The organism is Labrenzia sp. OB1, from assembly GCF_001624695.1.
Lineage (GTDB): Bacteria > Pseudomonadota > Alphaproteobacteria > Rhizobiales > Stappiaceae > Roseibium.
The window spans coordinates 1-56,916 of record NZ_JSEP01000001.1 but is presented as its reverse complement, the minus strand read 5'-3'; the positions used below and the strand labels follow the sequence as shown (position 1 = coordinate 56,916).

Genomic DNA, 56,916 nt, shown 5'->3' with positions numbered 1-56,916 from the left:
TCTTCTTGCGGATCCTTCTGCCGTCGTCGGGACCGATCGCGGTGGTCTGCATCATCTGGCAGTTCACCAACATCTGGAACGACTTCCTGTTCGGGGCGTCCTTCTCCGATTTCAGCAGCCAGCCGATGACGGTCGCACTCAACAACCTGGTGCAGTCCTCGACCGGCGTGAAGGAATACAACGTCCATTTCGCCGGTGCGATCATGGCCGCGCTGCCGACGCTGTTCGTCTACATCGTCGCCGGACGCTACTTCGTCCGTGGCCTGATGGCCGGCTCAGTGAAAGGATAAGATCATGGGCTTCCTGGATATCAAACAAGCCACAAAATCGTACGGATCCCTGAAAGTCCTGCACGAGACCGATATCTCCATCGAAGAAGGCGAGTTCCTCGTTCTGGTCGGTCCTTCGGGTTGCGGCAAGTCCACGCTGCTCAACATGATTGCCGGGCTGGAGGACATCACCTCCGGGGAGATCGCCGTTCGTGGCAGAAGCATGAACGGGGTCAGGCCGGCGGACCGGAACATCGCCATGGTGTTCCAGTCCTACGCGCTCTATCCGAACATGAGCGTTGCCGGAAACATCTCCTTCGGCATGGAAATGCACGGGATCGCCAAGCCGGAGCGCAAAAAACGTATCGGCCAGGTGTCCGACCTCCTGCAAATCAGTCATTTGCTTGACCGCAAGCCGGGACAGCTTTCAGGCGGCCAGCGCCAGCGCGTTGCCATGGGCCGCGCCCTGGTGCGCGAGCCGGATGTGTTCCTGTTCGACGAACCCCTGTCGAACCTTGACGCCAAGCTTCGTGTCGACATGCGCACAGAGATCAAGAAGCTGCACCAGAAGCTCGGCACGACCATCGTCTACGTGACCCATGACCAGATCGAGGCATTGACCCTGTCGACGCGGATCGCCGTCATGTTCGGAGGATATGTCCAGCAGCTCGGCACACCGAAGGAAATCTATGACAATCCGGCAAACATGTTCGTAGCCGGTTTCATGGGCTCGCCGTCGATGAACCTCTTTCCTGCAAAGGTTGTTTCCGTAGACGGCCGGCCGGCAGCCGAGATGTGGCTCGCGGACGGCAAGTCCGCCACGGTTCCCTTTGCCGCTGAAACCCTTTCCTCCAGCGTCGGCCGTGACATCGTGCTGGGCATCCGCCCGGAAGCGATTACCGACAGGGACGGGGCAGACCGCAATTCCGCGGCGGTGCATATGGTCGAAGCGCCTGTCGAGGTGACCGAACCTGCCGGCTCTGACACGTTTGTCGTCAGTCAGATCGGGGGCAAGGATGTGACCGGCAGGTTCCGCGCCGATGTCAATGTGCGCGCGGGGGACGTGTTCCCGTTCGCCTTCAACATGGAAAAGGCCGTGGCCTTCGATCCGCAGACAGAAAACAGGATTGCCTGATCCATGACGAACACACCGGACATCGTGATTGTCGGCAGCGGCATGGGCGGTGCGACGCTCGCCGCCGGCCTCGCGCCGTCCGGTGCGCGCATCACCATACTGGAGCGGGGAGAGCGCATCCCGGACGATGCGCCTGCGCGCGACCCCTGGCGCATCTATACCAACAGCGCGTTCCGCTCGAACGAGACCTGGCTTGATGGGGAAGGTGCGCCGTTCGAGCCGGGCAACTACTACAATGTTGGCGGCAATTCGAAACTCTATGGCGCGGTTTTGATCCGCTTCCGGAAAGAGGATTTTGCGGCGCTGGAGCATTTTGACGGTGTTTCGCCCCCCTGGCCTTTCGGTTACGAAGAGCTGGCCCCTTGGTACGATGCCGCGGAACACCTGTTTCAGGTGCGCGGGGATGCCGCTTCCGACTCCACCGAACCGCAGCATGGCAGGCCGTATCTGTTTCCGCCCGTGCCGGACGAGGAGTCCATCCGGTTTGCCAGACGGCGTCTGGAACAGGTCGGCGTGAGGCCCTTCAGTCTGCCGCTCGGCGTCGATATCGATCGCTGGCTGGAGGCCGGGCCCACCGGCTGGGACGGCTATCCGGACCTGCGCTGCGGCAAGATGGATGCGGAAACCTGTCCCCTTGAGGCGGCCCTTTCCCATGACAATGTCACGCTCGTCACCGGCGCTGAGGTCACAAGGCTTCGGAAGGGCTGCAAGTCCGACCGTATCGAGGAAGTCAGCTACGAGAAAGACGGCGAGGAAATCACTCTCACGCCGGGCGTGGTGGCGCTATGCGCGGGGGCTGTTCAGTCCGCGGCGCTGCTGCTGCGCTCCGGCGTTGCCAACAGCTCCGATTATGTCGGCCGCTGCTTCATGAACCACAACGCGACGGCGATGATCGCCATCGATCCGCGCTTCCGCAACACTTCCGTCTACCAGAAAACCTTCGGCATCAACGAGTGGTACCTGGATGACGGAAAGGACGGCATGCCGCTCGGCAATGTCCAGCTCCTGGGCCGTGTCACGCCGGATATCCTGAAGATCCAGGTTCCGCGATTGCCGCGGTTCGCGGCAAACTGGATATCGGGTCACGCGCTCGACCTCTACCTGATTTCCGAGGATCTGCCCGATCCGGAAAGCCGGGTTGTCCTGAAGGAGGGCAAGGTTCAGCTGATCTGGCGCCGCTCCAACATGACGGCCCACAACAAGCTCGTCGCAAAGACCCGGAAGACACTGCGCAAGGCCGGTTTTCCGCTGGTGCTGACGCGTCTCTTCGATGGTCGCGTGCCATCCCATCAATGCGGCACCGTGCGACTGGGAAACGAGCCGTCAACCTCTGTTCTCACTCCGGAATGCCGGACCTGGGACCATCCCAACCTCTATGTCTGCGATGCGGGCTCACTTCCCACGTCAGCAGCCGTCAATCCAGCTCTTACCGTCGCAGCCCTGTCCCTGCGCGCTGCGGAAACCATCAAACGGGAATTCTTGGCATGAGCAAAATCGCACTCGTAACCGGCGGACAGAAAGGTATCGGGCTCGGTATCGCCGAAGCCCTCGTCGTGGCGGGCTACAAGGTCGCGCTTGCGTCACGCAGCAAGGCGGACGCAGCGGAGGTGTCCGAAGCCCTGGAGCGCCTGGGGGACAACGCCGCGTTTTTCTCCCACGACCTGCAGGACATACACTGTCACGCGAACTTGCTGGATAGTGTGGAGGCGCATTTTGGCGCCGTGTCGACCCTGGTATCGAACGCGGGTGTTCCGGCAATGGTGCGCGGCGACATGCTCGACCTTAAGCCCGAGAACTTTGACTTCGTGCTGGGGGTCAACCTGAGGGGCGCGTTTTTCCTGGCGCAGGAGACGGCCCGGCGCATGCTCGGGCAACCGGATGAGGGCTATCGCTCGATCGTCTTCATCACGTCGGTCAGCACGTCGATGGTGTCCATCGAGCGCTCCGAATACTGCATCTCCAAGGCCGGGGCCTCGATGATGGCGGACCTGTTCGCCGTGCGGCTGGCGCCACACGGTATCGGCGTGTTCGAATTGCGGCCGGGGATCATCGAGACCGGCATGACGGCGGGTGTGAAGGACAAATACACCGCACGCATAGAGGACGGGCTGGTGCCCGCGGCGCGCTGGGGCTTGCCCGCAGATATCGGGTCGACGGTCGTGCCTCTGGCAAATGGCCAAATGGCCTTCGCGACCGGATCCTCGATTGCCGTGGACGGCGGTCTTTCGATCTCGCGTCTTTGAGAGAGCAGACATGGAAAAAGGCTACGATTTCATCATCATCGGTGGCGGCAGCGCCGGCTCTGTCGTGGCGGCCCGCCTGACCGAAAATCCAGACATCAAGGTTTTGCTGCTGGAAGCGGGCGGGCGCGACCGGCACCCGTTCTATCACCTGCCCGCCGGTTTCGCGAAGATGACTAAGGGCATCGGGTCCTGGGGCTGGCACACGGTGCCGCAAAGGCACATGAACGACCGGGTCTTCCGATACACCCAGGCCAGGGTGATCGGCGGCGGTTCGGCGATCAATGCCCAGATCTACACACGCGGCAATCCGCTCGACTATGATGAATGGCGTCAGCTCGGCTGTGAGGGCTGGGGTTACGAGAACGTGCTGCCTTACTATTTAAAGGCCGAAGATAACGACACCTATGACAACCGCTTTCACGGCAAGGGCGGACCGCTCGGCGTGTCGAAACCCTGCGCGCCCTTGCCGATCTGCGAAGCCTATTTCGAGGCCGCAGCCGTGCTTGGGATTCCAAAAAACGAGGATGTCACCGGCGCGAAGCAGGACGGGGCCGCCTACTACCAGCTGACCCAGCGCAATGCCCGGCGATCCTCGGCGGCCATGGCCTATCTCGCGCCCAACCGCGGCCGTCCGAACCTGGAAGTGCGCACAGGGGCGAATGTGCACCGTATCTTGGTCGAGGCCGGAAAGGCGGCAGGAGTGGAACTGGTTGACGGCACGCGGCTGACAGCCTCGACGGAAGTGATCTTGTCCTGCGGCTCGATCGGGTCACCGAGGCTGCTGCAGCTCTCCGGGATCGGCCCCGCGGACAACCTGCGCGGCCTCGGCCTGGACGTGGTTCTCGACCAGCCGTCCGTCGGCGCCAACCTGCAGGATCATCTCGACCTCTACTGCATTTGCGAGGTGAGCGGCCCGCACACCTACGACCGCTACGCCAAGCCGCACATGTCGGTAATTGCGGGGCTTCAATATCTCTTCACCCGGCGCGGGCCGGTCGCTTCCAGCCTGTTTGAAACCGGCGGGTTCTGGTACGCGGATCCCGAGGCCCGGTCGCCCGACCTGCAGTTTCACCTGGGCCTCGGCACAGGAATTGAATCGGGTGTTGCGGCGATGCCCGAGGGCGGCGTGACCCTGAATTCCTGCTATCTGCGCCCGCGCTCCCGCGGCACGGTGCGTCTCGGGAGCGCCGACCCGTCGGCCGAGCCGCTGATCGACCCCAACTATCTGGAAGACCAGCGCGACCGGCAGATGTCGATTCGCGGACTGAAGCTGACGCAGGAAATCCTTGCACAGTCGCCGCTCAAACCTTTCATCAAGGCCGAACGCCTACCCGGACCGGACGTCAGGACCGATGACGACTATTTTCGCTTCATCTGCGAGCATTCCAAGACATCGCATCACCCGGTCGGCACCTGCCGGATGGGCATCGACAAACAGGCCGTGGTCGATCCGCGCCTGCGCTTCAACGGCATCGAGCGCCTGCGTGTGGTCGATGCCTCCATCATGCCGAATGTCATTTCATCCAACACCAATGCTGCGGCCATCATGATCGGTGAAAAAGCCTCCGACATGATCCGCGAAGACCACGGAGCCCGGACATGATCCGCCATATCGTTCTCATCAAGTTCAAGCCAGACGTTTCCGAGGAAACCATTGCCGCATTGTTCGGAGAACTGCGAGCAATCGAAAAGCATGTTTCCGGCATTGTCGGCATCGTCTCGGGCCGCAGCGAAAGCCCGGAAAAAATCGAGCGCGGTTACATGCACGGCTTTGTCGTGGATTTCGAGAACTGGGAGGCGCTGGAGCGCTATCAGCAGCACCCGGACCACAAGGTGCTCGGAGGCAGGCTGGTCGAAAACGCCATCGGCGGTCTCGACGGCATTCTCGTCCTCGACATTCCCGTCTCGGCCTGAGCAACGATATCAAGATCCCGGAGTAGATCATGCTGACCCTTCCGACATACGAAAACCGGCTGGAGCCCTATACCCAGACCGGTGAGGCCCTGATCCCGCGGGCACCACGGACCACCCTTACCAGAACCGCGTTTGCCGCGGCCCATGTGGTCTCCCACCCCCTGGCCGAGCGCGCTCCCTGGGAAGGAACGCCAGCGGTCGATTGGGACAACACGCTCCGCTTCCGGCACTGGCTGTGGGACCAGGGACTTGGCCTGGCGGAGGCCATGGACACGGCGCAGCGCGGCATGGGCGTCGACTGGCCGACCGCGCGGGAACTCATTCAGCGGACCATGACGGAGGCGAAGACCCATCCGTTGAAGCCGCGTGTGGCCTGCGGTGCCGGTACCGACCACAAGACCCTCGACGAGCTCCGTACGACCGCGGATATCCTTGGGGCCTATGCGGAACAGATGGAAGTGATCGAGGCCGCCGGCGGCCAGGTGATCCTGATGGCGTCGCGTGCCTTTCCCGCGATCGGAGCTGGTGCGGATGACTACGCCTTTGTCTATGGCAGGCTGCTCGACCAGGCGGCCGCACCGGTGATCCTGCACTGGCTGGGGGACATGTTCGATCCCGCGCTGGCGGGGTACTGGGGATCAGGCGATGTCGACAGGGCTTCGGATGTGGCGCTGTCGATCATCGACGCCCACAGGGACAGGGTCGACGGCATCAAGATCTCGCTGCTGGACAAGGACCATGAGGAACGCTTCCGGGCACGGCTGCCGGAAGGGGTGCGTCTCTATACGGGTGATGATTTCAATTACGCCGAGCTGATCGAGGGTGACGGCAGCCGCTATTCCCATGCGCTTCTGGGCGCCTTTGCCGCGATTGCCCCGGTGGCCAGCCAGGCCCTCGAAGCCCTGGCCCGGGGGGATCTGGAAACCTATCATGCGCTTTTCGCGCCGACTGTTCCCCTGAGCCGGGAAATCTTCAAGGCACCGACCCGGTTCTACAAGGCCGGGATCGCGTTTCTGGCCTGGCTCAACGACGCCCAGAGCCACTTCATCATGCCGGGCGGGTTTCAGTCCTCGCGCGAAATCACTCACTATGCGGAAATTTTCAGGCTTGCGGACAAATCCCGATTGCTGTCAAAACCGGACGTCGCCGCGGAGCGGATGACGTTACTCCTGAAACTGCATGGCATCGGCTGAGGCACATGGGCAAACGACCGACAATCCTGGATGTGGCGCGCAGCGCGGGCGTGTCGAAATCCACGGTGTCGCTGGTCCTGCAGAACTCCGCCCTGGTCAAGGAAACAACTCGGACCGAGGTCATGAAGGCTATCGCCGACCTCGGCTATGTCTACAACCGTTCGGCCGCCGGCCTGCGCGGCGCGGGGTCAGGACTGATCGGGCTGATCATCAACGATCTGCGCAACCCCTTCTTTACCGAGTTCGCGGCGAGCGCGCAGATGAGTTTTGCCCGGCAGGGCTATTCCACCGTTATCGCCAACACCGACGAGGATCCGGACATCCAGGCGCGGGTAATCGACAGCATGATCGAACATGGCGTCTCCGCTTTTGTGGTGTCTCCGACCTATGGCGGCGAGGACCGCCCGTTTGATCGCATCGAGCGCGCCGGCATTCCGACCATGCAGGTTCTCAGACAGGTGGATGAACGCACAGACCTGTTTCCCTTTGCCTCCCACGACTACGCGGCTGGAGGCCGGTTGGCCGGCGAGCATCTGATCGGGCTTGGTTCCAAAAACATTGCCTTTGTCGGCGGCATTCAGGATCGGCCGATCACGCTGGAGCGCATGATCGGGTACGACGAGGCCATGAAGGCGAACGGGCTGGTGCCAACCGTCTTTTACGGACGTCCTTCCAGGGCCTTCGGCCGCGACATCGCCCTGCATCTGGCGGAAAGACATCGTGACATCGAGGCAGCAATCTGTTTCAGCGACCTGGTCGCGCTCGGCATGCTCAGCGGTTTCGCCGAAGCCGGTATCCGGGCCGGCCGGGATTTCAAGATTGTAGGCTTCGATGACATCGAGGAAAGCTCGATCGCCTATCCCCGGCTCAGTTCCGTTAGGTGCGATTCCGCGACCTTCGGCCGCAATGCCGCCGAAGCCATGCTGGCCTGGATCACCGAGGGAAAGCGTCCGCCGGACAGGAAGCGATACGACGTCGAACTCGTCACGCGTCAATCCAGTCTTTCGACGTTGTCGGTCGTCAGATAAAATGGGACATCAGACCGGCTTGAGTTTAGTCGAGGATGTGTTGCGTTCTTTTTGTAGTGGTCAAAACATAGGACTTCATTCCAGCTGGACACCCGCAAAAACCGCGCGATAGCCCAGCCCCCCGACCAGCTAGAGCGTTTTTCTAAGGCACACCTCCGTGGGGAGTTCGACACTTGACGCTGGCACATCATTCAGCGCGTCAATCAGTACGCGTGCCGCGAGCTGCCCCATGCGTCGATGAGGCACATGGACCGTCGTCAACGGGATAGGCGCGACACTTGCCAGTTCGATATCATCGAAGCCGGTGATAGCAACGTCTTGTGGTACGCGCAGATTCAAGGCGGCTGCCCCTCTCAATGCACCAATCGCGAGAACGTCGTTGCCGCACAGAACGGCAGTGGGTGCATTGTCACCGGTCAATAACTGGTGAAAGGCTTTTTCTCCATTCTCAATGGAGTATGTCGTTTCAACGATGCGCAGGGAGCCGGGGTCAAGGCCGGCGTCCTGCATGGCAGCGCAGATCCCCTCCACACGTTCGCTGGCACGATCGTTCGTCGCTGTTTCCGCAGATATGCATCCGAGTGATCGATGTCCCAGAGAAATCACCCTTGCTGCCAATTCCTTCATGGCCTTGCGATTGTCGAAGCCGACAAACAGCTGCTCGTGGGAGGGTTTGCACGCCCAGGTCAAAACGAAGGGAATCTTGCGCTTTTCCAAAAACTCATAGAGATGCGGGTCACGTTGAAAGCCGATGAGCAGCAATGCATCGGCGCCTCGTGCCGTAAGCGTCTTGATCTGTTCCTCCTCCAGGTCCTGCCGATAGGAAGAGCTTGCCACCAGCAGCGTGCATCCGTTTTTTTGAAGCTCTTCCTGAAAGGCCTGAATACCACGCGCGAAAATGGCGTTTTCCATGGTTGGAATGATTGCGCCGATAGTGTTCGTTCTGCCTGCTGCCAGCGCGCGTGCGCTGTAGTTGGGTGAATATCCGAGGCTATCAATCGCATCCATGACGCGTTTGATCGTTTTTCTGGAAACCCGGTCCGGAGTGTTGAGGCAGCGTGAAACCGTGGCGGTGGAAACCCCTGCCGCCCTTGCAACATCTTCAAGTTTAGGCACTGCAGACACAGGTTTATTCGAGTTATTGGTCATCGCTCTTTGCGCCTGATTGATCAGTAGTCTTGGCGTTCCCTTTGGTCGCTTTAAAGGCATTGCGGAGGGAACGGAACAAATTTCTGCTTGCAAACAAAAATGTAAGCGCTTACATTTTTGTTGTGACAGGTAATCTGATCGTTGGGAGGTGATCATGTTTTTGGCTTTGTCAGGCGGCTTTTTCGTCATTTTCGTGATCAATGTATCGATGGGCTCCATTACCGGCACGCCGTTGTTGGGGATCGTCAGTGAGATGATTTTGCTCTTCGCCGCATCGATTGCATTCGTGATTGCCATCTTGAAGCGGGAAGCAGAAGCAAAACCTGGCAATCCGTGAATTTAATACTGAGAGTTCTGGGAGGGATTCATGAAAAAGAAAGACGAGCTCACATCGCATGGGCGTCGAAATTTCCTGAAATTGACCGCATGCGGCGGTTTTACTGCGGCTCTTGTGGCAGGGGCCGCTGGTACGCTCTGGTCTGATGAAGCCGTCGCACAAATAGCGCAAGAGGAACGCGAACGCGAGAAAGCTGCCGAGCACACCATGACGCTGGCGACCGCGTATCTTCTTGGTGCCTCGCGCAGCTATCCGATCATGCAGCTGGACCTGAAGGAAAATATCCAGAACGCAACCAACGGCAAGGTATATGTCAAGCTCGCGCCAGGCGGCCAGCTTGGTGCTGGCGGCGCTCTTGCGCAGGCCGTCCAGGGCGGAACCATCCAGGCCGCCCAGCATTCCCTCTCGAATTTCGCGCCGTTTGCGTCGACGGTCGACCTGATCAACATGCCCTATTTTTGCGGCTCCAACCAGCGTTTCACCAATCTCGTGACGTCCGACGCCTGGAAAAAGGAAGTGCATCCCAAAATCGAAGCTTCCGGGTTCAAGGCACTCTTCTATGTCGTGATCGATCCGCGCGTTGTCGCCGTGCGCAAAGGTGGCAACAAGGTCATAACACCGGCTGATCTTGATGGTGTTAAGTTTCGCGTTCCGGGCTCCGCCATGTTGCAGCAGTACTATCGCATGGTCGGCGCGAACCCGACGCCGGTGGCCTGGGGCGAGACGCCTTCCGCGATCAAGCAGGGCGTCGCCGATGCGCTCGATCCTTCGGTCGGCGCGCTTTACGTATTCGGTTTCAAGGACATCCTGAGCCACGTCACGTTCACGCAGGCGGTGCCGGACAGTCAGGTGTATTCCATGAATCTCGAATGGTTCAACTCCCTCCCGCCGGACGTCCAGGAAGGCATCGAGTTCGCGGGAGAGGTCACAGCGCAGCAAAACCTTGCGAAGGTGCCTGCCGCACGTTCCTTCGCAATGTCGGAACTCGTGAAGTCGGGTGTGGAATTCCATAGTCTGACCGACGACCAGTTGGCCGAATGGCAGGCCGCCGGGGGCTACCAACGCACCGAATGGGATGATTTCAAGAAGGAGCTTGCCGGTTCCATGGAAGCCTTTGCCCAGCTCGAAGAGGCCGCCAATACCCAAGGCCGCCTCTACGTGCATGACGCGTAGTCGCTAACAACACTGCCGGCGTGTCCACAGGCGCCGGCAGCCCCATTTGCGCTTTTGTCTTTCCCTCGCTGCACGACCATCGCGTCAGGCATCTGTCTGATGTGGCCGGTAGAGGAGTGCCCATGTCGAAAGTTCTTCAAGCTTTTGACCAGAATGTCGAGCGTTGGCTTCTTCTGGTTTTCTACGTGATGCTTGTTCTGACCATGTTCATTGAAGTGGTCCGCCGAGAAGTCTTCGCCTATTCGTCGATTTGGGGTGAGGAGATCGTAAGGTATTCGTTTATTTATCTGGCATGGATTGGTGCTGCCGCGGCGGTGAAGGAACGAGGGCACATCCGTATCGATGTGCTGATGGAATATGTCCGGCCCCGGACCAAGGCTCTGCTCTATATCCTCGGCGACCTTGTGATGGCAGGGGTGGCTCTCGTCGCGTTCTACTGGTCCTTCGAGACGGTGCTGGTGTCCGCAAAGTTCGGCTCCGTAACGCACGGTCTGCGGATTTCCCAGGTCTGGTTCCTTATGGCGGTCCCCTTCGGCTTCTCGCTGGTGCTGTTCCGCCTCGCCCAGTCCTTTCTTCGTGACATCCGCGATCTTCGTGACGGCAAGCCCGTCTACGAAGGCGACAAGCTGTTCGACTGAGGAGGGACCCCATGCTCTGGCAACAACTCCAACAGCAGACCGTCGAGCTTGGCTGGGACTTCTACGCGCCGGTTCTGATTTTCATCCTTCTCGTGGCTCTTGCAGTCCCCGTTTGGGCAGCCATCGGCGCCGCGGCAATCGCAATGCTGGTCATTTCCGGCGCCTTGCCGCTTTCGCTGGTCGGCGAGAGCCTGTTTCACGGGATCGACCACTTTGCGCTGACCGCCGTACCGCTCTTCATCCTGACCGGAGACGTGTTGGTTCGAACCGGTCTCAGCCGCAAGTTCCTGGATGTCGCCGAGGCGCTAACCTGCTGGGCAAAGGGGGGCTTCGGTTCCGCGACAGTCCTGGTGTGTGGCATGTTCGCGGCCATTTCCGGCTCGGATGCCGCCGGTGCCGCGGCCGTGGGCCGGATGACCATCGACCGGCTGGTCGAAAGCGGGTATCCGCGGCCCTACGCATGTGCTCTCGTGGCAGCAGGCGCCTGTACCGGAATCCTTATCCCGCCTTCAATAGCCTACATCATCATCGGTCTGGTACTCGGCATCTCGGCTTCAACCCTGTTTCTTGCGGCCGTCATCCCGGGCATCGCGATCCTCGTGTCAATCCTTGTCACCAACATCGTGATGAACCGCCTCTACGCCTACGAGGGCGGCGGCTTGATGACGTTCTCGGAATGGGCGGCGAATTTCGGACAGGCGCTGAAGTCCGGCTGGTACGCATTCATCGTCCCGGGGATCATCTTCTACGGCATTTTTTCCGGTCGCCTGACGCCAACCGAAGCGGGCGCCATTGCCGTCGTCGTGACGATCATCATGGGCTTTATCCTTGGCACACTGAAATTGGCGGACTTTCCGGCGATGCTGGTGAGTTCGGCAAAGGTCAATGGAGTGATCATTCCGATCATCGCGTTCTCTCTGCCGCTCGCCCAGGCGCTCGCCATCCTCGGCGTGCCTCAAGGATTTGTCTATGCGCTGACGTCCATCACGGAAGAGCCGGCAGTGCTGATTCTCATGATGATCCTGATTCTGATCGCCGCGGGCTGCGTGATGGAAACCACACCCAACATCGTGATCCTGGCACCGATCCTGAAGCCGCTGGCCGACAACATCGGCATGAACGAGATTCAGTTCTGCATCATGATGATCACCGCGCTCGGTGTCGGGTTCATCACGCCGCCCCTTGGCCTGAACCTGTTTGTTGTATCCGGCCTGACCGGTGAATCGATTCTCAAGATCGCGGTTCGTGCCGTCCCCTTCGTTCTCTTCATGCTCGGCGTAACCTTGCTGATTGCCTATGTCCCGGCGATCTCGACAACGCTGCTGCCTGAAATCTACAAATAGGATCTGCAATGTCAGTAGAGTATCTGAAAAAAGCGGTTCTCACCTCCAAGACCGATGCCTCCGAAACCACACGGATCGTTCAGGAGATCCTCGATACGATCGAGAGGGGGGGAGATGCGGCGGCTCTTGAATACGCAGCCAAATTCGACAAGTACGATGGCGAGATCATTCTGGGCAAAGAGGCAATCGAAGCCGCAAGCGCACAGGTGTCCGACAAGCTGAAACGCGATATCCAGTTCTCGCACGCGAACGTGAAGCGGTTTGCGGAAGCCCAGCGGCAGACCTGTCAGAACTTTGAAGTCGAGGTGGTCCCGGGACTGATTGCGGGGCAGAAGAGCATTCCGGTCAATTCGGCCGGCTGCTACATTCCGGGCGGTCGTTACAGTCATATTGCCAGTGCGATCATGACCGTGACGACGGCAAAGGTTGCCGGATGTCAGAACATTGTCGCGTGTTCTCCCCCGCGGCCGGCAGTTGGCATCAATCCGGCAATCATCTACGCGGCACATGTCTGTGGAGCCGACAGTATCGTCGCAATGGGCGGGGTCCAGGGCGTCGCGGCCATGACGTTCGGACTTTTCGGTTTGCCCAAGGCCAATATCCTCGTGGGTCCCGGCAATCAGTTTGTCGCCGAGGCCAAGCGGATCCTGTTCGGACGTGTCGGCATTGATATGTTTGCGGGACCTACCGACAGCCTGATCCTGGCCGACAGGTCCGCAGACGCGGAAGTCGTTGCTGCGGACCTCGTCGGCCAGGCGGAACACGGCTACAATTCTCCGGTCTGGCTGGTTACCGATACCCGTTCGCTTGCCGAGGAGGTGATGGCTCTTGTGCCGAAGCTCATCGACGATCTGCCGGAGGTCAACCGGGACAATGCCGCAGCCGCCTGGCGTGATTACGCCGAAGTGATCCTGTGCGACACCCGCGAGGAGATGGCGGCAACTTCGGATTTCTACGCCCCGGAGCATCTCACCGTCCAGGCCGAGAACCTCGATTGGTGGCTGGAGCGTCTTTCCTGCTACGGCTCGCTGTTCCTCGGGGAAGAGACGACCGTGGCCTTCGGCGACAAGGCTTCAGGCACCAACCACGTACTGCCAACCTCCGGGGCTGCCACCTACACCGGAGGTCTTTCGGTTCACAAGTTCATGAAGATTGTCACCTGGCAGAGGGCTACCAGGAATGGTGCAAAACCGATCGCCGAGGCGACCGCGCGCATTTCCCGCCTGGAGGGTATGGAAGGTCATGCGCGCACTGCAGACATCCGGCTACGCAAATATTTCCCCAGCGAGAATTTCGACCTGAGTGCGGAGGGGCTGGAGTAGGCCCATGACCGCTCTGTTCGATGTATCCGGCAAGACGGCCCTGGTGACCGGGGCCAGTTCGGGCCTTGGCCGCCGCGCAGCCTCGGTGCTGGCACGGGCTGGTGCCAATGTTGTCGGTATCGCCCGCCGGGCGGCGGATCTTGAAGATTGGCGGCAAGAGGCGGGCGGCCGCACGGCTGCCGTCTCGGCCGATCTGAGCGACCGCTCCGCGCTCGGACGGATCGCGCAAGAGGCCGCCACGCCCTTCGGGGCGCCGCACATCATTGTTCATGCCGCCGGGATCAACACCCGGGAACCCGCCGATGAGGTTACGGATGCGGGCTGGGACATCACGATGATGCTCAACCTGACCGTCCCCTTTTTTCTGAGCAAGGCCTTTGTCCCGGCCATGCGTGAGAACGGCTGGGGAAGGATCGTGAACTTTGCATCCCTGCAAACCACGCGCGCATTTCCAGGCGGGATCGCCTACGGCGCTTCCAAGGGCGGCATCGGACAACTGACACGGGCCATGGCGGAAGCCTGGTCCAGAGATGGTATCAACACGAACGCGATCGGCCCGGGTTTTTTTCCGACGGAGCTTACGGCCGCGGTGTTCGGCGACGAGGAACGGGCGCGGCGCAATGCGGCCCAGACCTGTATCGGCCGCAATGGTGCACTCGAAGACCTCGACGGCCCGCTCCTCTTCCTGTGCTCGTCCGCCTCGAACTACATCACCGGACAGGTGCTCATGGTCGACGGAGGGTTCACCGCAAAATGAAGGCCCTTGTCTACACCGGACCCGAGACCCAGGCCTACCGGGATGTTGCCGACCCTGTCCCTCTGGACGGGGAGGCCCTTATCAAGGTGGCGCATACAGGCATCTGCGGGTCCGACATGCATGCCTTTCTCGGGCATGATGAGCGGCGTCCGGCGCCTCTCGTTCTCGGTCACGAAGTAGCCGGAACCGTGCTTTCCGGCGCATTAAAGGGTCGGCGCGTTACCGTAAATCCGCTTGTGACCTGCGGCAGATGCACTGCCTGCATGTCTGATCAGGACAATCTTTGTCCGGATCGGCAGATCATTTCCATGCCACCACGCCCAGGCGGGTTCGCCGAATTCCTGTCGATGCCCGAAAGCAATCTGGTGACGATACCGGACCATGTTCGCGATGCCCAGGCGGCCCTGGCCGAACCGATTGCCTGCGGCTGGCACGCGGTGCGCCTCGCCAAGCGGGTCCTGAGCGAAAATCCGGCCGACGTGAAAGCGCTGGTCATCGGCGGCGGGGCGATCGGTCTGGGAACCGCGCTGTCCATGATGGCACAAGGTGTTTCTGACATCCGCCTTGTCGAGCCGAACCTGGAGCGTGCTCATTTCCTGACCGAAACCTGCGGCCTTGAAGTGTTGCCGCCGGACCAGGCACCTGCCGGCGGCCCTTACGGCCTGATTGTGGACGCTGTTGGCTACCAGGGGACACGGGCAACGGCTTCGGCACTGGTCAAACCGGGGGGAGTGATCGTGCATATCGGGCTGGGCGCCGCAGAGGGAGGCCTCGATATCCGCCGCATGACGCTGCAGGAAATCACCTTCATCGGGACGTACACCTACACCGCCGCGGACTTCCGCGACACCGCACAGGCCATGTTCGACGGCAGACTTGGAGCACTCGACTGGACTGAGACCCGGCCACTTTCCGACGGGCTGAGAGCGTTTGCCGACTTACGTGCCGGCAAAGTCGCAGCTCCCAAAATCTTGCTTACCCCAGACACTTGAGGAGACATTCATGTCTGAAATTCCCCATCTTCTCGTCCACGAACACGCCGACAATGTCGGTGTCGTGGTTGTGGAAGGCCTGACTGCCGGCACCGACATGCTGTGCTGCGTCACGCATGACAATTCCACATTTCGCCTGGCCGCGGGCGCCGATGTGCCGATCGGCCACAAGATTGCGCTCAAGGACCTGAGAGACGGCGACACGGCCATCAAGTACGGCGAGGACATCGGCAAGATCATCGCCGACATTCCCAAAGGCGCCCATGTCCACACTCACAATTGCAAAACCAAGCGCTGGTAAGGAACCGTCACCATGTCTTCCAAATATTCCAACATTACGGTCAAGGCCTACCGGCGCGAGAACGGGCGGGTCGGGGTTCGCAACCATGTTGTCATCCTGCCTGTCGACGATATCTCCAACGCTGCCTGTGAAGCGGTGGCGAACAATGTGAAGGGCACCCTCGCCATTCCGCATGCCTACGGCCGCCTGCAATTCGGCGAGGACCTCGATCTGCATTTCCGCACCATGATCGGCACGGGAGCAAATCCCAACGTCGCGGCAGTCGTCGTGATCGGCATCGAACCCGGCTGGACCAAACGGATCGCCGACGGCATCCGGAAGACCGGCAAGCCGGTCGCCGAGTTTTCCATCGAACAGAATGGTGACTTCGAGACCATCCGCCGGGCTTCCTGGGCTGCGAAGGACTTTGTGCACATCACTTCCGAAAACCAGCGCGAGGAATGCTCGATTTCCGAGCTCTGGGTTTCCACCAAATGCGGTGAGAGTGACACGACCACCGGTCTTGGCTCATGTCCGACTGTGGGCAACATGTACGACAAGCTGCTGCCTGAGGGCATCACCGGGTTCTTTGGTGAGACCTCCGAGATCACAGGCGCCGAACACATTTGTCAGAAGCGCGCGGTCAATGAGGAAGTCGGTGAGCGCTGGCACAAGATGTGGAAGGCCTATCAGGACGATGTCATCTTCGCCCACCAGACCGACGACCTTTCCGACAGTCAGCCGACCAAGGGCAATATCGAGGGCGGGCTGACCACAATCGAGGAAAAGGCGCTTGGCAATCTGGAAAAGATTGGCCGGACATCTCAATTCATCGACATTCTCGAACCGGCAGAAATGCCGAACTCCGGAAACGGACTCTATTTCATGGACTCGTCGTCGGCCGCCGCGGAATGCGTGACGCTGATGGCCGCGGGTGGAGCGGTGATCCATACATTTCCGACAGGACAGGGCAATGTGGTCGGCAACCCGATTGTCCCGGTCATCAAGATCACCGCAAACCCCCGAACGGTTCGCACCATGAGCGAGCATGTCGACGTTGACGTCTCGGGCATCCTGAGGCGCGAAATGACGATCGATGAGGCCGGCGACGAACTGATCGACATGATCCGCCGGACAGCCAGCGGCCGGAGCACGGCCGCCGAAGCCCTGGGCCATCGTGAGTTTTCCATGACCAAACTCTACCGCAGCGCGTGACGCAAATGAACGGGTGGCCGGACTTTCGGCCACCCGAACCAAAAGAGAACCTCATGGAACAGACGGAACGTGTCAGCCTTTCCGACGCTGAATTGCTGATCAAGTCGGCTTTTGTCGGTGTTGGTGTGCCCGACAATACGGCGCTCTCGGTCGCGGGCGCTCTGGTCGCAGCGGAAGCGGAAGGTCAGGTCGGGCACGGGTTTTCGCGGGTCGAGGATTATGTCGCCCAAGTGAGAAGCGGGAAGATCGCGGCAGGCGCCACCGTGACTTTCCAGGATGTCGGTCCGACCAATATTCTTGCCGATGCGGGCTTCGGGTTTGCTTATCCGGCACTCGACCAGGTGATTGAGCAAGGAGGGCTGCGTGCCCTCGAATTCGGGTGTGCGACAATGGGCGTCACACGTTCGCACCACTGTGGCGCCCTGTCCGTTCAGGTGGAAAAACTTGCCCGAAAAGGCCTGGTTGCAATTATGGTCGCAAATGCTCCGGCGGCCATGGCGCCCTTTGGAGCGAAAAAACCCGTATTCGGTACCAATCCAATCGCCTTTTCAGCACCGAGAGGGGATAAAGACCCGCTTGTCATCGACTTGTCTCTGTCGCGGGTCGCACGCGGGAAGGTCATGAACGCGCGCAAGGCAGGCCGAGCGATACCCGAAGGCTGGGCTTTGGACAGGCATGGCGATCCGACAACGGATGCCGAGGAGGCGTTGGCCGGCACCATGCTTCCTATTGGCGAGGCAAAGGGCACTGCGCTCGCCTTGATGGTGGAGATTCTCGCTTCCGTTATGACCGGCGCCGCCATGAGTACGGAAGCTTCGTCCTTTTTTACAGCCGACAGTGCACCGCCGGGGGTCGGCCAGTTTCTGATCGCGATCAGGCCAATGGACCAGCGGTTTGTCGAAAGGCTTGAAAGTCTTCTCGGTTTGATCGAGGCAATGGAGGGGGCACGGCTCCCCGGCACACGTCGCTCCGCCGCCATTCGCGAAGCCCGTGCCCACGGCATTGACGTGCCTGTGCGCTACATGAGCGCCGTTCGGAGGCTCGCTGATGGTCAAGCCTGAGATGCAGTCTCTGGACACTCCTGCGGTCCTGGCCTTGCTCGCGGATGGCCGCAGGATGCTGCCCGGACTGTTGGTTGCCGGCGTGATCGCGTTGGCCAGCCAGTTCATTGCCGAACATTACGGAGCGCCGGCGATGCTGCTTGCCCTTCTGATCGGTATCGCATTGAATTTTCTCTCCGAAGATCGGGTTTGCAAGCCTGGGATCGCGTTTGGTGGAAAGACCATGTTGCGGCTTGGCGTTGCGCTTCTGGGGCTGAGAATAAGCTTCGACATGGTGAACGCTCTGGGGCTGCCGGTCGTGCTTCTGGTCGCCAGCGGAACCCTGCTCACGATCGGCTTCGGGTTGGCCTTTGCGCGTTTTTTCGGCTTCGAGCTGCGTTTCGCCTTCTTGTCGGCGGGGTCTGTCGCAATCTGCGGAGCCTCTGCCGCCATGGCAATCGCAGCGGTATTGCCCAAGGATGAGCGTTCGGAAGACCAGCTGGTGTTTACCGTGGTCGGGGTCACCATTCTCTCCACGGTCGCGATGATCCTCTACCCGGTTCTCAGCCAGACCCTGGGCTTTACCGATCGAATGGCCGGGGTCTATCTCGGCGCCACGATCCATGATGTCGCCCAGGTCGTCGGTGCAGGCTTCTCCGTCTCGGAAGAGGCAGGCGAGACGGCAACGCTCGTCAAGCTCTTGAGGGTTGCCATGCTGGCACCCATTGTTCTTGTTGCGTTGACCGTTCTCAGGGCTTCGAACAGAAATGGCGAACCTGGGGCGTCTTCTCCACCTCTCATTCCGCTGTTTGTTGTCGGTTTCGTGGCCCTTGCAACGCTCAACTCACTGGTCAGCCTGCCGCCCTACGTAACTGAAACGGCCGCCTCCATTTCCCGTTGGCTTTTGCTGTTGGCCATCGCCGCGGTCGGACTGAAAACCGTACCGAAAGACCTCGTAAAGGTCGGCAAGAGGGCTGCTGCGTTTCTGGTCGCTCAGACTGTGTTTCTGGCAGTTGTGATCGCAACCGGTCAGTTGGTTGTCCTGCCTTATCTGAAAGGCGGCTCCTGAACCCCCATGAACTGCATGAGGTACCCAACCGATGTACAAGCACATCCTCATTCCCGTCGCGCTGGATCACGAATCCCTGATCTCCCGGAAACTGACCCTCTCCCGGCACCTTTTGTCTGAAGGGGGGCAGATCACCTTGCTGACAGTGCTGGAGAGCATTCCGGGGTTTGTCTCCGAGTTCGTCGACCTGAAGTTCGACAACCATCTGACCGAAAAAATCGGACGGAAACTGAGCGAAACCGTCGGCAACGCAAGCGATGTTTCCTGCAAGGTCGTGATTGGAAAGCCGGGGGTGCAAATTGCGCTTTTCGCCGAGGACAACGGCGTCGATCTGATCGTCGTGGGCTCGCATCATCCCTCGGCGCAGGACTACTTCCTGGGATCGACGGCCTCGCGTGTGGTGCGGCGAGCCGGCTGTTCCGTGTTCGTGGTTCGTGATTGAAACAATCCACTCCGGGAGCATGCCTCATGCCGAAAGAACAAGGTCGAAACACGGGTGTCGAATTGACGATAACCGTGGGACAGCGTGACGTCGAGGTAATCAAATCTGTCGCGTCCCATCTCCACGACATCAAGTTCAGGCGCGATCTTGAGAGACTGCTGGCTGTTGCGCAAGCGCGTGAAAAGAACGAAAGCCATCCAACAAGTGAGGCTCTTGCACCCTATTGAAAGCTTGCAGTCGAAAAGTGAAAATGGGCTTTGTGCAGCATTTGGAACTGGTTGAAAGTATATTGATTTTTGGTGTCATGCCGATTGGTATTGCACTGAGCGTGAAGTACTGGAACGCCGGAAGCTGGAGTTTTCCGGCTACTTTCACGGTGACGGACCGGGTATGCCAACGGGATTATGATTATGTAGGGCGATCGGGACATTGTATCCGATCGCAGAATGAGGACGATCCTCACTGTCGTGTCTACGCCAATCCTCCATGTTTTCGCGGGCATCCGCAAGCGTCAGGAACCAAGGGGCGTTCAAACTTTCCGCCCGGAACTTGCTGTTAAAGGCTGCGATGAAGCCGTTGTCGGTTGGCTTGCCGGGCCGCGAGAAGTCGAGCGTGACGCCAATTGCACAGGCCCACAGGTCAAGGTCACGGAAGATGAATTCGCTGCTGTTGTCCATCCTGATTGTCTTCGGGTAGCCAATCAGGCCGCACACCCGTTTCAAGGTCTGCACCACATCCTCGCCGCGATAGGTGAAACGTGGATCGGTCGCCGGACAGAGCCGTGAATGGGTCCCGACGATGGTCAGGATGCGCAGCTTTTTCCGTGGTGCCGGTTTCCTTGCCACGCACCCCAACCTTTAGGCGGCGTCGAGCATTGCAACGGTGTTTTCTCGTAAATGGCGAAATCCGCCTTGTATGGCACTTCGATCTCGAAAGGGGCGTCCGGGTCGGTCTGACAGGGGCTGCGCAAGCGTGACTTCAGCTCACGGTGACCGATTGCGTCGACAGGCCGACATCCAGGGTTAGCCGCCCCTCGTTCCACAGCCACCGGCGCAAGGAATAGCTCCGGGCGCCCGAGCTGTGCATCGGATCGGCCTCGGCAAGTTCGCGTGCTTCTTCCAGCGAGTTGGCACGGTAGACGACAAGACCGGCGCCGGACAGGAGCTGTCCCGACTCGTCCGAAAGCGGCCCGGCCTGAACGAGCCGGCCTTCACCTTCAAGTCTGCGCTGGTATTCGAGGTGGTCCGCAAGGACTGTTTCCGCAGATGTGCCGCCTTCCACCGGCAGGGACAGAACGACAAAGAGCTCGAGTGCGAGGGCGCCACGGGTTTTCGCTTCTCGCCTGTAGGTGTCCCAGTTCATCACATTGCCTCCAAAAATATCGATATTATTTGACATACGATAATTTTATCGGCAAAAGAAGAGAAAATCGGGAAGGGATGCATATGAAATTTCTGGTCGCTGCTTCGAACGGTTCAAGTTCCGTTTTCAAGATCGTGGGAGACCGTGCGTTCAACCTGACGGAAGCCATTCCCGGCATCGGGCCGGACCTGTCCGGGCTGGTCGCCTCGCAAGAGCTTGTGCACAAGGCGGATGCGTTTGCCGGGGAGGGAGCCGGTGTGGCGGTTTCGGAACTCGTTCCGGCGCTGCCGCTGGACGCGCCCGGCAAGATCCTGTGTCTCGGCCTGAACTACATCGAACACATCCGCGAAGGCGGCTACGAGGTGCCCGATTATCCCGCGATGTTCATGCGCACGCGTCAATCGATCATGGCGGCGGGCGAACCGATGATCCGCCCGAGCTGCTCCGAGAAACTGGACTATGAAGCCGAACTGATGCTGATCGTCGGCAAGGGCGGCCGTCATATCCGGGAAGAAAATGCCCTTTCCCATGTCTTTGGCTACACTGTTTTCAACGATGGGTCGGTGCGTGATTTCCAGCGCAAGACCCATCAGTGGATGCCGGGAAAGAACTTCGACGGGACCGGGGCCATCGGTCCGGTGGTCGTCACGCCGGAGGACCTTCCCGAAGGAGCCCGGAACCTGAAGATCGAGAGCCGGGTCGGCTCGGAAGTGCTGCAGAGTTCGAACACCAGCAACATGATCTGGTCGGTGGCGCAGACCATCGTCATCATGTCCGAGTTCACGACACTGGAACCTGGTGACCTCATTGCTCTCGGCACGCCGCCGGGCGTTGGTCACGCCAGGAAGCCAGATCCGCGCTGGCTTCGTCCGGGTGAGACGGTGGAGGTGGAGATCGAGGGCATAGGCATCTGCAGCAGTCCCATCGTCGATGAAGCCGACCTGAAGGCGCAGGCGGCCCAATGACCGGGATGGACCACAAGCGTGCAACTGCCCAGGCCGAGGTGCGTACCCTGCGCACGGCCAGGGCTTCGCTGGACGAGCTGTCGATCGACCTGATCCTGCGCGAGGCGCGCTCGCATTATGCCTGGACCGACCGTCCGGTGCCGGACGAGCTCCTTCGCAAGATCTACGAGATCACCATCGCCGGCCCCACAAGCATGAACACCTGCCCCGCCCGGTTCGTTTTCGTGCGGGAAGCCGATGCAAAGAAGCGGCTGGCGAAGGCCCTCAAGGCCAAGAACATCGACAAGATGATGTCGGCGCCGGTCACGGCGATCATCGCCTATGACCCGCAATTCTGGACCCAGCTGCCGTTTCTCTTTCCGCATGAGGATCGGCGCCCCTTTTTCGAAGGCAAGCCCGAGCATTGCGAGGCTACGGCGTTTCGCAATTCGACGCTGCAGGGAGCCTATTTCATGATCGCCGCCCGTGCCCTGGGGCTCGACGTCGGCGGCATGTCCGGGTTTTCCAACGAGATCGTGGATGCCGAGTTCCTGGCGGACAGCGGGTGGAAATCGAACTTTCTGTGCAACATCGGCTACGCCGACGAAAGCGCGCTGTTTCCGAAACTGCCGCGCTTCGCCTTCGAGGAGGTGTGTACCGTTCTGTGATGGGGTGCCGTGGGAGCGGTATCCGGGAGAACTCCGCGATGCGGGCACATATGTCCGTGGCGGTGATGCGCGTTGCGCAAGCAAATGGGAGGAATACATGAAACAGCTGTTGAAATGTGCCGCCGCAGGCATTGTCGTGGGCCTGTTTTCGGGCGGACAGGCTCTGGCGCAGGAAGTCATTGTCGCCAATGTCATTGACGGCTATCCGGCGCGCGCGATGTGGGTGCAGGAACTGACGAATTTCTTCATTCCGGAAGTCGACAAACGCCTCGCCGAAACCGGCAACTACAAGATCGACTGGCACGAAAGCTATGGCGGAACGGTCGTCAAGCCGAAGGGTGTCCTTGAAGGTGTCCAGCTGGGTCTCGGCGACATCGGGATTGTCACCACGATCTTCCACTCCTCCAAATTGCCCAGCCAGGCGATTTCGGCAGTCACGCCCTTCGTGTCGGCCGACGCCAGGGCGGTCGCCCGGGCCGTGGACGAAATCGCGCAGGAATACCCGGCAATGCGCGCCGAATTCGATGCCCAGAACCAGGTCTATCTGACCACCGGCGTTGTGCTCGATACCTATCAGCTCTATTCGCGCGAGAAGGTTGAAAAACTGGCCGATCTGGAAGGCGCCAAGATCGCCGGTGCGGGCATGAACCTGCGTTATGTGGAAGGCATCGAGGGCGCTGCCGGCGTACGCGGCGGCCTCACCGATTTCTACAACATGCTTCAGACCGGCCTGGTGGACCACGCCATGCTGTGGCCGGAAGCGGCAGCGACGTTCAAGATCTCCGAAGTCGCGCCCTACATGCTGGATGTCGATCTCGGTGCGGTGAACACCAAGACCCTGACCGTCAACAAGGACTACTGGGAAAAGCTTCCCGAGGAGGTTCGCACCGCGATCTCGGAAGCTGCTGTTGCCTACCGGGACCATCTTGCCGATCTGGCGATGGACCGGGCTGCGGCAAGCCATGAGGCCTATACGGCGGCCGGCGGCACGATCACCGAGTTGAGTGAGGACCAGCGCCGGGCATGGGTTGTCTCCATGCCGGACATCGCCGCCGAATGGGCCGCTGGCCTCGATGCGGAGGAGCAACCGGGCTCCGAAATGCTGCGCGCCTATCTTGCGAAGCTCGAGCAGGCCGGCAGCGTGTCGATGCGGGACTGGACCGCGGGGCTCGGCAATTGAACCGAGAGGCTGGACAGATGAAGGGGAGGGGGGCCGGGTGGCTCCCTTCCCTGCACCGCGCCCTGACGCGGACCGCAAACACGATCGCGCTCGGGGCGAATGCGGCGGGAACGCTTGTCGTCTTCCTGCTGGTTCTCGTCGTGAACTACGACATGCTTGCCCGCAGTCTTGCCAACAAGCCGCTCCACGGGACCATAGAACTGGTGCAGTTCGCCATGGTTCTGATCGTCTTCATGCAGCTTCCTGACGTCATCCGCGCCGGCAAGCTCACCCGCTCCGACGGTTTTCTCCTCCTTATGGAACAGACCCGGCCCCGGGTTGCCCGGATCCTAAGGCGGCTTGAAGATCTGCTGTCCTTCGCCGTCATGGCGCTGATCGCGGTGGCTTCTTTCCCGCTCTTTTTCGAAATGTGGGAAAGTCAGGACTATTTCGGAATTCCGGGGGTCTTCACGGCGCCCTGGTGGCCGATCAAGCTCACGGTGCTGGCCAGCTCGATCCTGTGTGCGGTGATCTTCGCCCTCAAGACGCTTGCGCCCAAAAACAAAGAGGCCCCATGACGCCCATCGAGATCGGCGCGCTATCGGTCATAGCCATCGTGGTTCTGATCTATCTCGGCGTCTATATTCCCATTGCCCTGACAGCGGTCTCCTTCGTGTCGATCTGGTTGATGCGGGACAATTTCACCCTCGCGCTGAATCTCCTGAAGATCGCCATCGGCGAAAGCGCGATGGAATACACCTTTGCCACCGTACCGCTTTTCACCTTCATGGGACTGGTGGTGTCGAAGGCGGGGCTCGGAACCGATATCTATACCGTGATGAGCTCCGCGTTCAGATCCGTTCGCGGCGGCATCGGCATGGCGACGGTCGGCGCGAATGCAGCCTTTGCGGCCGTGACCGGCAGTTCGATCGCTTCCGCTTCGGTGTTCGCCCGTGTCGCCGTGCCGGAGATGCTGAAATACGACTACAGTCCGCGCTTTGCCGTTGGAGTGGTGGCCGGGTCGTCGGTGCTCGGCATGATCATTCCGCCGTCGGCGATGCTGATCATCTATTCCTTCGTCGCGGAACAGTCGGTCGGCCAGATGTTCATCGCCGGTGTCATTCCGGGCCTGATGCTCGCGGTGGCCTATGTTGTGGCCATCTTCCTCATGGGCCGGTTCACCCCCGGGTTTGTCGGAGGCAGACCGGCGGAGGACTACAAACCGCTGGGCTGGGTCGAGGTCGTCAGGCTGACCCTGCCCATGGTGATGCTGATCGTGACCGTCATCGGAGGTATTTACCTCGGCTGGATGACACCGGTGGAAGCGGGAGCGGCCGGTGCGCTTCTCGGGCTTGTCATCGCGGTTGTCCGCAGGTCGATGTCCTGGCGCGGTCTGTGGGAGACGCTGATCGAAACCGGGCATATCACCGCCGCCATCCTCTTTCTGATCACCGCCGCGTCGATCTACAGCAGAATGCTGGGTCTCGCGGGTCTGCCGCACGAACTGGACCGCATTCTGACCGCGGGCGATTTCGGCTTCATTACGGTCATGGCGCTCTACCTGGCCCTGATGCTGTTCCTGGGCACGATTCTGGACACCTCGTCGATCATCCTGATCGTGGTGCCACTGTTCCTGCCCCTGATCGAGCCGATGGGGATGGACCTCGTCTGGTTCGGGATCATCACGGTGATCGGCGCCGAGATCGGTCTTCTGACGCCTCCGCTCGGAATTTCGTGTTTCGTCATCAAGGCAACGCTCGACGATGACCGGATCACGCTGAAGGATGTCTTTCTCGGGGCGCTTCCCTTCGCCGGTGTCATGCTGGCCGTTCTGATCGTCCTGATCGCCTTTCCCTCTCTCACTCTCGTATTGCTGTAGTAGGTGCCCGATGAGAAATGTTACGCCTGAAAACATCACTGAGGTCTTTGCCGGCTATTTCGGAAAAGACACCGATCCGCGCTTCCGAGAAGTGATGACCGCCTTTGCCCGGCATCTACATGCATTTGTCCGCGAGGTGGATCTGACCCACGCCGAATGGCGTGCCGGTCTCGAAGCGGTGGAGTGGGCCGGACGGATCACCACGCCCGAACGGAACGAATTCGTCCTGTTGTCGGACGTGCTCGGCCTGTCCTCGCTGGTCGACATGATCAACTCCCATCCCGTTGCGACCAACTCGAGCGTGCTCGGACCCTTCCATGTCTCCAACCCGCCGCCCATTGCCATCGGCGAGGACATGAAGGGCGACTTCGAGGGGGAGGTGCTTCTGGTGCAGGGCCGGGTGCGGGACCTTGACGGCAAACCGGTTCCGGGCGCCACTCTGGACATCTGGCAGACCGCGCCGAACGGGCTGTATTCCAGCCAGGACCCGGATCAGGACATCATGTCCTTCCACGGTCTGATGACCGCGGACGAAACCGGCCACTACGCCTTCACCACCGTGCGTCCGGTCAGCTACACGGTCCCCACCGACGGGCCGGTCGGTCAGATCCTGAATGCCGCCGGTCGGCATCCCTGGCGCCCGTCGCATCTGCATTTCATCATCAAGGCCGAAGGCTTTCGTCCCCTCGTGACCGAGGTCTTTCCTGATGACGATCCCTATCTGGACGAGGATACGGTCTTCGGCGTGCGGGAGGATCTGGTCATGCACTACGAGGCCCAGCCGGCCGGAACCTTTCCGGATGGCTTTGCGCTTTCAGGCAAGGTCGAGGGACCATGGTCGAAGGTCGATTTCGACTTCACCCTGGTCGGGGCGTAACGCGCGTCCTGCCGGTTTTCCGGTGTGCGGCTGCATGAATGAATATCAAATGGTTTGAGTTGAGCTGATCTTCATCAGGGAACGAACGCGGGAAATCCGGTTTTTTCAGGGCCTTCGCAACACTCTAGGACCCCGGGACCTCGGACAACTGGCGCAGGAATTCTCCCGTCTGCTGGTAGTGACTGAGCAGCCGGCTGGAGGCCAGGTCGGCATCGCGCGCCACCGCGGCTTCCAGGATTTCGCGGTGCTCCCCGGGAACGTCACGGCTGCCGTAGTTCTGCGAGCGGCCCGCAAGATACCGGTAGCGGACGTTCAGGTCGTAAAGCTGGCTGCAGTAGCGCAGCAGGATCGGTGAGGCGCAGTTCGCGAGCATGGCCATGTGAAAGGTCTTGTGAAGGTCCTCGAAGACCGGGATGTCGGCCGGGTCGACCCTCGCCATGCGGTGATGGGCAAGGACGATGGTTTCCTCCCAGGCGTCATCGGCATGGGCGATGCTTTGTCTGAGGGCCATGTCCTCCAGCGCACAGCGCAGCATCAGGATCTCGCTGAAATTCTGATGGCTGACGGGAGCGGCGCGAAAGCCACGCTGATCGAGCCGCTCGACAAGCTGGTCCGAAACCAGAAGGCTCAGCGCTTCGCGAATGGGCGAAGCGCCGGTCTCAAGACGTTCCTTGAGATTCTCGATCTTGAGTTTCTCGCCCGGGCGCAGTTCCCCGGTCACGATCATCTGGCGAAGCGCGGAATAGGCAGTTTGCGTGGCCGAGATGATCGATGACTGGGCGACTGTGTCCATTTTGAAATTGTCCTGAAAAATCCTGAGGCTGGAAGCCTCGGCACACCATATTCACCGGGTCCGGTGTTCGCAAGCGGCAGCCCCAAACGCGGAGTCCTGCAACTGGGTTGCCCACAGTCAGGACCGTTGGCGGGGAGGGATGCCTCGCCTGCTGTCTTCCATGACAGCCGGGATGGTTTTCAGATCGAATGACATTGTATGGATCCTCCTTATGGCGAAACCATAACAACGACATTTTTATCTTACAATAATTAATATCGATATTCTAGAGAGGGGATACCGTCTGTCTTTCCACGGTCGCTGCTGTGCCCGGCAGTCGCCGCCGGGCCGCGCCGTTCCGGCCTTCATTACGGGGCCGTGACCTGACGGTCCTGTTCCATCATGCGCTCGACATGTTTTGCCGTCAGCCGCAGGGTCGCTTCCACTTTGGGGCGGATCTCCCTGAAGCGGGTCGAGGGTACGGGAACGGAGATCGAGTGAATGTCTCCGGACCAGTCCCGGAAGGCGAACCCGATGGCCGAGATGCCGCGGGTGTGTTCATCCAGATCGTAGGCCAGGCCGGTTTTTCGGACCTCTGCCAGCGTCTCCATGAACACGGACAGGTCGCGCTTGATACCCTGGCGGTTCCATTCCGTGAGAGCCAGTTCCCGGGCCGTGGTGTCGTCAAGCAGGGCAAGGCAGGCGAGGCCGTTGGCTGTGGTCGTCAGGGGAAATGCTTCTCCTACCGAGGATACGGTGCGCAGCCGGTGGGTTCCGGGCACCTGGTCGAGAAAGATCATCGCCGGTCCGCGCAGCACGGAAAGATCCGCCGTTTCTCCCGTCGCCTGGGAGAGTTCCGTAAGATGAAGCCGGCAGCATTCGACGATGTTGTAGCGGGCAGCTTCGGCCAGCGCACTCAGCTCCGGACCCAGCCGGAGCTTGCCGCCGTTGGCGCCGGAAATCACCAGCCGTTCCTTCTGCAACGCGCCGACAATGCGCTGCACGGTCGATCGCGGCAGGCTGACCGCTTCGGCGATCTGGCCGAGGCTCATGCCCGATTGGTCCTCTTTCAGGGACCTCAGGATTTTGGCTGCCCGTTCAATGACCTGAATGCCGTTACGGCCTCGGTCTGGCTCTGTGCCGGGGGTGGTTTCTTCTTCGCTCATGATGTGACAGGCCGGTTCTTTTTTGGGTCCGCAGGGATGGGGTTGACCCACCATACGGTACAAATGGCCTGAGAAGCAAATAATTATTGACTGCTATGCGGTGCATATGTACCATAATGCGAAACAGTACCGTTGATATCTGTCACTAGAAAACACTGTCATCAGCATGCAACACCGCTTCGGCGGTGCAGGGAGGAGTATTGCGAAATGGTTGAAATCCGCGGCATCGAATTCCAGGCCAATACCGACAACGACATGGGACTGGAATTCTATAACCTGAGCCATCGCTTCGGGTACCAGTGCCCCAACTGGCCGTATTTCCGCGACGTTCAGATCGAGCGCATGCACTACATGGCCAAATCCGGCGTGTTGAGCCAGACGATCACCACGACAATGCATGTGACCACCCACATCGACGCCCCTGCGCATGTGGTGCAGGGAACGCCGTTCATCGACGAAGTGCCGCTGCCGCATTTCTTCGGCTCGGGTCTTGTCGTGTCCATTCCCAAGAAGAAATGGGAGCAGATCACTGCGGACGACCTGGAAAAGGCCTGCGGTCACGCGATCAGAAAGAACGACGTCCTGATCATCAACACCGGCTGGCACAAGGTCTACGACGACGGTGACTATTTCCCCTACTGCCCGGGCCTGGTGCCTTCCGCTGCTGACTGGATTGTCGAAAAGGGTGTGAAGGTGGTCGGCCACGATACGCAGGCCAACGATCACCCGCTGGCAACCGCCATCGGTCCGCACCGCAACGGCCCGCTGCTGCCGCACCTGGCCGACGAATACAAGGAATGGTCCGGCGGTGTTGCCTGGGACGAAGCGTTCCCGGAGTGGGAGCCGGTGCACAACAAGCTGTTTTCCAACGGAATTCTCGGAATCGAGAATGTTGGCGGCGATCTCGATGCGGTCTCCGGCAAGCGCTGCACCTTTGCCTTCTTCCCTTGGAACTGGGACCGCGGTGACGGCTGCATCATCCGTCTCGTCGCCATGATCGACAAGGGACAGAAATACCGGATTGAGGCCGGCGAAAAATTCTGAGCCGCTGCCGCCTGAACGGCGGTTTCAAATGAACTTGCGATCCACGGGAGGGGAACGCAATGCATATCAAGCGTTTCGAAGACGCTCAGGCCTATGAGGCCCCCAATCACTGGGGTGTCCACGGGCTCCGCTTGCAGGGTTTCGAAGACGGAGGACCGACCAACCAGTGGGTCGGCTTCTCCCAGTTCCTGCCCGGCGGAGGCGCCGGGCCGGATTCAACACCCTTTGAAAAAGTCTATGTCGTGCTTGAAGGCGAAATGACCATCGAGTGGGACGGTGGCTGCGAAGTCCTGCGCGCCATGGACAGTTGCACCATTCCGCCCGGAGTGGTGCGACGGATCGAGAACAGATCGAACCACGTCTGCAAGATGCTGGTCGTCGTACCCTACCCGCCGGAGACAACCTGATGACGGCCAGCTGGACCAATCCCCTCGGTCTCTTCGATGTGTCGGGCAAGGTGGCCCTGATCACCGGCGCTTCCGGCGCATTCGGCGCGGTTGCCGCCAGGGCGCTTGCCGGGGCCGGCTGCAAGCTGGTGCTCGCGGCGGGCAACGAGTCGGCTCTGCAGGCGGTCGTGGCCGATTGCGAGGCTCTCGGCGCCGAAGTCGCGTCGCTCAGCATACGTCCGTCCGACGAAGCGGCATGCGATCAACTGGTCGGTCTCGCGGTTGAACGCTTCGGCTCGCTGGACGTGCTGGTCGTGGCGTCCGGCATGAACAAGGTCGCCAAGATCGACACCCTGACTCCGGCCGATTTCGAAAATGTCATGAATGCCAACGTCACCCAGTCCTGGCTGCTGGCGCGAGCCGCTGCACGGCAGATGAAGACGCAGTCGGACGGCGGCAAGATCGTGCTGGTTTCGTCCGCGCGCGGACTGCTGGGGCACCCGGCAGGATATACGGCCTATTGCGCCTCCAAGGCGGCGGTCGACGGCATCACCAAGGCGCTCGGTTGCGAGCTTGGCGAAGACAATATCACGGTCAATGCCATCGCGCCGACAGTGTTCCGCTCACCGCTGACGGCCTGGATGTTCGAGGACAACGAAAAGGCCAAAGGCTTCCGGGACGGATTTCTCGCCCGCGTGCCGAAGGGGCGTCTTGGTGAACCGGAGGACCTGATCGGTCCCCTGCTGTTCCTCGCCTCGCGCGCCTCCGATTTCTACACCGGGCATATCCTTTATGCCGACGGCGGATACACGGCGGGCTGATGATGGCAGGGTCACGCAACATTGCTGTTCTGGGGGCCGGCCTTATGGGGCACGGCATCGCCCTGACCTTTGCCCGGGCAGGCCATGGCGTGCGGGTCTACGATCCGTCCTCTGCCGGTCTGGACTCCCTGCACGAACGGGTGTCGTCAAGTCTCGGCGCGATGGGCTCCGAGACGCGGGAGATAGACGAGACCGTTGTGCGCATTACGCCGGATCCGGAGGTCGCCACCTGTGTCGCAGGTGCGGATTTCGTGTTCGAGGCCGCGCCGGAAAAGCCCGACCTGAAACGCACCCTCTTCAGGGAAGTCGAACGGTTCGCTTCGTCAGGCGCGATCCTTGCGTCCAACACGTCCGTCATTCCGATCACGACCATCGTGTCCGATCTGGAAGACAAGACAAGGGCGCTGGGGACGCACTGGTGGAACCCGCCGCACATGATACCCCTGGTCGAGGTCATCCGCACCGAATGGACAGCGGAAACCGCGGTCGAAGAGACGGTCGGCATGCTGTCGTCCGTCGGAAAAACGCCGGTCCGTGTCGAGAAGGACGTTGCCGGGTTCATCGGCAACCGCCTGCAGCACGCAATGTGGCGGGAAGCCATCTATCTGGTCGAGAGCGGGGTCTGTTCCGCGGAAGCCGTCGATCAGGTGGTCAATGCCAGTTTCGGACGCCGTCTTTCGGTGCTCGGGCCGCTGGCGAACGCCGATCTCGTCGGCACCGATCTGACACTCGATATCCATGAAAACGTTCTGGCCGACCTGGATAACCGGCCAACCCCCTCGCCCTATCTGCGCGATCTGGTCACGGCCGGGAAGCTCGGCATGAAAAGCGGTGAGGGATTCATGAGCTGGACGCCGGAGGCAATGGAGGAAGTCCGCCAGCGTGTAGCCACTCATCTGCGGAGGCTGGAGACGATTCTGCCCGACTGAAAGCCTGCCGTACCAAGCGCATCTGGGAGGAAGACCATGACGCAGTTTTGGAAGACAGAAGGTATCAATCGCCGTACGTTCCTGACCGGGGCCTCGGTCGGGTTGGCGGCACCCGCCATCCTGACCCGCACCCGCGCCTATGCGGCCGACCCGGTCATCAAGATCGGTCATGTAAGCCCGCGCACAGGTCCGCTGGCCGGTTTCGCCGAGGCTGATGACTATGTCATTGAAGGCGTCAGAAAGGCGCTGGCCGGTGGAATTGCAAACAACGGCAGGACCTATCAGGTCGAGATCATCTCCAAGGACAGCCAGTCCAACCCCAACCGCGCGGCGGAAGTGGCGTCGGAGCTGATCCTCGGTGACGAGGTGGACATCATCGTCGCCGCCTCGACCCCGGACACGACCAATCCGGTGTCGGACCAGGCGGAACTGAACGAAGTTCCCTGCATCACCACCGATTGTCCATGGCAGCCCTATTTCTTCGGCCGCAACGGTGATCCGGCGACCGGCTTCGATTTCACCTACCACTTCTTCTGGGGACTTGAGGATGTCATCAAGGCATTCCTCGGCATGTGGGAGGAAAGCGGCGTAGAGCGCAAGGTCGGCGGTCTGTTTCCCAATGACGCCGACGGCAACGCCTGGGGCGATGAGATCCACGGCTTCCCGCCGGCTCTGATCGGCAGCGGCTTCGAACTGACGGACCCGGGCCGGTATCAGCCGCTCACCGATGATTTCTCGTCGCAGATTTCGGCTTTCAAGGCCGCCGGTTGCGAGATCGTCACGGGCAACATGATCTCGCCCGACTTCGCCACCTTCTGGTCGCAGGCGGCGCAACAGGGTTTTGCTCCCAAGGTCGCCACGCTCGGCAAGGCGTTGCTGTTCCCCTCGTTCATTGAATCCCTGGGAGACCGCGGCGACGGCTTGACCTCGGAAATCTGGTGGACGCCGGACCATCCGTTCTCCTCGTCTCTGACCGGCATGTCGGCAAAGCAGCTGGCCGACGGTTACACAGCCGCCTCCGGACGTCCGTGGACCCAGCCGATCGGCTTCAAGCACGCGTTGTTCGAGGTGACCACCGACGTGATCCGCCGCAGTGCTGATCTGGATGATCCGAACGCGATCCTGGAAGCGGTCGCGGCCACGGATCTGCCGACGGTCGTCGGCCACGTGAACTGGAACTTCGGTCCGGTCAAGAATGTCTCCAAGACACCTCTGGTCGCCGGCCAGTGGCAGAAGGGGGCCAACGGCATGGAGCTGGTGATTACATCCAATCACAGCGCTCCGGAGATCCCCACGACGGGCACGTTGAAGCTCCTCGGCTAACAGGACAAGACGCACGGCCAGCCGCCGTGCGTCTCCAGGTCACATATCAAGGCGCGGATTTGAATGACTGCAGTTCTGGAACTCAAGGGCGTTTCCAAGTCCTATGGCGCGATCACCGTTGCCGATGAGCTGAGCTTTCAACTCGGCCATGGCGAGGCTCTCGGCGTGATCGGGCCGAACGGTGCGGGCAAGACATCCATGTTCAACCTGATCACCGGCACCATTCCCGCCGACCGGGGGCAGATCCTGCTGAAAGAGCGCGATGTCACCCGCCAGAGTGCCGCCCGGCGCTGCCGAGCAGGCATTGCCAGGTCATTTCAGATCCCGCAGCCGTTTTCGGCGATGACGGTGTTTGAAAACACCCTGATGGCGGACACCCATGGTACCCGGAACACGCTCGCGTCCGCCAACGCCCATTGCCTTGAGGTGCTCGAGCTGACCGGCCTCATCGACAAGGCCAATGAACCGGCCGGCAGCCTGACCCTGCTGGGGCGCAAGCGGCTGGAGCTGGCCCGAGCCCTTTGTGCGCGGCCCCAGGTGCTTCTCCTCGATGAAATCGCCGGGGGGCTGACGGAAAAGGAATGTCATGACCTGGTCTCGACCATCAACACCATCCGCGGGACCGGATTGTCGCTCATCTGGATCGAACACATCGTCCATGCGCTGCTGTCTGTCGTCGACCGGCTGATCGTCATCGATTTCGGCAAGAAGATCGCCGATGGCGATCCGAAGGAGACCATGTCCAGCCAGGCGGTCGAGGAAATCTACATGGGAGTGATTGCCGATGGCTGATGCAGTCCTCTCCACCCGGTCTCTCGAAGCCTGCTACGGAGATTTCCAGGCGCTTTTCGGGGTGTCGATCGACGTCTATCCCGAAGATGTCATCGCCATCATCGGCGCCAACGGGGCCGGCAAGACCACCTTGATGCGGTCGATCACGGGCCTTCTCGTCAACAAGCCGCAGATGGTGACCTGGAAAGGTCAGGCTATCGGCGCCCTGAGGGCGGATCAGATCGCCCGTCTGGGGATCGCGATGGTGCCGGAAGGCCGCCAGCTGTTTCAGTCCCTGTCCGTGGAGGAAAACCTGATCATCGGCGGACAAGTGGGGCGCAAGGGCGCCTGGTCTCTCGGCAAGGTCTATGAGCTGTTTCCGGTCCTCAAGGAGCGCCGGAACGTCCCGGCGACCTCTCTTTCCGGCGGGCAGCAGCAAATGGTGTCGATCGGACGGGCGCTCATGTCCAATCCGGACATCCTGTTGTTCGACGAGATCAGTCTCGGCCTCGCTCCCATCATCATCAAGTCCATCTACGAAGCGCTGCCGACCATCATCGGCGAGGGCATGAGCGCGATCATCGTGGAACAGGACATCGTCAAGGCGGTGAGTGTGTCGAGCCGGGTCTATTGCCTGCAGGAAGGCCGGGTCTCGCTCGAGGGACGGCCGCAGGACCTGACCCGCGACGCCATCAGCGCCGCCTATTTCGGAGTTTGAGATGGATTGGGTCAACGCCATTGTTCAGGGAATTCTGCTCGGCGGGTTATACGCGCTGTTCGCGGCCGGCCTGTCGCTGATTTTCGGTGTGATGCGGCTGGTCAACATCGCCCATGGCGACTTTATCGTGCTTGCCGCGTTTCTCGGACTGACGATCACCTCCACGCTTGGCCTGTCGCCCCTTGTGGCGCTGGCGCTGGTCGTCCCGGTGATGGCGGCCATCGGCTATGTGCTTCAGCGTGGCATCCTTAATCGCACTCTCGGCGAAGACATCCTGCCGCCGCTCATGGTGACCTTCGGGCTATCGGTAATCATCCAGAACGGCCTTCTGGAAATCTACAGCGCCGATCCGCAGAAAATGAGTGCCGGCTCTCTTGAAACGGCCAGCCTGTCATTGCCCGGCGATCTCAATGTCGGGGTCCTGCCGATCCTGATGTTTGTCGTGGCGGTGGCCGTCATCGCCGGTCTGCAATGGATCTTCTATCGCTCTTCCCTCGGTCGGGCCTTCCGTGCGGTGTCCGACAATCAGGACATCGCCCAGCTCATGGGCCTGAACAAGGCCCATGTCTTCGGGATGGCCATGGCGTTGTCCCTGGCGGTGGTCGGCATCGCCGGCGTGTTTCTCGGCATCCGCACGAGTTTCGACCCCTCCATCGGACCCGGCCGCCTGATCTTCGGCTTCGAGGCGGTGATCATCGGCGGTCTCGGCAATCTGTGGGGCACGCTGGTTGGCGGCATCATTCTGGGTGTCAGCCAGAATATCGGTGCCCAGATCAATCCGGGGTGGCAGCTGCTTGCCGGCCACCTCGCTTTCCTCTTCGTGCTCGCTGTCCGCCCGCGTGGCCTGTTTCCCAGGATCGACTGATGACAACCGAACACACATATTCGATTTCACGATCCTCGAAGGCCAGCCTGATCGCAGCGGCTCTCGGGCTGCTGGTGCTGGTGGTTCTGGCCGCGGCGCCGCTGTGGGCCGGACGTGCCGACATGCGGCTTCTCAGCGAGGTGTTTCTCTATCTGTCCCTGGCGTGCCTGTGGAACCTGCTCGCCGGTTATGCGGGGCTGGTCTCGGTCGGCCAGCAGGCGTTTGTCGGTTTCGGCGGTTACATGCTGTTTGCCCTGGCGATGTTTGCCGGCGTCTCACCGCTCGCAGCCATTCCGCTGGCCGGAATTCTGGGCGCGCTGGTGGCTGTTCCTGTCGCCCTGCTGATCTTCCGTCTGCGCGGCGCCTATTTCGCGATAGGCACATGGGTGATTGCCGAGGTTTTCCGCCTGTCCTTTGCCCAGATATCCGCGCTTGGCGGCGGGTCGGGAACCAGTTTGCCGGTCGCCCTGGTGAGATCGATCGCCTCCAACCGGTCGATGCGCGAGGCGACCACATACTGGATGGCGCTGGGCATGGCCGTTCTGGTGCTGGTGGTGATCTATGCGCTCTTGCGCTCGCGCAAAGGACTGGCCCTGACCGCCATCCGCGACAGTGAACTGGCCTCGCAGAGCTTCGGTATCGATATCTGGTGGCACAAGTTTGCCGTCTATCTCATCACGGCCGGCCTGACGGCGATGACCGGCGCGCTGATTTTCCTGCAAAAGCTGCGGATCTCGCCGGATGCCGCCTTCAACGTCAATGACTGGACGGCCTTTGTGATCTTCATCGTCGTGATCGGCGGCATCGGCACCCTGGAGGGGCCGATCCTCGGCGTGATCGTATTCTTTCTGCTTCGTGAAACCCTGGCCGATCTCGGCTCCACCTATCTGCTGATCCTCGGTGCCGTGGCGATTGTGGTGATGCTCAAGGCCCCGAAAGGGCTCTGGGGAATGCTCAAGGAGCGCACCGGCCTGGAACTGTTCCCGCTGTCGCGGCGCGTGGTGAAAAACAAGACTTGAAAAGGGAGGCGGCATTGGCTCGCAAACGCAACAAGACCATCATCACCTGCGCGGTCACCGGGGCAATCCATACCCCGACCATGTCCGATGCGCTGCCCTACACCTACGACGACATCGCCAGGCAGGCCATTGATGCCGCGGAAGCGGGCGCATCCATCCTGCACCTGCATGCGCGCAACAACGAGACCGGCGCCCCCTCCGTCGACCCTGCCGATTTCGCGCCGTTCCTGCCGCGCATCAAGCAGGCGAGCGATGCGGTCGTCAACATCTCGACCGGCGGTTCGCTCACGCTGTCCATACAGGACCGGATCAGGCCCGCGGCTACCTTCAGCGCCGAAATGTGCTCGATGAACATGGGCAGCATGAATTTCTCGTTCCATCCGCTCGCCGACCGGTATGACAGCTGGAAGTTCGACTGGGAGCGCGACTATGTCGCCAACTCCGATGGCAATATCTTCCGCAACACCTTCCGGGACATTCGCGAGGCCGCCGAGACTCTGGCCCCGCACGAGATCAAGTTCGAGCACGAATGCTACGATGTCGGCCACCTCTACAACCTGAAGTTCTGCATGGATTCCGGGCTCTTCAAGGCGCCGATCTTCATCCAGTTCGTCATGGGCATTCTCGGCGGCATCGGCGCGGATATCGACAATCTGGTTTTCATGAAGAAGACCGCCGACAAGCTGTTCGGCGACGACTATCGCTGGTCGGTCCTGGCTGCGGGCATCGCGCAGATCCCGATGGCCACCACGGCCAGCCAGATGGGCGGGCATGTTCGTGTCGGTCTGGAAGACAGTCTGCTCATCAGCCGCGGCACGCTTGCCGATTCCAACGCCCAGCAGGTCGCCAAGATTCACCGGATCGTCGAGGAACTCGGCAGCGAAGTGGCAACACCCGACGAGGCGCGCGAAATGCTCGGCCTCAAGGGTGGCGACAAGGTAAATTTCTGAAAGGCCGACCATGCTCACGCTTTACCACGCACCGACCAGCGTCTGTTCCCAGAAGGTCCGGGTGGGCCTTGCGCTCATGGAGCTTCGTTACGAGAGCCGCATGCTGAACCTTCAGGCGGGCGACCAGTTCGAGCCCGACTACCTGAAACTGAACCCGGACGCGGTGGTTCCGACGCTGATCGACGGCGATCTCGTGGTTATCGAATCGAGCCTCATCCTCGCCTATCTCGACCGGGAGCATTTCAGTTCGCAGCTGATGCCCGCCGACCCGGCGGGAAGGGTGCGCGCGGAGAACTGGCTGCTGCGCTGCCTGTCCATTCATGCGGCGATCAACACCCTCAGTTTCTCCACTGCGATGCGCAAGAAGATCCTTGCCGAAAAGACCCGGGAGGAGATCGACGCCCTGGCCGCCCGGTTCCCGGACCCGATCATGGGGCTGAAGCGCAAGGACCTGATCCTGAACGGGATCGCCTCCGCCTATGTCGGCCAGGCCCTGGTGCATCTGCGGCGTCTGTTCGTCGACATGCAGGGCGAGCTTCAAGAAGGCCAATGGCTCGGTGGCAACCGGGTCGGCATCGCCGATGTTGCACTTGTCGCCTATGTCGACCGTCTGGAGAGGTTGGGGTTCAGCGGTCTCTGGGAAGAGGAATTCGCCCGCGTCGGTCCCTGGCTCGATACCTGGAAGGCCCTTCCGGCTTATGCCACCGGCATCGCCGATCACGTGCCGCCCGGAACCGCCGAGACAATGCGGTCCGGCGGGCGCGCGCACTGGCCCGAACTGGCGCAGCGCTGGAAAAAGCTTGCCGACTAAACGCAATGAGACTTTCCCGCCCGGTCCGGGTGGGTGAACGGCGGGTTTGACCCGCGGTGAATTGGGAGGAGAAGTAATATGAGAAATCTGAAAACGATGGCGGCCGCAGGCGTGTTAATGGCGGGCATGCTCACCAGTCCGGCAATGGCTGAAACGCTCAAGGTAACCACGTTCCTGCCGCCGGTGCACACGTTCGTCAAGGCGATCAATGCCTGGGGCGAGGAGCTTGCGAACAAGTCCGGCGGTGAACTGGAGCTGCAGTTGTTTCCGGCCAGCCAGCTCGGACCCGCACCCCGGCAGTTCGATATCGTCCGCTCCGGTGTTGCGGATATCGCGATCTTTCTGCATGCGGTCACGCCGGGTCGGTTTCCGATGACGGAACTGGCCGGGCTGCCTCTGACGCATCCCTCCGCCGGGGATTCCAGCGCGATCGCGTCGCGTCGTCTGACGGAGCTCGCGCCCGAGTATCTCGCTGCCGAGCATGAAGGAACACGCATTCTCTGGATGGCTGTCACGCCGCCGCTCAAGATCAACCTTGCAAACACGGATCCGACTGACCTCGGCAACCTGAAGGGGCTTCGCCTGCGTTATGCCGGCTCTACCTGGCAGCAGATCGTGGAAGCACTCGGCGCATCGCCCGTACCTGTTCCACCGGCCGAAACCGGAGAAGCCCTTTCAAAGGGCATTGTCGACGGCGCCACCTTCCCCTTCGAGGCGACCATGGCGTTCGACCTGGGGCCTGTCATCAAATACTCGATGGAGCCGGGCCTTGCATCGGCGACCTTTGCCGTCGTGATGAGCAATGCGGCGTATGACCGCCTGTCTCCCGAAATGCAGAAGCTGATCGACGAGACGACCGGTCCGGACCGGGCCGCATGGTTCGGCGGTCTCTGGGACGAGGGTGAGGATCACGGCCGCAAGTACATGGTCGATTCCGGCGTCAATATCGTCTCGCTGAATGACGCGCAGGTCGAAAGCCTGCAGGAAACCTTCGCCTCCATTGTCGAGAGCAGCAAGGAAAATGCAGGCGACAAGGCATCGGTCTTCCTCGAGACCTACACGAAATGATGACTGCGCGGCTCGCCGGGTGGCGGGCCGCGGCATCTGCCTGAAAGGCGCGTTTGATGTTTGAAAGCCCTGAAAAGACTGATCCCGTGACCCGCATCATGCATCTGATCGCGGGAATTGCACTGGTCGCGATGATGCTCGTCGTTGTCGGCGACATCGTGCTGCGTGCCGTCTTCAATATCCCGATCCAGGGGGCGTATGACGTGGTGGGCATCGCGCTGCTTGTGATGACAATGTTCGGCATCGCGCCGGTGGTGGCTCGCCGGGGAGAAATCGTCATCGATCTGGCCGACTCCTTTCTGCCCGAGGCGGCTCTTCGGGTGCTCGCGGTCGTATCGGCGCTGACGGGCGTTTTCCTGTTTGCCTTCTTCGGCTGGGCGATGTTCGCGCCGGCAATGGATGCCTGGCGCTGGGGCGAGCGTTCGCTTGAGCTGGGCCTCCCGAAATGGCCACTGTGGCTCATCGCCTTCACCGGACTTGTCGGCATTTTCTGGGCGTACCTGTTGCAGGTCCGTCAGTCGCTTCGCAAGGCTCCCGCAGCTCCGGATGAAGAGGGCGGGTTGTGAGCAGTTTTGTCCTGGGGCTCGGCGGCATCGCCCTGATGCTGGTCCTCCTGTTCCTGCGCCAGCCGGTCTGGCTGGCGTTGGGGGTCATCGGGCTTGCCGGAAACTGGATCCTCAACAGCCTGATGTCCGCGAAATTTATTGCCGGCACCACGATGTTCGACGTTGCCTCCAACTATAATCTGTCCGTCATACCGCTGTTCATCCTGATGGGCGAGATCGCCACGGGATCGCGGATGTCGGCGGAACTGTTCAATGCCGCGCGCGTGGTCCTGTCTGGCGTGCGCGGCGGCCTTGGCCTTGCCACCCTGGCGGCGTCGGGAGCGTTCGGCGCGATCTGCGGCAGCTCTGTCGCTACCGCCGCCAGCATGACCCGCATCGCGATGCCGGAAATGAAGCGCGCTGGCTACAAGCAAGGCTACGCCGCAGCGTCCGTCGCCGCGGGCGGGTCGCTCGGCATCCTGATCCCGCCGTCGATCATTCTCGTCATTTACGGCTCGATCACCGAAACCTCCGTAGCGCGCCTGTTCGCTGCGTCCATGTTGCCGGGTCTGGTCCTGCTCCTGCTTTATGTCGCCGTGGCGCTTGTCGTGGCCCATCGCGGATCCGCCGTGCCCGACGAGAGCGCCGCCTCCTTTCGCGAACGGGTCCGGGCACTCAAGGGGGCGTGGCAGTTCGTGGTGCTTTTCGTCCTGACGATCGGGGGGATTTATGCCGGGCTGTTCAGCCCCACGGAGGCCGCGTCTGTCGGGGCATTTGGGGCAGCTGTACTGGGCTTCATGCGCCGATCCCTAACGGTAAAGGGCTTCTTCGATGCTGTCAGGGCCAGCGTTCTTGTGTCTTGCGCGCTCTTCATGATCATCATCGGCGCGACCCTCTTTGCCAATTTCGTGGTTCAGACCCGGTTGCCGGATACCCTGCTTGCGCTGGCCCAGTCCGCAGACCTGTCAGCCTGGCAGGTGATGGCGATCATCGTTGCCATCTACATCGTGCTCGGCTGCTTCCTGGAAGGCATCGGCATGGTGCTGATCACCGTGCCCGTGTTCCTGCCGATCGTTGCAGGGTTCGGTTTCGATCCGATCTGGTTCGGCGTGCTGGTGGCCCTGCTGGTCGAACTCGGTCTGATCACTCCGCCTGTCGGCATGAACCTCTTCATCATCCGTGCCCAGATGCCGGAGGTACGCATGCAGGAGCTCTACCGGTCGATCCTGCCTTTCCTGATTGCGCCGGTCATTCTGATCGCGATCCTGTTTGTTTTTCCGTCGCTGGCACTCTGGCTGCCATCCATCTTGTATTGAGGACCCGATGTCGATCCTGATCCTGGAATCGAATGCCGATTTCTATGCCTCCAGACTGGCCGAAGCCGTGCCGGATCTGGAATTCAAGTCCGCTACAACGGAAGACGAGGCCCTGTCGCTCGCGGGCGACGCCAGGGTTCTGGTTGGGCTCGCTCCCTATCTCAACCCGAAGCTCATCTCCGCTTGCGGAAAGCTTGAATGGATACAGGCGCTGACAACGGGGGTGGACAACCTCAAGGGTTTCAAGGGCATCGCGATCACCAATTGCCACGGCATTCACGGTCCGCAGATGTCGGAGCTGGCCGTCATGATGATGCTCGCCGCTCTGCGCGAATTCCCGAAGATGCTTGCCAACCAGAAGGAACATGTCTGGGAGCGCTGGCCGCAGCCGATCCTGAGCGGCCGTACGGCCTGTATTGTTGGTCTGGGCGCCATCGCGGAGCATCTTGCCGGTGTTCTTGCGGCGTTCGGCATGACCGTCACCGGCGTGTCCGGCGGCCGCAGCGAAGCGCCCGGTTTTGCGAGAATCTTTCCGCGCGAACGGCTTGCCGAAGCGGCCGGCGAGGCGGATTTCCTTGTCCTGCTGACACCCTACAGCGCGCAAACCCATCATATCGTCGACGCGGCGGTGATCGCCGCCATGAAGCCGACCGGCATTCTGGTCAATATCTCCCGTGGCGGCTGTCTCGACGAGGCAGCCCTGGTAGAGGCCTTGCGCGCCGGGCGCATCGCCGGGGCCGCCCTGGATGTTTTCTCCGCATCGCCGCTGCCACAGGGCGATCCCCTGTGGGACATGCCGAACCTGATCATCACGCCGCACATCGGCGGGTTCTCCGACGTCTACCGCGAGCAGGCGCTGCCGATCCTCGCGGCGAACATGGCCGACTACGCAAAAGGCGGCGTGGCTGCACTGAAGGGAAGGCTGGATCGATGACGAATTCACCGATTTCGACGCGCGAGCTTGACCGGCGTCAGGCGCTGGCGCGCGGCGTCATGAAAGATCTCGGGCTGGACGCCCTGGTCTGCCAGGCGCGGGAGGACTGGATGGGCGGCTATGTCCGTTGGCTGACCGATGTTCCCGCCAACAACGGCTACCCGCGCACGGTGATCCTCTTCGCCGACCGGCCGATGACCGTGATCGAGATGGGCGCCTTCGGCACCGACCGGCCGGCCGATCCGCTCGCCACGCAGACACGGGGCGTCGGCCGGGTGCTGGGAACGCCGTCCTTCCACACGATCGACTACACCATCGATTACGACAGCGATCTGGCGGTGACCGCCCTGAAGGAGGCCGGGGCGAAGCGGGTTGGGACACTTTGTCCGGCCGCGTTGCCACATGGGCTGATGCGCGCGCTGGAAGCGGCGTTCGAGCCGGTTGATGCCACCGATGCACTCGACAGGGTGAAGGCTGTCAAGAGCAAGGAGGAAATCGCGCTTGTCCTGCATGTTGCCGCGCTGCAGGACAAGGTCTTCGAAGAGGTCTGCGACTTCATCCGGCCGGGTCTGACCGATCGTGACGTGGCAGCCCATGCGGAAGCCGTCGGCCGTCGGCTCGGCTCCGACCAGGGCATCTATCTAGGCCTCTCCGCGCCCCTCGGTCAGCCGTCGAGATTCATGAACCGGTTTTTCCAGACCCGCGAGATCCAGCCCGGCGACCACATGTCTCTGCTGATCGAGATCAACGGTCCCGGCGGTCTCTACCTGGAGATTGCCCGCACCATGGTGCTGGGAACGGCCGACGATCATCTGCTGCAAGCGTTCCAGAACGTGAAGGATGCCCAGGACCACACGCTTTCGCTGATGAAACCGGGAGCGGAGCCGGCTTCCATCGCGGCGGCGCACGACGCCTGGATGGAAGCGCGCGGATTGCCGCCGGAGATCCGGCTTTACGCTCATGGGCAAGGCTGCGAGATGGTGGAACGGCCGCTGATCCGCCGCGACGAAACCATGCCGCTGGCGGAAAACATGTGTCTGGCCGTCCACCCGGGATACGACGACGGCCGGGTTTTCGCGGTGATCTGCGACAATTACCTGGTCACCGAAGACGGTGTCAGCGATTGCCTGCACAAGACTGACAAGAAGATTTTCGAACTGTGAAGGACCCCGCAATGAAGCTGACCCCGAAGATCCTCCTCGAAGAGCACTTCATGCACCCGGATTTCGTCGACTACTGGGCGACGACAGCGCCGAACATCAGCCCGGACCTGTTCGGCAAGGCGCGGACCGCGCTTGAGGATTTCGGCCCGATGCGGCTCGATGCCATGGACGGAATCGGCGCGGAAAAAGCCGTCCTGTCCCTGGCAGGTCCCGGCGTCCAGGCGGAAAAACGCACCGAAACAGCCGTGCGCCTGGCACGTCAGGTGAATGATTTCCTGGCTGCCGAAATGGCGAAACGGCCGGACAGTTACGGCGGGTTCGCCCATCTTGCCATGCAGGACCCCGTCGCGGCCGCCGACGAACTGGACCGCTGCGTGGCCCAGCTCGGCATGCAGGGTGCGATGATCAACGGCCAGACAGGCGGCACGTATCTCGACGACGACCGCTATGCGCCGTTCTGGGAGCGCGCCTCGCACCTTAAGGTACCGGTCTATATCCACCCCAACAACCCGCCCGAACAGGTGCACATGTACAACGGGCATCCGGAGCTCTGGGGACCGGTCTGGTCCTGGACGGTGGAAACGGCGACCCACGCACTCAGACTGGTCTTTGCCGGCACTTTCGACCGCTATCCCGGTGCGAAGCTGGTGCTGGGACATCTCGGCGAATGTCTGCCCTACCTGATGTGGCGGCTCGACAGCCGCTGGGAGATCTCCAACCGCGGAGCCATGCATCTGGAAAAGGATCCGTCCGCCTACTTCAGGGACAACATCTGGGTAACCACCTCGGGCATGTGTGCCGACGCGCCCCTGCGCTGCGCCCTCGAGATGATAGGCGAGGACCGGGTGCTGTTTTCGGTCGATTATCCGTTTGAGCAGGCGGCCGAGGCTGGCGAATGGATCGAACAGGCCCCCCTCACCGACAGTGAGCGCGCGAAGGTCTGTCACGAAAACGCCCGTGCCCTGCTGACCCTTTGATCTGGCCGGTACCCGCCGTGCAATCCGAGCGTGCTTGCTGTCAGGCCGTCACGGGTCCTCCCCGGCAAGCCGCTCACGTTGGCGGCTTGCCGGTTTGAGTTGGTGGGGTTTTTCGCTCCTGATCCGGCAAGTTTGCCGACCTGAAGGAGTTAAGATTGCAAGACGGCCGAGACGGAAACACAACCCCGCATTCAAGGGGACAGGCCACTGTCCCGACTGACGCTCAAATCCCAAACCCTTCCTAAAATCGAAAGGGCGAAAGTGGCCGACTTTTGAGCCGCCCGCGACACCAAAACGACGCCGCTACCGTGGAGGAGAATTGCTCCGCCGATTACAGGAACCGGGAAGGTTTCGAAAGTGGCCCAGGAGCCGAGTTGGGGTGTGCAATCTGGATTTCATGACAGAGGAGGGCCGTTGACGAACAGCGGCACCTCCACATGGAGCCTCGACAAACCGGATACCCCGCTTCCGGATTGTCTGAAGTCAAACATGGTCTCGGGATTTCAGGGGCTCGGCGGTCCCGCAGCACGCCTGAAGGCATTGGAAGCTCCCTGCCGGAGAAAAACAGCTCATCGGAACCTGCATGTGCATCCTGTGCCGCTTGTTGCAATGACTGAATGCAACGGGTATCGCCCTGCTCCGAATGTCAAACCGGGACACTCCCAAACAGTGGGAAATCTAAGCATCATTGATTGAAACTGTGAACCACAGCAGCTAGGAATTGGCTGCCCTAACGTTCTGACATGTAGGGTCGGTGTGCTTGTTTTTGCTTAGATCCAAATGAAGGCAATTCCATCCGGTGTGCCTTAAATCAGATCCAGGACTTTCATGAAGAGAACGAACCCGCGCAACGCGGCACCTGCCAGTCGCCGTGTCAATCCCGTCTCCATGGCTTTCCAGCCGATCCGTACAGCGTTCTGGGGCGTAGCGATTGTCAGTTTCGTGATCAATATCCTGATGCTGACCGGGCCGGTCTTCATGCTTCAGGTGTATGACCGGGTTCTGGCAAGCGGGTCGGTGCCGACCCTTGTGGCTATCGGGCTGCTGGCCATCGTACTTTATGTCTTTTACGGCTTTCTGGAGGGCATACGGGCACGCATCCTGTCGCGGCTCGGACAGCGCCTGGACGCCCGGCTATCCGGGCTTGCCTACAAGATGTCCAACAGCCTGCCGGTCCGTCTGGGCCGCAAGGCGTCCGGTTTGCGCCCGGTGCAGGACCTGGACACCGTGCGCCAGTTCCTGTCTGGGCCGGGGCCGGCCGCGATCTTCGATCTGCCTTGGCTGCCGCTTTATCTCGGTATCGTCTTCCTGTTTCACCCGCTGCTTGGGGTCGTCGCGCTTGGCGGTGCAGTTGTCATTTCGGTCCTGATCGGTTTGAACGAGATGATGTCGCGCAGACCCTCCGAAGAGGCGGCCGGCCATTCGGGAAAGCGGGCTTCCCTGGTCGAGATCGGCCAGAGGAATTCGGAAGCCGTCATGGCGATGGGGATGCAATCCTCCCTGACGTCCAGATGGGATGCGCACAACAGCGAGTATCTTTCCACCCAGCGGACGGCTGCCGATCGCACCGGGCTGTTTGGAACCGCGATCAAGACAATCCGCTTCGTGCTTCAGTCCACCATTCTGGGCGTCGGCGCCTGGCTTGCCATCAAGCAGGAAATCACTCCGGGTGTGATGATAGCGGCGTCGATCATGACATCGCGGGCGCTTGCGCCTGTGGAACAGGCGGTCGCGCAGTGGCGCGGATTTGTCGCCAGCCGGCAGGCTTTGCGCCGCCTGCGGGAAGTGCTGCAGATCGACGAGGCGGAAACGGACAAGATGGATCTGCCTCTTCCGGCAAACAGAGTTGCCGTCGAACAGGTTTTTTGCGGACCTTTCGGCGAAGCCACGCCCTTCGTCCAGAATGTGTCGCTGGAACTGCAGTCGGGAGACGGCTTGGGGATCATCGGCCCGTCAGGCTCCGGGAAGTCGACCTTTGCCCGCAGCCTCGTCGGCGTGACGCCCCCCTTGAAAGGTGTGATCCGCTACGACGGGGCCGAGCTTGAACAGTGGCCCGCTGACAAAAGAGGGGAATTCATCGGCTATCTGCCACAGGACCTGCAGTTGTTCGACGGGACGATCGCGGAGAATATCGCCAGATTCCGCTCTGACGCTTCCTCGGAAAAGATAATCGAGGCCGCAGGTCTGGCCGACGTTCATGATCTGATCGTTGCCTTGCCGGAGGGTTACAACACGGTCATCGGCCGCAGCGGACGTCTGCTTTCCGCAGGCCAGCGCCAGAGGGTCGCGCTGGCGCGGGCCCTTTATGGAAATCCTTTCCTTGTGGTGCTGGATGAACCGAATTCGAACCTCGACGCGGAAGGTGAGGGCGCCCTGACAAATGCCATCCGGGCAATGCGGGACAAGGGCTCAATCGTTGTCGTGATCGCCCATCGCCCGAGCGCCATCGCAACCGTCGACAAGATCCTTTGCCTGAAAGAGGGCAAGATGGCCGGTTTCGGCCCCAAGGAGGAAATCCTGAAGCAGGTTGTCCAGCCGGTACCTCTCCGGCAGGCCGGACAGTGAAGGAGGCGTTCACCATGTCCGATCCGAAGAACGGCGATCCGGTGTCACCAGCGCAGCCCGACAGCGCCGATGACATGTTGCGCAAAACAGTGCGCAATCATCTTCTCTTCGCCGTGTTTCTGGCTGTTGCCATCGTCTGCGGAATTGGCGGGTGGGCAACGTTGACAGAGATTTCGGGCGCGGTCGTTTCCCCCGGAACCGTCGTTGTTGAGAGCAACGTGAAGGAAGTTCAGCACCGCGAAGGCGGCATTGTGAAGAACATTGGCGTGAAGAATGGGGATGTGGTGGAAGCCGGCGATCTTCTGATCAGTCTGGACGATACGGTTACCCGCGCCAATCTCGCCATCATCACGGGGCAGTTGAGCGAGCTGACAGCCCAGGAATTCCGGCTTCGGGCAGAGCGGGACGCCGTTCGCACAATCGAATGGCCTGAGGAGCGCAAAGCCGTTCTTGGCGACATCGAACTCAGCCAGCAGCTTTTGCTGGAGGCGCGGTTGAATTCCCAGGAAGGGCGCAAGAACCAGCTTGAAGAGCAGATCCGTCAGTTCAACAAGCAAACCGAGGGCCTCGAGGCACAGGTAAGCGCCAAGGTGTCTGAGATCACGTTGATCAAGGAGGAACTGGAGGATCTCAGCGGGTTGTTGGACAAGAACCTGGTTTCGAAAAGCCGGGTGAGCGCGCTTCGCCGCGAAAAGGCGCGGCTGGAGGGGGAACATGGCGATCTGATCGCCCGGATCGCACAGACCAGGGAAGCCATCAGCGAACGCAGGATTCAGATCCTGCAGATCGAGGAATCCTACCGGGCCGAGGTTCTTGAGCGCCTTCAGGAAGTGCGCTCGCGCATCGCCGAACTGGAGGAGCAGAAGATTGCCGCCGAGGACGAGTTGACACGGGTTGCAATCCTGGCCCCGCGGAACGGCTTTGTGCACCAGCTCTCCATTCACACGATCGGCGGCGTGATCGCGCCCGGTGAAACGATCATGCACATCGTCCCGCGTGAGGATCAGCTGATTGTCGAAACGCAGGTCCGGCCCGTCGACATTGACCAGATGGCGACAGGGCAGGAGGCCAGGGTCCGCTTCACAAGCTTCGACCAGCGCACGACACCGGAGCTCAATGCCAGACTGTCTTCCATTTCTCCCGATCTCAATGAAGACGAACGTACCGGCACCAGCTATTACGTCGCCCGGCTGATCATCGACGACGACGAACTCGTCAAGCTGGGACAGCAGACACTGGTTCCCGGAATGCCGGTAGAGACTTTCATGAAGACAGGCGACCGGACGGTTCTGAGCTACTTGATCAAACCCATCTCCGACCAGATAGCCCATGCGTTCCGCGAGCGGTGAAACGGGAGGCCGAGGTGTTTTATCCCGGGGGCGATGGTTCGAATTTTTCCTATGGCTATGACCCAGTCCCCTGATCCGGGCCGGTCAAGCGCGGGATTCCTTCGCGTTTCTTTCCGGCCCTTGATCTTTGGTCATGGCCTGCAAAGCGGAGCCAGTTGTGTAACTCAGGCGGAAGTTGCCGTGCCGCGCCGGTAAAATCATCGGATCTGCTGTTTCACGCCGATCTGATAGCCGCTTTTCGTGAAATACTCCGGCGGCTGGAAGAAGAATTCGCAACTTCTGCTGTGCTGGATGTGATTGAACGCCACGCATTTTCCATCCTTGCGGCAGACGCTTTTGCACTGTTCATAGGATGCGTTCGAGACGGTGTAATCCGGTTGTCCTGTAAAACCCTTGCCGCGCCGCCGTTTGATTTCTATGGACGAGGAAGACGCTGAAACGTTCCGGGCATCCTTCTCAAGGACATATGTGTCCGATTTTGCCTGGACATAAAGCTGTCCCCTGCTGCGGGAAAAGCTCTTGGCGAAGCAATGCCGGTTCCAGCGATCGTAGGTTACAGCAGAGCAGGCCTTGTCCTTGTTGCAGAGTTCGATGCACTGGTCTGGGTCGATGTCGCTGTAATTGAACAGGTCGCCGTCCGGAAGATCGACGCTGACAAACATCTTGTATTTGTTCTTGGTGAAGCTGATGGAAAGCTCCTTCGTCAACGTGTCCGCATCCGGTCCGGTCTCCATGGACATGGACCCGCCGGCGCTGGACATGTTCATGTCACGAACGGAAGAGCCGTCGGTTTCGAGATTGAATCCGGACCCCGGTCCAGCGGAATCTTCCGGCGTCTCGAGACCGGCGGCAGGACTGGTGCTCTCTTCTTCGGCAATCCCCATCGACTTGGACAGGTCGCCCAGGAAGACGTCCATTCCGGTTTCCTCAGAAGGCGGCTCTTCGGAAGAACTGCTCATGGATTGCTGAGATTGAGCCGGTCCGGCAATGCACAGGCACAGGCACACCGCCACTGCGAATGCCGGGAGCCGAGGGAAACCGCCGAAAGGACTGCGCACTTGCTGCAAGAAAGACATCCAACCCATTTCCTTCAGCCCCACTGGACCCTCGCAAAGATCATCTCGCCGCACAACCGCGTTGCGGACCGGATCGACCGGCTACATACGCAGGAATGCCATACCATGGGAGCACATTTGATGGAAAGATGTGGCCGCAGCGGAAGCAAATGCCGTCTCTGGCTTCGCCGGTTTGACTTACGAGGCGGCTCGATGACTTGCGTGAGGTGCCCTTGGTGTGAATACTGATCGAATTCCGTTTCCGATGCCGCTGATTGATTAAAACCGGTGATTTGATGCGCTTGCCTGTTTTTATTGTGTTTTCCGTCATTCTCGCATGCTTCTCTGCATCGGGCGTCGCACAGACACCTTCCCTGGCCGATCTTCAGGGAACCGTGGCGGAGGCCCGTGCCCGTGCGGAACAGGCGCGTGAGCGCCTTGCGCGGACGGATGCACGCCAGACTGCTGCCGAAGCACACCTCAGGATGCTGATCGCTCAGAACGCGGATACCTCCGATCTCGAGAAGTCGATCCGCGAGCTGGAAAAGACGCAGCCGGATCTCACCGCCATCAAGGCGCGCTTTCTGGAAGAGGGCGAACGCCATCACGACAAGCTTGCAAAGCTCAAGGCGGAACTCGGGCCGCTTCAGCAAACCCAGCCTGATACTTCCAAAATCGACGACGAAATCGCCGCTCTCAAGGACGACATCCGCGATTTCGAGGACTACCGGGCCCGGGCGATCCAGGAGCTGCGCCAGGGCTTCTATTGCAGCCAGTGCAAGCGCCCCGCATCGCAAATCGTCAAGGAAACCGGGACCAGCTTCAAACAACACCTGAGGAATGTGAACGGCCGGCCCATTCCCATGTCCGAAAAAAATGTCGCGGAGAAGAAAAAGCAGTTTGACCGGCAATTGGAGCAATTGGTCAACAAGCTGAAGGACCGCGAGGACAAGCGTGATCGCATGATCAACGACCGCAAGGAGAAGATCGCGGGCTTGCAAAAGGCGATCAACGAGGAATACGACGACTACAGCGCCAAACAGACTGCCTTTGACGCGGATATGGCTGAAGCGAAACTAAAGCACGAGAGCGAGACGCGCGCGAAAATCGGCGCGCTCAAGGATCAGGTCAAGGAGACCTGGGCGGCGCACCGGGCAAGCATTGATGCCAAGCAGGACGATCTGCGCACCCTCAACGACGACATATACGAAATTCGTGATGAGATCCGCGATATCGAGCTTGAGGAATTCAGGGCGGGCCTGAAGGTGGATCATGCCGTTTTTCTGCAGCGCCTGGAAATGCGGAAGAAGGCCACGGAAATCGCCCGGGAGAAGGAACGTTTGAGACGTGAGGCGCAAGCCGCCTTCCTCGCCAGTCTGCGGACCGAGCAGATGCGCCGGGCGCGTGCGGCACAGATGGCCCGGGCACGGGAACAGGCAGCCAGTGCAAGGTTCCGGCAGGCCGTGGCTCGGAGCCGGCCCGACTGGACGCGCACCGACGACACACGGCAGCCAGAGGAGACGGCGAGACCGTCAACCGCAAGCCGGGTCGAGGCTCCCTCCGCCGAACCCGAGACGGTTCTCCGGCCCCTGACGAATATCGAGACGCAACCGAACGAGCCGGCGCGGCCGGATAGCCCGCAGGTTCAGGAAGAGTCGCAACCCAGCACCTCCCCTGAAGTTCCGCAAGTGTCGCAAAACAGCGAGATCCTGGAACGCCTGAGGCGCGAGCAGGAGGCTTTGGAGCGCGTGGAAAAAGAGCAAAGGGAGGCTGCTGAGAAACTTGCCCGTATTGAAGCGGAGCGGGCCAATACAAGGCGTGTCGAAGAGGCTTCGTTGCAGGAGCAGATTGACGATATCGCCGGAAACGGAAGTTCATTTGCGGCCGATGCCGGCTGGCAGCGCGACATGTCTCACCCTGGCGATGGGGTCGCGAGGGAACGAGAGACCGCCGGGTCCGGGGAGCAAGGCATCTTCGACAAGGCCAGAAGCAGCCTGGTCGAATTTTCCACCGGTAACGGGCCGCCTTCGGTTGGGGCGGAGAAAGAGGCTTCGCTCTGGGACACGGTCAATACCAGGGTCGCGGAAGAGACCGTGGCGGCGCAGAACTACTACCGGAAGAAACTCAATCAGGCTGGCGAAACGCTTGTGCTTGAACTGATCAAGAGCAAGTCCACAAGGCTGTCCGACAAGGTGACCGATGCCGTCAGATCCTTCAAGGACAGTTTGAGTGTTGAGCGCTTTGTCATATCCCGCGCTGCGGATGTTGCTCATGATGCGGCCCTGCGCCTCAATTACGAGGCAAGGACGGGGCAAAGCTTCGATGATTTGAGCGTGTTTGAACAGAGTGCCGAGCGGGTTCTTGCTGCTGGCCGGCGCATCAGCACGCCCAAGGTCTATCTTGAAAGACTGGTGAGCCGGTACGAAACGCTCATGAACTCCGCCGAACGAACATTCCTGCAGTGGCGCTATGACGATGATTATTGATCTTTCCCGGTCTTCTGCGGCGCAGTTGCTGCGCACATGCCTTCTTTCCTGCAGCCTGCTTTTCTTCCCGGCCGGATCACATGCCGAAACCAGTGATGACTTCGCCGCACGGATGGACGCCGCCGCGGCGCTGATCGTCACGGCGCGCGATGCCGAAGGGGCGATTGCAGCTTATCTTGCCATCCAGAAAGATCACCCGGACGAGATCCGGCCGGTCTATAATCTCGCCCGGCTCTTTGTAACGGAAGAAGACTGGACGGCGGCCCGGGAATGGTTCCTGCGCTACCGTGATCATCCGGCGTTTCCCGAGGACAGGCGAGCCGATGTTGACGCCCAGATCAGCGGTCTTGAAGAGCTCATCAGCAATGACGCCGATCCGGAAATGCGCAAAGCGCGCCAGTATCAGGGTGCTCTTGAGGACGCCCGTGCGTTTCTGGAAACGGGCGACCGGGAGCGCGCATTCTCGGAAGCGCGTATTGCCAGCAGTATCGATCCGGACCGGCCGGAAGCTTATGCCATGGCGGCCGCGGTCCTGATGGAAGACGGTGATTGCGAAGGCGCAAATGCCTTTCTTTCTCAGGGGCTTGAGCTGGCGAAGGACGGCGCGGCCCGTGCGCTGCTCGGCCAGGCGGCGACGGCCTGTGAAGAGACGGCCGACTATGCCGAGCGGACGGCCGCCGCGAAAGAGGCCTTTCAGGACGACCGGATTGAGGAGGCCGCGGATCTCTACGCAAAGATCGCGGAGGACTTTCCGGAAGATGCCGAGAGTGCATTGGCCGCCGCGACAGCCTACGCGCTTGCCGGGGAATATGCGAAAAGCGCCGATCTGCTGAGGCCGCTGTCAGATATCGGCACGCCAGCAATCGCGGCTGAGGCACGGAACAAGCTCGCTCAGCTGGCCCCCTTCCTGCGCCCGGCGGCGCCCGGTACGCGGGCCGTGGCAAAGGAGCTGCCCGGAGCCGACATATATGCGCGTGGCGTAAATGCGCTGGACGACGACGATGCCAACGCAGCGCGGATTCTTTTCGACGAGGCGATCCGGCAGATCCATCTTTCCGCCGACATGGCCGATTATTTCCTGGCGAGAGGCAGGGCGCGCGGCAAGCTTGAGGAGTTGGAAGGCGCGATTGCCGACTACCGGTTGGCGAGCCTGCTCGACCCGACGCGCAGCGAGACCCACGTGGCGCTCGCCTCCATCCTGGTCAAGGCGAACAGGATCCCGCAGGCGGTCTCGGAACTCTCGACCGCCATGCGCCTCGAAACCCAGGATGAGCGCATCGCCGGCTTGCGTGTGATGCGGGGCCGCCTCCATGAACGGGCGGAAGATTTCGATAGCGCTTTCGAGGACTTCAGCGCCGCCGTTGCCGCAGGCGCGGACGCAGCCGCTATCGTCAAGACTTACCATGAGCGTGCCGTTTTGCTTGCTCTGCGCGGCCGTCTTCGCGATGCCCGTCAGGCTTTCGTACGCGGCAGACAGCTCGGTCAGTCCGACGCTCTCGAACGTGACTACGAAGCCTTCCGAAAGGTGACTTTTGCTGTCGTCAACCGCAGCTCCGCGGGCCGGCGTACCGAGGTCTACAGGTCGGGCGACTGGGATGGTGACTGGATCAAGGAGAAATGGAACGCCGGCTACTCGTTAACGGATCTGACCTGGGGACACGACAAATGGACGGTCGTGATGGCCATGGACGATGCCCTCGGAGGCCAGCGGCTCAGGTTTTCCGAAGAATTTCCGAAGGATGAAATCAAGGCGGCCTGGGACGAAAACTACTTCGTCGACCGGATTGTCGCCTTTGACAGCGGCTGGATGCTGGTGGCCACGGAACGGGATTATACCGGCCAATCCTGGGTAACGCGCGACACGCTCGACAAGGCGGAGGTCATGTCACGCATCAGGGAAGAGGGGGCGATCACAGAGCTCGCTTTCGCCGACGGTTCCTGGGTCATGGTGAATTCACAAGGCTCAGATCTGCGCGATCAGAAGGTAGAGACGGACACCAGCTTCCCGGAAACGGCCATCAGGACCTGGAGTAAACGCGGTTATGCTCTGACGCGGCTGGCTTATGGCGAAGGCGTCTGGTGGGCCGTGTTCTCGAAAAGCAATGGCCTTGGCGCAAGTGACATCTTTTCAGCCAACCTCCTGACCGGCGAGGGCGTTGCCTCCCTCGAACGACAGATCCTGGACGGCTGGGAAACGGGCATGCACAGCCTTTACTTTTCCCAAGTTGTCATAGACGAGAAATGACAGGACACTCCACCGACAGACCGCCGGGAGAGGGGTGGACCCGAAGGAAAGTGCTGTTGGGCCTCGGGGCAGGGCTGATGTTGCCGCGTCCGGCAGCGGGGGAAACCCCGTTGCAGCAATCGTCCCTGCGCGCGAAACGCGCCGCGGAGGCCGCGGCCGCATTCACCTGGCCGGAAACAGATGACCGCGGCCACCGGCTTGCACCGCCGAGCGCGCGCTTCAGTCCGTTCACTGTCCCCCGCCCGGTGCCGGATCTGCAGCTCACACCGTTGCAAGTGGGGGGGGAAGTGCCGGCATTCACCGGATCCAAAGGCGTTCTGCTTCACTTCTGGGCGCCCTGGTGCTCGCCTTGTCTTCGTGAATTGCCGCTCATTGTTGCAGGCAGCAAGGCGGCGGGGCTCACGCTTGCTGCCGTGTCCACCGACACGCGGATCCTGTTTGTCCGGTTTTTCTGCTACCGCCTGCAGATCCCGCAGACAACCGTGTTCATCAAGAAGAATATCGGGGAGGGGGGCGACCTTCTGCTCGGCGGCGTGCTGCCGACCACGCTTGTTGTCGACCCGGCGGGTCAGGTCAGGGCGCGGGCGATCGGCGAAGTCGACTGGAGATCGCCGGAGAATTGGAAACCCGTTTTGAAGTGGTGCGGGTGAACCGATGCAAGCGCCGGGGAGCCGGAACGCCATACACCCGGTGCTTGGCAGAGCCATGCGACCGGCCGGCCAGATTCATGCTTTGCTATGAACGCAAGCTTCCTGTTACGTCAACCAGGGGCACTCACCTTGCCACCGTCAACGAGTACCGCCTTCGCCCACAAACGCTGGTCCAGCAAAGTCAATGATGCACGCATTCCAACCGCTACAGTCCCAAGTTGATCCTCAAGATGTAGTGCCGCCGCTGGATTGGCGGTCGCCATTCTGACGGCGGTCCCAAAAGGAATCCCGGTTGCATCGCACATGCGTGAAAGGCAGTCATCCATTGAGATATGCGCTCCAGCAAGGCGCCCCTCGCTGTTCGTCAGTCGTCCGCTGCTCAGCTGGATTTCATAGCCGTTAAGATCAAAGCGTTCCAATGTTCCTGCAAGCGTCAACATTGCGTCGGTAACGAGACATAGTCTTTCGGGCATGCATCGCGCGGTGATCTTCAAATTGTCCGGTGCAACATGATGCCCGTCCGGGATGATCCCGGCATAAAGCACATCCGAGGCCAACACCGCCCCAACGACGCCCGGGTCTCGCACTTCCATCTGCGACATCGCATTGAAAAGGTGGGTCGCACCACGCAATCCCGTTGCTTCTGCTTCGGATATCGTTTTTTCGTCAGCGGCTGAATGGCCGGCGAAGACGATGACACCCGCTTGAGACAATGCTTTCAGGTAACCTGGAGGCAGCGTCTCAGGGGCAAGTGTGAGCATGAGCTTTCCCGGAAAAGGCGCGCATAGAATTTCAAGGTCACTCTCGGTCATTTGCCGGATCGCGGAAGGGTCATGAATCCCCGGACGCATCGGAGACAGAAAAGGCCCTTCCAGATGCACACCTAATATCCCCGGAACACCCTCATTCATGGCTTCGGCCGCGGCCTCCAGAGCGTATCGGTAGTTTTGATCGGGTGCTGTAATGAATGTGGGCATAGAGCTGGCTCGGGAAATCTGAACAGCTAGGATAAGTGGAATTTCTGCCTGACTTTGGCTTAGATGCCGGAAACAGGAGAGATCATGACGAGACGACCGCGCCGGAACCACAGCCCGGCTTTCAAGGCGAAAGTGGCGCTTGCCGCGATCAAAGGCGAGCAGACGCTGGTGGAACTGTCCCAGCAGTTCGACGTGCACGCCAACCAGATCAAGCAGTGGAAAGACCAACTCCTTGAGGGGGCGATGGGCGTTTTTGGTGATGAAGCCAAGAGAGAACCGGCTACACCTCCGGTCGATGNAGAGCTGGCTCGGGAAATCTGAACAGCTAGGATAAGTGGAATTTCTGCCTGACTTTGGCTTAGATGCCGGAAACAGGAGAGATCATGACGAGACGACCGCGCCGGAACCACAGCCCGGCTTTCAAGGCGAAAGTGGCGCTTGCCGCGATCAAAGGCGAGCAGACGCTGGTGGAACTGTCCCAGCAGTTCGACGTGCACGCCAACCAGATCAAGCAGTGGAAAGACCAACTCCTTGAGGGGGCGATGGGCGTTTTTGGTGATGAAGCCAAGAGAGAACCGGCTACACCTCCGGTCGATGTCAAAACACTGCACGCCAAGATCGGCGAACTGACGCTGGAGAACGATTTTTTGTCCGTTGCGCTCGGCAAGGCGGGATTGCTGGGCGGAAAGAAATGATCGACCGCGCGCACAAACTGTCGGTCGTGCGCCAGGCGAAGCTTCTCGGCTTCAGCCGTAGCAGCGTCTATTATTCGCCGCGTCCCGTGTCGGACGGCGATCTGGCTTTGATGCGCCGGATCGATGAGTTGCATCTCGACTACCCGTTTGCCGGAAGCCGGATGTTGCAAGGGCTCTTGAATGGAGAAGGGCTGAGTGTCGGGCGGCTTCACGTCGCCACGCTGATGAAGAAAATGGGCATCGAGGCGATCTATCGCCGCCCGAACACCTCGAAACCAGCGCCAGGTCACAAAATCTATCCCTACCTCCTGAGAAAACTGGCGGTCACCAGACCCAACCAGGTCTGGGCAATGGACATAACGTATATTCCGATGGCACGGGGCTTCGTCTATCTCTGCGCTGTCGTGGACTGGTTCAGCCGGAGGGTTCTGTCGTGGAGACTGTCGATCACGATGGAGGCAGCCTTCTGCATCGAGGCAGTCGAGGAGGCACTGGCTCGCTATGGCAAGCCAGAAATATTCAACACTGACCAAGGTTCGCAGTTCACTTCCGTCGACTTTACGGCGGTGCTGAAGAAAGCTGAGATTGCCATCTCGATGGACGGCAAGGGCGCTTGGCGGGACAATGTCTTCGTCGAGCGGCTTTGGCGGTCTATCAAATACGAGGAAGTCTACCTCCACGCTTACAAGACGGTGTCCGAGGCCCGCGCTGGCATCGGCCGCTATCTGACCTTTTACAATACCCGACGCCCTCACTCATCCCTTGACCGGCAGACGCCGGATCAGGCTTACTTCAAAGCGCTGGCGCCGATGATGGTGGCGGCATAATTGAGGCGGAAATCCACTTAGCAAAACGCCCGAAACTGTTCAGACAAACCGAACCACCTCT

At 60.7% G+C, this 56,916-nt stretch carries 55 protein-coding genes and 3 pseudogenes (1 of these 58 only partly in view); 51 read left to right on the top strand and 7 right to left on the bottom strand.

All coding sequences use genetic code 11. The features are described from left to right. The 8 genes in view from OA90_RS00295 to OA90_RS00260 are tightly spaced (at most 29 nt apart) and all read left to right on the top strand, a layout consistent with a single transcriptional unit that may run on beyond the window. Positions 1-290 carry the 3' end of a carbohydrate ABC transporter permease gene (locus OA90_RS00295; RefSeq protein ID WP_068405380.1) on the top strand. It extends 583 nt beyond the left edge of the window, so 290 of the gene's 873 nt are visible here — the last part of the coding sequence; its start codon lies off the left edge, out of view; its stop codon occupies positions 288-290. Positions 291-294: 4 nt separating this feature from the next. Further along, positions 295-1,404: a sn-glycerol-3-phosphate ABC transporter ATP-binding protein UgpC gene (ugpC, locus tag OA90_RS00290; RefSeq protein WP_068405377.1), complete on the top strand. Its 1,110-nt coding sequence runs from the start codon at positions 295-297 to the stop codon at positions 1,402-1,404. Positions 1,405-1,407: 3 nt separating this feature from the next. Beyond that, positions 1,408-2,892: a GMC family oxidoreductase gene (locus OA90_RS00285; protein ID WP_068405374.1), complete on the top strand. Its 1,485-nt coding sequence runs from the start codon at positions 1,408-1,410 to the stop codon at positions 2,890-2,892. Beyond that, positions 2,889-3,647 carry a 3-ketoacyl-ACP reductase gene (locus tag OA90_RS00280; RefSeq protein ID WP_068405370.1) on the top strand — a complete coding sequence of 253 codons (759 nt, stop codon included), beginning with the start codon at positions 2,889-2,891 and terminating at the stop codon, positions 3,645-3,647. The genes OA90_RS00285 and OA90_RS00280 overlap by 4 nt, the downstream gene beginning before the upstream one ends. A gap of 10 nt (positions 3,648-3,657) precedes the next feature. Further along, positions 3,658-5,250: a GMC family oxidoreductase N-terminal domain-containing protein gene (locus OA90_RS00275; RefSeq protein ID WP_068405367.1), complete on the top strand. Its 1,593-nt coding sequence runs from the start codon at positions 3,658-3,660 to the stop codon at positions 5,248-5,250. After that, positions 5,247-5,561 carry a Dabb family protein gene (locus OA90_RS00270; RefSeq protein WP_068405364.1) on the top strand — a complete coding sequence of 105 codons (315 nt, stop codon included), beginning with the start codon at positions 5,247-5,249 and terminating at the stop codon, positions 5,559-5,561. The genes OA90_RS00275 and OA90_RS00270 overlap by 4 nt, the downstream gene beginning before the upstream one ends. Positions 5,562-5,590: 29 nt before the next feature. Continuing rightward, positions 5,591-6,754, top strand: a complete 1,164-nt coding sequence (locus OA90_RS00265) for a dihydrodipicolinate synthase family protein (RefSeq protein WP_068405361.1) — start codon at positions 5,591-5,593, stop codon at positions 6,752-6,754. 5 nt (positions 6,755-6,759) lie between these two features. Next, on the top strand, positions 6,760-7,782 hold the full coding sequence (locus OA90_RS00260) for a LacI family DNA-binding transcriptional regulator (RefSeq protein WP_068405358.1): 1,023 nt from the start codon (positions 6,760-6,762) through the stop codon (positions 7,780-7,782). A 129-nt stretch (positions 7,783-7,911) separates the two neighbouring features. Here the strand turns inward: OA90_RS00260 and OA90_RS00255 are convergent, their stop codons facing one another. After that, positions 7,912-9,087 (bottom strand): LacI family DNA-binding transcriptional regulator, encoded by a 1,176-nt coding sequence (locus tag OA90_RS00255; RefSeq protein ID WP_244274504.1) that lies wholly within the window; start codon positions 9,085-9,087, stop codon positions 7,912-7,914. Between OA90_RS00255 and OA90_RS00250 the strand changes: the two genes are divergently transcribed. The 13 genes from OA90_RS00250 to OA90_RS00190 all read left to right on the top strand — a co-directional run bounded on the left by OA90_RS00250 (position 9,086) and on the right by OA90_RS00190 (position 19,766). After that, positions 9,086-9,268, top strand: coding sequence for a hypothetical protein (locus OA90_RS00250; protein ID WP_068405352.1), 183 nt, complete (start codon positions 9,086-9,088; stop codon positions 9,266-9,268). The genes OA90_RS00255 and OA90_RS00250 overlap by 2 nt on opposite strands. Positions 9,269-9,298: 30 nt before the next feature. Then, the gene (locus OA90_RS00245; protein WP_068405350.1) at positions 9,299-10,441 is read left to right on the top strand and encodes a TRAP transporter substrate-binding protein; all 1,143 of its coding nucleotides are present in this window, start codon (positions 9,299-9,301) and stop codon (positions 10,439-10,441) included. Between the two features lie 122 nt (positions 10,442-10,563). Then, on the top strand, positions 10,564-11,079 hold the full coding sequence (locus tag OA90_RS00240) for a TRAP transporter small permease (RefSeq protein ID WP_068405347.1): 516 nt from the start codon (positions 10,564-10,566) through the stop codon (positions 11,077-11,079). Positions 11,080-11,090: 11 nt separating this feature from the next. Continuing rightward, entirely contained in the window at positions 11,091-12,422 is a 1,332-nt protein-coding gene (locus OA90_RS00235; protein WP_068405344.1) for a TRAP transporter large permease, read from the top strand. An 8-nt stretch (positions 12,423-12,430) separates the two neighbouring features. Beyond that, on the top strand, positions 12,431-13,744 hold the full coding sequence (gene hisD / locus OA90_RS00230; protein WP_068405341.1) for a histidinol dehydrogenase: 1,314 nt from the start codon (positions 12,431-12,433) through the stop codon (positions 13,742-13,744). 4 nt (positions 13,745-13,748) lie between these two features. Continuing rightward, positions 13,749-14,501, top strand: a complete 753-nt coding sequence (locus OA90_RS00225; RefSeq protein WP_068405338.1) for an SDR family oxidoreductase — start codon at positions 13,749-13,751, stop codon at positions 14,499-14,501. Then, positions 14,498-15,493, top strand: coding sequence for an alcohol dehydrogenase catalytic domain-containing protein (locus tag OA90_RS00220; protein WP_068405336.1), 996 nt, complete (start codon positions 14,498-14,500; stop codon positions 15,491-15,493). Before OA90_RS00225 ends, OA90_RS00220 begins: the two co-directional genes overlap by 4 nt. Positions 15,494-15,503: 10 nt before the next feature. Beyond that, positions 15,504-15,794 carry a UxaA family hydrolase gene (locus tag OA90_RS00215; RefSeq protein ID WP_068405333.1) on the top strand — a complete coding sequence of 97 codons (291 nt, stop codon included), beginning with the start codon at positions 15,504-15,506 and terminating at the stop codon, positions 15,792-15,794. 12 nt (positions 15,795-15,806) lie between these two features. Beyond that, positions 15,807-16,988, top strand: a complete 1,182-nt coding sequence (locus tag OA90_RS00210) for a UxaA family hydrolase (protein WP_068405331.1) — start codon at positions 15,807-15,809, stop codon at positions 16,986-16,988. A 53-nt stretch (positions 16,989-17,041) separates the two neighbouring features. After that, positions 17,042-18,049: an Ldh family oxidoreductase gene (locus OA90_RS00205; protein ID WP_068405328.1), complete on the top strand. Its 1,008-nt coding sequence runs from the start codon at positions 17,042-17,044 to the stop codon at positions 18,047-18,049. Beyond that, entirely contained in the window at positions 18,036-19,097 is a 1,062-nt protein-coding gene (locus tag OA90_RS00200) for a putative sulfate exporter family transporter (RefSeq protein ID WP_244274502.1), read from the top strand. Before OA90_RS00205 ends, OA90_RS00200 begins: the two co-directional genes overlap by 14 nt. 31 nt (positions 19,098-19,128) lie before the next feature. After that, complete coding sequence (locus tag OA90_RS00195) at positions 19,129-19,539, top strand: universal stress protein (RefSeq protein WP_068405325.1); 411 nt, start codon at positions 19,129-19,131, stop codon at positions 19,537-19,539. Positions 19,540-19,565: 26 nt separating this feature from the next. Continuing rightward, positions 19,566-19,766, top strand: coding sequence for a hypothetical protein (locus OA90_RS00190; RefSeq protein ID WP_068405321.1), 201 nt, complete (start codon positions 19,566-19,568; stop codon positions 19,764-19,766). Between the two features lie 144 nt (positions 19,767-19,910). On the opposite strand, the pseudogene OA90_RS00185 reads toward OA90_RS00190, so the two are convergent. Together OA90_RS00185 and OA90_RS00180 are read right to left on the bottom strand one after the other, a co-directional pair. Beyond that, a pseudogene (locus OA90_RS00185) lies at positions 19,911-20,360 on the bottom strand (integrase core domain-containing protein); the annotation flags it as partial. Positions 20,361-20,517: 157 nt separating this feature from the next. After that, on the bottom strand, positions 20,518-20,901 hold the full coding sequence (locus OA90_RS00180; protein WP_068405316.1) for a YciI family protein: 384 nt from the start codon (positions 20,899-20,901) through the stop codon (positions 20,518-20,520). Between the two features lie 83 nt (positions 20,902-20,984). Here OA90_RS00180 and OA90_RS00175 point away from each other — a divergent pair, with 83 nt between their 5' ends. The 6 genes from OA90_RS00175 (at position 20,985) to OA90_RS00150 (ending at position 26,428) form a co-directional block, all read left to right on the top strand. After that, on the top strand, positions 20,985-21,866 hold the full coding sequence (locus OA90_RS00175; protein WP_068406512.1) for a fumarylacetoacetate hydrolase family protein: 882 nt from the start codon (positions 20,985-20,987) through the stop codon (positions 21,864-21,866). A gap of 5 nt (positions 21,867-21,871) precedes the next feature. After that, positions 21,872-22,513 carry a malonic semialdehyde reductase gene (locus tag OA90_RS00170; RefSeq protein ID WP_068406510.1) on the top strand — a complete coding sequence of 214 codons (642 nt, stop codon included), beginning with the start codon at positions 21,872-21,874 and terminating at the stop codon, positions 22,511-22,513. Positions 22,514-22,610: 97 nt separating this feature from the next. Further along, a complete protein-coding gene (locus OA90_RS00165) occupies positions 22,611-23,693 on the top strand; it encodes a C4-dicarboxylate TRAP transporter substrate-binding protein (protein ID WP_082836756.1) in 1,083 nt (360 codons plus the stop codon). A gap of 17 nt (positions 23,694-23,710) precedes the next feature. After that, entirely contained in the window at positions 23,711-24,250 is a 540-nt protein-coding gene (locus tag OA90_RS00160) for a TRAP transporter small permease (protein ID WP_068405313.1), read from the top strand. Further along, the gene (locus tag OA90_RS00155; RefSeq protein ID WP_068405310.1) at positions 24,247-25,551 is read left to right on the top strand and encodes a TRAP transporter large permease; all 1,305 of its coding nucleotides are present in this window, start codon (positions 24,247-24,249) and stop codon (positions 25,549-25,551) included. Before OA90_RS00160 ends, OA90_RS00155 begins: the two co-directional genes overlap by 4 nt. Before the next feature lie 10 nt (positions 25,552-25,561). Then, positions 25,562-26,428: a dioxygenase gene (locus OA90_RS00150; RefSeq protein ID WP_068405307.1), complete on the top strand. Its 867-nt coding sequence runs from the start codon at positions 25,562-25,564 to the stop codon at positions 26,426-26,428. A gap of 124 nt (positions 26,429-26,552) precedes the next feature. Here OA90_RS00150 and OA90_RS00145 read toward each other — a convergent pair whose 3' ends face one another. Both OA90_RS00145 and OA90_RS00140 read right to left on the bottom strand, forming a co-directional pair. Further along, positions 26,553-27,221, bottom strand: a complete 669-nt coding sequence (locus OA90_RS00145) for a GntR family transcriptional regulator (RefSeq protein WP_068405304.1) — start codon at positions 27,219-27,221, stop codon at positions 26,553-26,555. A 347-nt stretch (positions 27,222-27,568) separates the two neighbouring features. Then, positions 27,569-28,366, bottom strand: a complete 798-nt coding sequence (locus tag OA90_RS00140) for an IclR family transcriptional regulator (RefSeq protein ID WP_068405301.1) — start codon at positions 28,364-28,366, stop codon at positions 27,569-27,571. Between the two features lie 207 nt (positions 28,367-28,573). Between OA90_RS00140 and OA90_RS00135 the strand changes: the two genes are divergently transcribed. The 19 genes from OA90_RS00135 to OA90_RS00045 all read left to right on the top strand — a co-directional run bounded on the left by OA90_RS00135 (position 28,574) and on the right by OA90_RS00045 (position 47,920). Then, a complete protein-coding gene (locus OA90_RS00135) occupies positions 28,574-29,410 on the top strand; it encodes a cyclase family protein (protein ID WP_068405298.1) in 837 nt (278 codons plus the stop codon). Positions 29,411-29,469: 59 nt separating this feature from the next. Further along, the gene (locus OA90_RS00130; RefSeq protein WP_068405295.1) at positions 29,470-29,817 is read left to right on the top strand and encodes a cupin domain-containing protein; all 348 of its coding nucleotides are present in this window, start codon (positions 29,470-29,472) and stop codon (positions 29,815-29,817) included. Next, entirely contained in the window at positions 29,817-30,617 is an 801-nt protein-coding gene (locus tag OA90_RS00125) for an SDR family oxidoreductase (RefSeq protein WP_068405292.1), read from the top strand. The genes OA90_RS00130 and OA90_RS00125 overlap by 1 nt, the downstream gene beginning before the upstream one ends. Then, a complete protein-coding gene (locus OA90_RS00120) occupies positions 30,617-31,546 on the top strand; it encodes a 3-hydroxyacyl-CoA dehydrogenase family protein (protein WP_208985929.1) in 930 nt (309 codons plus the stop codon). The genes OA90_RS00125 and OA90_RS00120 overlap by 1 nt, the downstream gene beginning before the upstream one ends. 36 nt (positions 31,547-31,582) lie before the next feature. Then, on the top strand, positions 31,583-32,869 hold the full coding sequence (locus OA90_RS00115; protein ID WP_068405290.1) for an ABC transporter substrate-binding protein: 1,287 nt from the start codon (positions 31,583-31,585) through the stop codon (positions 32,867-32,869). A gap of 63 nt (positions 32,870-32,932) precedes the next feature. After that, a complete protein-coding gene (locus OA90_RS00110) occupies positions 32,933-33,661 on the top strand; it encodes an ABC transporter ATP-binding protein (protein WP_068405287.1) in 729 nt (242 codons plus the stop codon). Continuing rightward, positions 33,654-34,358: an ABC transporter ATP-binding protein gene (locus tag OA90_RS00105; protein WP_068405284.1), complete on the top strand. Its 705-nt coding sequence runs from the start codon at positions 33,654-33,656 to the stop codon at positions 34,356-34,358. The genes OA90_RS00110 and OA90_RS00105 overlap by 8 nt, the downstream gene beginning before the upstream one ends. A 1-nt stretch (position 34,359) precedes the next feature. After that, the gene (locus OA90_RS00100; protein ID WP_068405281.1) at positions 34,360-35,223 is read left to right on the top strand and encodes a branched-chain amino acid ABC transporter permease; all 864 of its coding nucleotides are present in this window, start codon (positions 34,360-34,362) and stop codon (positions 35,221-35,223) included. Then, entirely contained in the window at positions 35,223-36,242 is a 1,020-nt protein-coding gene (locus tag OA90_RS00095) for a branched-chain amino acid ABC transporter permease (protein WP_068405278.1), read from the top strand. Before OA90_RS00100 ends, OA90_RS00095 begins: the two co-directional genes overlap by 1 nt. Before the next feature lie 14 nt (positions 36,243-36,256). Continuing rightward, on the top strand, positions 36,257-37,192 hold the full coding sequence (locus OA90_RS00090) for a 3-keto-5-aminohexanoate cleavage protein (RefSeq protein ID WP_068406503.1): 936 nt from the start codon (positions 36,257-36,259) through the stop codon (positions 37,190-37,192). 10 nt (positions 37,193-37,202) lie between these two features. Then, positions 37,203-38,003, top strand: a complete 801-nt coding sequence (locus tag OA90_RS00085) for a glutathione S-transferase family protein (protein WP_068405275.1) — start codon at positions 37,203-37,205, stop codon at positions 38,001-38,003. A gap of 78 nt (positions 38,004-38,081) precedes the next feature. Beyond that, positions 38,082-39,071, top strand: coding sequence for a TRAP transporter substrate-binding protein (locus tag OA90_RS00080; protein ID WP_068405272.1), 990 nt, complete (start codon positions 38,082-38,084; stop codon positions 39,069-39,071). Between the two features lie 56 nt (positions 39,072-39,127). Then, positions 39,128-39,637: a TRAP transporter small permease gene (locus OA90_RS00075; protein WP_068405269.1), complete on the top strand. Its 510-nt coding sequence runs from the start codon at positions 39,128-39,130 to the stop codon at positions 39,635-39,637. Continuing rightward, positions 39,634-40,932, top strand: coding sequence for a TRAP transporter large permease (locus OA90_RS00070; RefSeq protein ID WP_082836755.1), 1,299 nt, complete (start codon positions 39,634-39,636; stop codon positions 40,930-40,932). The genes OA90_RS00075 and OA90_RS00070 overlap by 4 nt, the downstream gene beginning before the upstream one ends. Positions 40,933-40,939: 7 nt before the next feature. Beyond that, positions 40,940-41,866: a D-2-hydroxyacid dehydrogenase gene (locus tag OA90_RS00065; protein ID WP_068405266.1), complete on the top strand. Its 927-nt coding sequence runs from the start codon at positions 40,940-40,942 to the stop codon at positions 41,864-41,866. Continuing rightward, the gene (locus OA90_RS00060) at positions 41,863-43,029 is read left to right on the top strand and encodes a M24 family metallopeptidase (RefSeq protein ID WP_068405262.1); all 1,167 of its coding nucleotides are present in this window, start codon (positions 41,863-41,865) and stop codon (positions 43,027-43,029) included. The genes OA90_RS00065 and OA90_RS00060 overlap by 4 nt, the downstream gene beginning before the upstream one ends. Before the next feature lie 11 nt (positions 43,030-43,040). Then, positions 43,041-44,006, top strand: coding sequence for an amidohydrolase family protein (locus OA90_RS00055; RefSeq protein ID WP_068405260.1), 966 nt, complete (start codon positions 43,041-43,043; stop codon positions 44,004-44,006). Between the two features lie 828 nt (positions 44,007-44,834). Continuing rightward, complete coding sequence (locus OA90_RS00050; protein ID WP_068405257.1) at positions 44,835-46,571, top strand: type I secretion system permease/ATPase; 1,737 nt, start codon at positions 44,835-44,837, stop codon at positions 46,569-46,571. 14 nt (positions 46,572-46,585) lie between these two features. Further along, positions 46,586-47,920 (top strand): HlyD family type I secretion periplasmic adaptor subunit, encoded by a 1,335-nt coding sequence (locus tag OA90_RS00045; RefSeq protein ID WP_082836791.1) that lies wholly within the window; start codon positions 46,586-46,588, stop codon positions 47,918-47,920. Between the two features lie 197 nt (positions 47,921-48,117). On the opposite strand, the gene OA90_RS00040 is transcribed toward OA90_RS00045, so the two are convergent. Next, positions 48,118-48,837, bottom strand: a complete 720-nt coding sequence (locus OA90_RS00040) for a PAN domain-containing protein (protein ID WP_068405255.1) — start codon at positions 48,835-48,837, stop codon at positions 48,118-48,120. Positions 48,838-49,277: 440 nt separating this feature from the next. On the opposite strand from OA90_RS00040, the gene OA90_RS00035 reads away from it, so the two are divergent. From OA90_RS00035 to OA90_RS00025, 3 genes are read left to right on the top strand one after another with little or no spacing between them, the layout of a single operon-like run. Then, positions 49,278-51,461, top strand: a complete 2,184-nt coding sequence (locus OA90_RS00035; RefSeq protein WP_208985928.1) for a hypothetical protein — start codon at positions 49,278-49,280, stop codon at positions 51,459-51,461. Beyond that, on the top strand, positions 51,445-53,706 hold the full coding sequence (locus OA90_RS00030) for a hypothetical protein (protein ID WP_068405251.1): 2,262 nt from the start codon (positions 51,445-51,447) through the stop codon (positions 53,704-53,706). Before OA90_RS00035 ends, OA90_RS00030 begins: the two co-directional genes overlap by 17 nt. Further along, a complete protein-coding gene (locus OA90_RS00025) occupies positions 53,703-54,356 on the top strand; it encodes a thioredoxin family protein (RefSeq protein ID WP_156510332.1) in 654 nt (217 codons plus the stop codon). The genes OA90_RS00030 and OA90_RS00025 overlap by 4 nt, the downstream gene beginning before the upstream one ends. 158 nt (positions 54,357-54,514) lie before the next feature. Here the strand turns inward: OA90_RS00025 and OA90_RS00020 are convergent. Continuing rightward, a pseudogene (locus OA90_RS00020) lies at positions 54,515-55,333 on the bottom strand (N-acetylglucosamine-6-phosphate deacetylase); the annotation flags it as partial. 84 nt (positions 55,334-55,417) lie between these two features. Between OA90_RS00020 and OA90_RS00015 the strand changes: the two are divergent. After that, positions 55,418-55,631, top strand: a pseudogene (locus OA90_RS00015) (IS3 family transposase); the annotation flags it as partial. An 85-nt stretch (positions 55,632-55,716) separates the two neighbouring features. After that, positions 55,717-56,855, top strand: a protein-coding gene (locus OA90_RS00005) for an IS3 family transposase (RefSeq protein WP_199823561.1) whose coding sequence is annotated in 2 segments (ribosomal slippage) — positions 55,717-55,975 and positions 55,975-56,855 — 1,140 coding nt in all. Because the reading frame shifts where the segments join, the coding sequence is not laid out codon by codon here. Positions 56,856-56,916: the final 61 nt, after the last annotated feature.

Coding starts and splice junctions, on each gene's coding strand:
- OA90_RS00075 (WP_068405269.1), top strand. CDS start 39,128: ATGTTTGAAAGCCCTGAAAAGACTGATCCCGTGACCCGCATCATGCAT.
- OA90_RS00240 (WP_068405347.1), top strand. CDS start 10,564: ATGTCGAAAGTTCTTCAAGCTTTTGACCAGAATGTCGAGCGTTGGCTT.
- OA90_RS00195 (WP_068405325.1), top strand. CDS start 19,129: ATGTACAAGCACATCCTCATTCCCGTCGCGCTGGATCACGAATCCCTG.
- OA90_RS00205 (WP_068405328.1), top strand. CDS start 17,042: ATGGAACAGACGGAACGTGTCAGCCTTTCCGACGCTGAATTGCTGATC.
- OA90_RS00200 (WP_244274502.1), top strand. CDS start 18,036: ATGGTCAAGCCTGAGATGCAGTCTCTGGACACTCCTGCGGTCCTGGCC.
- OA90_RS00135 (WP_068405298.1), top strand. CDS start 28,574: ATGGTTGAAATCCGCGGCATCGAATTCCAGGCCAATACCGACAACGAC.
- OA90_RS00280 (WP_068405370.1), top strand. CDS start 2,889: ATGAGCAAAATCGCACTCGTAACCGGCGGACAGAAAGGTATCGGGCTC.
- OA90_RS00225 (WP_068405338.1), top strand. CDS start 13,749: ATGACCGCTCTGTTCGATGTATCCGGCAAGACGGCCCTGGTGACCGGG.
- OA90_RS00175 (WP_068406512.1), top strand. CDS start 20,985: ATGAAATTTCTGGTCGCTGCTTCGAACGGTTCAAGTTCCGTTTTCAAG.
- OA90_RS00045 (WP_082836791.1), top strand. CDS start 46,586: ATGTCCGATCCGAAGAACGGCGATCCGGTGTCACCAGCGCAGCCCGAC.
- OA90_RS00085 (WP_068405275.1), top strand. CDS start 37,203: ATGCTCACGCTTTACCACGCACCGACCAGCGTCTGTTCCCAGAAGGTC.
- OA90_RS00165 (WP_082836756.1), top strand. CDS start 22,611: ATGAAACAGCTGTTGAAATGTGCCGCCGCAGGCATTGTCGTGGGCCTG.
- OA90_RS00250 (WP_068405352.1), top strand. CDS start 9,086: ATGTTTTTGGCTTTGTCAGGCGGCTTTTTCGTCATTTTCGTGATCAAT.
- OA90_RS00270 (WP_068405364.1), top strand. CDS start 5,247: ATGATCCGCCATATCGTTCTCATCAAGTTCAAGCCAGACGTTTCCGAG.
- OA90_RS00100 (WP_068405281.1), top strand. CDS start 34,360: ATGGATTGGGTCAACGCCATTGTTCAGGGAATTCTGCTCGGCGGGTTA.
- OA90_RS00215 (WP_068405333.1), top strand. CDS start 15,504: ATGTCTGAAATTCCCCATCTTCTCGTCCACGAACACGCCGACAATGTC.
- OA90_RS00040 (WP_068405255.1), bottom strand. CDS start 48,837: ATGGACGTCTTCCTGGGCGACCTGTCCAAGTCGATGGGGATTGCCGAA.
- OA90_RS00030 (WP_068405251.1), top strand. CDS start 51,445: ATGACGATGATTATTGATCTTTCCCGGTCTTCTGCGGCGCAGTTGCTG.
- OA90_RS00220 (WP_068405336.1), top strand. CDS start 14,498: ATGAAGGCCCTTGTCTACACCGGACCCGAGACCCAGGCCTACCGGGAT.
- OA90_RS00060 (WP_068405262.1), top strand. CDS start 41,863: ATGACGAATTCACCGATTTCGACGCGCGAGCTTGACCGGCGTCAGGCG.
- OA90_RS00105 (WP_068405284.1), top strand. CDS start 33,654: ATGGCTGATGCAGTCCTCTCCACCCGGTCTCTCGAAGCCTGCTACGGA.
- OA90_RS00255 (WP_244274504.1), bottom strand. CDS start 9,087: ATGATCACCTCCCAACGATCAGATTACCTGTCACAACAAAAATGTAAG.
- OA90_RS00190 (WP_068405321.1), top strand. CDS start 19,566: ATGCCGAAAGAACAAGGTCGAAACACGGGTGTCGAATTGACGATAACC.
- OA90_RS00065 (WP_068405266.1), top strand. CDS start 40,940: ATGTCGATCCTGATCCTGGAATCGAATGCCGATTTCTATGCCTCCAGA.
- OA90_RS00150 (WP_068405307.1), top strand. CDS start 25,562: ATGAGAAATGTTACGCCTGAAAACATCACTGAGGTCTTTGCCGGCTAT.
- OA90_RS00125 (WP_068405292.1), top strand. CDS start 29,817: ATGACGGCCAGCTGGACCAATCCCCTCGGTCTCTTCGATGTGTCGGGC.
- OA90_RS00260 (WP_068405358.1), top strand. CDS start 6,760: ATGGGCAAACGACCGACAATCCTGGATGTGGCGCGCAGCGCGGGCGTG.
- OA90_RS00160 (WP_068405313.1), top strand. CDS start 23,711: ATGAAGGGGAGGGGGGCCGGGTGGCTCCCTTCCCTGCACCGCGCCCTG.
- OA90_RS00265 (WP_068405361.1), top strand. CDS start 5,591: ATGCTGACCCTTCCGACATACGAAAACCGGCTGGAGCCCTATACCCAG.
- OA90_RS00155 (WP_068405310.1), top strand. CDS start 24,247: ATGACGCCCATCGAGATCGGCGCGCTATCGGTCATAGCCATCGTGGTT.
- hisD (WP_068405341.1), top strand. CDS start 12,431: ATGTCAGTAGAGTATCTGAAAAAAGCGGTTCTCACCTCCAAGACCGAT.
- OA90_RS00245 (WP_068405350.1), top strand. CDS start 9,299: ATGAAAAAGAAAGACGAGCTCACATCGCATGGGCGTCGAAATTTCCTG.
- OA90_RS00275 (WP_068405367.1), top strand. CDS start 3,658: ATGGAAAAAGGCTACGATTTCATCATCATCGGTGGCGGCAGCGCCGGC.
- OA90_RS00145 (WP_068405304.1), bottom strand. CDS start 27,221: ATGGACACAGTCGCCCAGTCATCGATCATCTCGGCCACGCAAACTGCC.
- OA90_RS00110 (WP_068405287.1), top strand. CDS start 32,933: ATGACTGCAGTTCTGGAACTCAAGGGCGTTTCCAAGTCCTATGGCGCG.
- OA90_RS00235 (WP_068405344.1), top strand. CDS start 11,091: ATGCTCTGGCAACAACTCCAACAGCAGACCGTCGAGCTTGGCTGGGAC.
- OA90_RS00285 (WP_068405374.1), top strand. CDS start 1,408: ATGACGAACACACCGGACATCGTGATTGTCGGCAGCGGCATGGGCGGT.
- ugpC (WP_068405377.1), top strand. CDS start 295: ATGGGCTTCCTGGATATCAAACAAGCCACAAAATCGTACGGATCCCTG.
- OA90_RS00025 (WP_156510332.1), top strand. CDS start 53,703: ATGACAGGACACTCCACCGACAGACCGCCGGGAGAGGGGTGGACCCGA.
- OA90_RS00095 (WP_068405278.1), top strand. CDS start 35,223: ATGACAACCGAACACACATATTCGATTTCACGATCCTCGAAGGCCAGC.
- OA90_RS00170 (WP_068406510.1), top strand. CDS start 21,872: ATGGACCACAAGCGTGCAACTGCCCAGGCCGAGGTGCGTACCCTGCGC.
- OA90_RS00180 (WP_068405316.1), bottom strand. CDS start 20,901: ATGAACTGGGACACCTACAGGCGAGAAGCGAAAACCCGTGGCGCCCTC.
- OA90_RS00115 (WP_068405290.1), top strand. CDS start 31,583: ATGACGCAGTTTTGGAAGACAGAAGGTATCAATCGCCGTACGTTCCTG.
- OA90_RS00210 (WP_068405331.1), top strand. CDS start 15,807: ATGTCTTCCAAATATTCCAACATTACGGTCAAGGCCTACCGGCGCGAG.
- OA90_RS00080 (WP_068405272.1), top strand. CDS start 38,082: ATGAGAAATCTGAAAACGATGGCGGCCGCAGGCGTGTTAATGGCGGGC.
- OA90_RS00055 (WP_068405260.1), top strand. CDS start 43,041: ATGAAGCTGACCCCGAAGATCCTCCTCGAAGAGCACTTCATGCACCCG.
- OA90_RS00140 (WP_068405301.1), bottom strand. CDS start 28,366: ATGAGCGAAGAAGAAACCACCCCCGGCACAGAGCCAGACCGAGGCCGT.
- OA90_RS00050 (WP_068405257.1), top strand. CDS start 44,835: ATGAAGAGAACGAACCCGCGCAACGCGGCACCTGCCAGTCGCCGTGTC.
- OA90_RS00120 (WP_208985929.1), top strand. CDS start 30,617: ATGATGGCAGGGTCACGCAACATTGCTGTTCTGGGGGCCGGCCTTATG.
- OA90_RS00130 (WP_068405295.1), top strand. CDS start 29,470: ATGCATATCAAGCGTTTCGAAGACGCTCAGGCCTATGAGGCCCCCAAT.